Source organism: Silvimonas terrae (assembly GCF_014202765.1).
Lineage (GTDB): Bacteria > Pseudomonadota > Gammaproteobacteria > Burkholderiales > Chitinibacteraceae > Silvimonas > Silvimonas terrae.
On the sequence record NZ_JACHHN010000006.1, the window covers coordinates 112,999 to 169,430 of the forward strand.

Here is a 56,432-nt window from a genome sequence, read left to right on the forward strand (position 1 = left end):
ACATCCGAGAGGGGCCTGCCCTTGATAGTGCTGGTTTCCAGCCGCCCAGGGGTCGCAAAGGGAGATGCAGAAGCATTTCGCAAGGCCGTCGGTCTACATGGAGGCTACTTCCACTTCATCCGCAAGATGAATGTTTTGCAAGAGCTTGGGCAACGCATCGACGGGTTCACCGCGGAGGTTGCTGAGCTTGAAAGCTACCGCCGGGTTCACCTGGCGCTAAAAGACGCTCTTCAGACGGCCTGCGAAGCACTGAAGGCAGACATCGACAGCATGGAGCTACAAGACCTCGCTGCCCTGCATGTTGGGCATCTCATTCATGAAGGCGAGCCCCTCAGTGACTATGTAGGTTGGATGCTTGGACAGGCTCTCACCGTCAAGCTTCAAGAGAGCGTGACGCTGGCTGGCGCTTCTGGCAAGTTGCCCCCGGAGAATCATCGCGTGCTGCTCGGACACTTGGAGCCAACCCAAGGGATTCCGAAGCTCTTCACCGAAGCCTCGACTGTTCGAACTGCTTCAGGTCAGCACCACAAGCAGACGACTGGCTCGAGAGAGCTCCGTTTCGGCGATATCTTCGTTGGCAAACTCACCCGGAGAGGTAAGAAGGTCGATCTGACTCAATTCCGTCTGGTTCTTAGTCAGACCTGTGACCTTTTGCAGAAGAAGATTACCAACGGCCAGGTCCTGTGCGCAGAGGGCGTGGGCACGGAAGTACCAAACACAGAAGTTGAATTGATGCGAGCGACCTTGCGTCAACTTGACGATAAGGGGAGTACGCTCATCCGTTTGGAAGACGGCGCGTACTACCAGGTCCGTTGGAACGAAGTGAATTTGATTACTATCGAGCAGACAAAGTTAAAAAAGGAACAAGGCTTCAGGTACGTAGGTCGGTTGAACGAGATTTATGCGCTTGAGGTTCAACACAATGCGCTAAATAAGCTTGGTCGAATCGGTGTCCCCGTGAAGCCGGGCTACAGTTTGGTCTTTGGCGCAGTACGTCTCCGTGTTTGGGGTCCCAAGGGGGAGCTCGCGGCACTCGCAAAATCGCGCGATACCAAAACGGTGACCGCCGTCCTCCGGCCTCTACCCAAGAAACAGGTCGCGATTTTGCTGTCGTCGGATATCAAGCAGTGGCTGGTTGAGCAGCTCGATCAATTGCAGGAGCTGCTTCCAATGGAACTGACTGGGTTCTCAGCGGAATTGAAGGCCTTGATCAAATCAGATAACGACTTCCGCTTGTATTGTCGGCAGGTTGGCAGCGGTGCGCTCGAACTCGGTGTGAACAAGGAGAAAGAAGAGAAGGGCCAGAAGGTAAAAAGCTTGGAATGGCTGAAAAAGTTGTGGGCTGACCTGGGATCGGCAGCGGTTTTCGCTAACCCCACTGTGCCTGCTCAAGGGATTAGGCTGCAAATTGAATTTGATCCGATCTCATGACCGCTGAAGCGTTTTGCGCCTAATAAAGTTACATATTCGTAAGCGTCTGGTCTGAGCCGTGTTGACGATGCCGACCTGATCAGTCCTGCTGTGGGATGTGGCCGATGTGTTCCGCCACGGCCTAGGGCAGCAGTTCATCCACCCTGTTCACTGGATGCTCCGCAATCCGCTCGAACACGTACCGCAGGTACGCTTGCGGGTCGAGGTGATTGAGCTTGCACGTGCCGATCAGGCTGTACATCGCGGCGCCCCGTTCACCGCCGCTGTACTTGGCCTTGTTGTTTGGACAGACTACGGAAACCTCGTTAAGGATTTCTCATTCGTAAGAGTCCAGCTGCCCCACCTAGGCAGTGCTAGGTGAAGGTGTTGGGTGGAGTCCGCGGTTGGCCATAGCGGCAGCAACTTTTCGATGCGGCTGTGGGGTCAAGTAGGGGGCTTTGGTGCTCTGGCGTGAACGTCCGTTTGGCATCAGCGAAACCTGTCACCGGTCCGGGCAAGGTGCTCATCAAAGAATGTCAAAAACGCCGACCACGACAGTTACACGGTCGTACCCAAATGAAATGGTCTGAAACTAACCAGACCATTTCATTTTTTTCACCAGAAAAATTTAGGTTATTGGTAGACATCTCGCATTTTTGTGTCATGCAACATATGTACTGTGGAAAACAAAAAGCCTCCCATTACGGGAGGCTTCCGAACGCGTCCCAAAAATCTAAATTTCTGGGAAAAATCTAGATTTCCGTGGGATCCTACAACATCAAATATCAATATTCCGCGCCACCAGCGCATTCTGCTCAATAAAGTGCCTGCGCGGTTCAACCTGGTCGCCCATCAGCGTCGTGAACACTTCGTCGGCGGCAATGGCGTCATCTACGCCCACCTTCAACAGGCGGCGGACGGTGATGTCCATGGTGGTTTCCCACAGCTGCTCGGGGTTCATTTCGCCCAGGCCTTTGTAGCGCTGGATGGTGACGTTGCGGCGCACGTCGCTCAGCATCCAGTCCAGGCCTTCCTTGAAGTTGCTGATGCCCATTTCGTTATCGCCACGGCGTACTTTTGCACCGGTGGTGATCAGGCCTGCCAGCATTTCGCCGGTCTTTTTCAGCTGGGCGTAGTCGCCGGACAGGACAAAGTCTTCATCAATGTACTGCACTGTGACCACGCCGTGCAGGTGGCGCTCAATCTTGAGCACGCTGCCGGCCTCTTCAAACGGGGTTGCCTTGATGATGAAAGCGGGGTGATTGAGTTGCTTCACCAAGCGGTCAGCAGAGTCTTCTGCGGTGGCCTGGCTGGAAAGATCAATCGGGCCGCAGTACAGCAAGGCGTTCAGGATCAGCGGGTCAATGAACCGGCTGCAACGCTGCATCACTGCAGAGGTCACCAGATACTGGCGCGCCAGGCTTTCCAGCTGTTCCTGGGCGATGGCAGGCTTGCCGTCGCCAGGGATCAGTTCTGCGCCGTTTACGGCCAGTTTCAGCAGGTACTGGTCCAGTTCCTGGTCATCTTTCAGATAGGCTTCGCTCTTGCCCCGCGCGGCGCGGTACAGCGGCGGCTGGGCAATGTAGATGTAGCCACGCTCTACCAGTTCTGGCAGTTGGCGGTAGAAGAAGGTCAACAGCAGCGTGCGGATGTGCGAGCCGTCCACGTCCGCATCGGTCATGATAATGATGCGGTGATAACGCAGTTTTTCGATGTTGAAGTCTTCTTTGCCGATGCCGCAACCCAGTGCGGTGATCAGCGTGCCGACTTCCTGGCTGGAGAGCATCTTGTCGAAACGCGCGCGTTCCACGTTCAGGATTTTACCCTTGAGCGGCAAAATGGCCTGGAACTTGCGGTCACGGCCTTGCTTGGCAGAGCCGCCGGCGGAATCACCCTCGACGAGGTAGATTTCAGACAACGCCGGGTCACGTTCCTGGCAGTCTGCCAGTTTGCCGGGCAGGCCAATGCCGTCCAGGATGCCTTTACGGCGGGTCAGGTCACGGGCCTTGCGGGCGGCTTCACGGGCGCGCGCGGCTTCCACGATCTTGCCGGAGATAATCTTGGCGTCGTTGGGGTTTTCCAGCAAAAAGTCAGACAGCATCTGGCCGATGACTTCTTGCACCACCGGGCTGATTTCGCTGGAAACCAGCTTGTCTTTGGTCTGGCTGCTGAACTTGGGGTCTGGCAGCTTGACGCTTAGCACGCAGGTCAGACCTTCACGCATATCGTCGCCACTGGTTTCAATCTTGGCTTTTTTGGCGATTTCGTTCTGGTCGATGTAGTTGTTCAGCGTGCGGGTCAGTGCCGCGCGCAATGCAGACAAGTGGGTGCCACCGTCGCGCTGCGGAATGTTATTGGTAAAGCATTGCACGGTTTCCTGGTAAGAGTCGTTCCACTGCATGGAGACTTCTACCGACATGCCGTCGCGCTCGCCCGCCGCATGGAAAATATGCGGGTGCAGCACCGTCTTGGCACGGTTCATGAACTCTACAAAGCCGCGCACACCGCCCGCGTAGGCAAAGTTTTCTTCCTTGCCGGTACGGCGGTCGATCAAGGTAATGCCTACGCCATTGTTCAGGAACGAGAGTTCACGAATCCGCTTGGCGAGAATTTCATAGTGGAACTCGACGAGGCCAAAGGTCTCGACCGAGGCCATAAAGTGAACTTCGGTACCGCGCTTGTCAGAGTCGCCCACCACCGCCAGCGGGGCTACGGCCGCGCCCTGGCGGAACTCCATGCTGTGCACATGGCCATCGCGACGGATCGTCAGACGCAGCCAGTCAGACAGCGCGTTCACGACCGAGACGCCCACGCCGTGCAGGCCGCCAGACACCTTGTAGCTGTTCTGGTCAAACTTGCCGCCGGCGTGCAGTTCCGTCATCACGATTTCAGCGGCGGACCGTTTGAACTCGTCGTCTTCCTTGATGGCCGTGGGAATCCCGCGGCCGTTGTCTTCTACGCTGATGGAGTTATCGGCGTGAATGATGACGCGGATGGTGTCGCAATGGCCGGCCAGCGCCTCATCAATTGCGTTGTCCAGAACTTCAAACACCATGTGGTGCAGGCCGGTACCGTCGCCGGTGTCGCCGATATACATGCCCGGACGTTTGCGTACCGCCTCCAGACCCTTGAGGATCTTGATACTGTCGGCACCGTATTCCTGGTTGCCGGCGGGGTTTTGCGGGTTTTGCGGGTCGATGTTTTCACTCATGAGAATGCTTGTTCCTGGACTGCAAGAGTAAGGTTCTGGTCTCTTTCAACAACCAGACTATCTGGCTTGTCAGGTGAGCGAGCCAAAGCAGTTTGTGTTCGCCCGGAGCACAGAAACCGGAATGTACTTTTGGTACATGAGGATTTCGAGCACCGGACGGACGCAAAATGCGCGGGCGCAGCCGCCTGGCGGGCCAGATTTAGATGCGCATTGGCATCACGATGTATTTGAAGTGTTCGTTGTCGGGGATGTTGACCAGCACGCTGGAGGTCACATCGCCAAACACGAAATCGAGGGTTTCTACCTGAAGGTTGGTCAGCACATCCAGCAGATACTGGATATTGAAACCGATATCCAGCGGGGCGCCGGTGTAATCGATTTCCACTTCTTCCTGCGCTTCTTCCTGTTCGTTGTTGTTACACAGGATGCGGATGGTGTTGTCGGTCAGCACCAGACGCACGCCACGGAATTTCTCGTTGGAGAGAATGGCCGCGCGTTGCAGGGCAGACAACAGGGTCTGCCGTTCAATCTTCAGGAATTTGTCGTTATTTTGCGGAATAACGCGCTGATAGTCCGGGAACTTGCCGTCAACGACCTTGGAGTGAATCACGATATTGCCAAAGGCAAACCGGACCTGGTTGCTGGCGATATCAATGGTGACTTCGTCATCAGATTCAGCCAGCAGCTTGTACAGTTCCAGAATAGTCTTACGCGGCAGGATCACTTCGTTCTTGTCGAAGCTGGCATCCAGCTCGGCCGAGGCAAACGAGAGGCGATGACCATCGGTGGCCACCAGCTTCAAAAGATTGCCATCAGTGACAAAGAACAAGCCGTTGAGGTAGTAACGGATGTCCTGGTGTGCCATGGCAAATTGCACGCGGCCCAAGAGGGCTTTGAGCTGGCCTTGCGGCATGCGGATGGTGGCACGCAGGTTGTTATCCACCGCCAGGGTCGGGAAATCACCGGCCGGCAGGGTTTGCAACTGGAAACGGCTCTTGCCGGCTTTCAGTGTCAAGCGGCCTTCGTTGTCTTCAAACGTGACCACGGCGCGGTCCGGAATGGCGCGCAAAATGTCAGAGAGCTTCTTGGCCGACACGGTAATGGCAAAGTCTTCACCAGAGAACCCTTCGCTTTGCTCACTGGCGATCTGGATTTCCAGATCGGTACCGGTAAATGCCAGGGAATCGCCCTGTTTGCGGATCAACACGTTAGAGAGGATCGGCAGCGTATGGCGGCGCTCGACGATACCGGTCACGGTGGCGAGCGGCTTCAGCAGGGCATCACGTTCGGCTTGCAACAAGGGCATGGCTACAGGTCCGCAAAAGTGGGTTCAAATAGGGAAAGATTTTACCCGAAAACCGGCCTCAAGACACGCACTTGCTAGCTTGGCCGGACTGACATCTTTGCCAGCGGCCACCGGGCAGGTGCAAGCGGCGGGTTGGCGTCTTGAAAGTGATTGAAAGCGCCCATCAGCCAGCCGCCACTGCTCGCTTCAAACACCGCTTTGCGGGTTTGCCCCCATCGTCTGACGCACTGCAGCACGTTAATTTCAATGCGGGTGGTTTGCCGCTCTACACTGGATTGAACGCTGCGTCGGAGGATGTATGGGACACCAGGAACACGCTGTCAGCACTGCACACAGTAATGGCGAGGCGCTGAGTCTGGCCCGTGCCATCCTTGATGGCTTTGACTGCCATTACCGCTTGTTCCGGGAGTGCAGCCAAAGTGCCAAGGGCTATTTTGAGGCCGGCGATACCCATGCCCAGCGCGAGACCGTCAAGCGGCGGATTGCCTTCTACGATCTGCGTGTGGACGAGGCGGTTGAACGTATTCTCCAGGAGTTCCACCCGGAAAACCTGCCCGATGAGGTCTGGGCGCGGGCCAAGACGCAGTACATCAGCTTGCTGGTCAATCACAAACAGCCAGAACTGGCCGAGACGTTTTTCAATTCGGTCTGTTGCCGCATCTTGCACCGCACGTATTTCCACAACGATTTCATCTTTTACCGACCGGCCGTTTCCACCGAGTACATCGAGGCGTGGGAGCCGCAGGTTTACCGCACCTATTACCCCACGCGGACCTGGCTGGAAGACACGGTCGAGCGCATCCTGACCGACTTTGACTTCACGCTACCGTTTGAAGACCTCAAGCGGGATGTCCGCTACATTTTGCGGGCCGCACATGCCCATATGGGCCACTGGCCCAAGCTCTCTTTCAACTCGCAAATCCAGGTGATGGCCTCGCCGTTTTATCGCGGCAAAACGGCCTACATCATCGGCCGCGTGATCAATGGCGATCTGGATTTGCCGTTTGCGCTACCGCTGTATCGCAACGACGCCGGCCAGTTGTACGTCGATGCCGCGCTGTTCAATCACTATCACATCCGCCATTTGTTCAGCCTGTCGCGCGCGTATTTTCTGGTGGATATGGATGTCCCGTCGGCCACCGTGCACTTTTTGCACCAGGTCTTGCCAGATTGTTCCCGCGCCGAGTTGTACACCATGCTGGGTTTGGGCAAGCAAGGTAAAACCATGTTTTACCGCGAGTTGTTCCACCACCTGCGTCATTCCAGCGACCGCTTCACCATTGCCCCCGGGATCAAGGGCATGGTGATGATTGTGTTCACGCTGCCGTCTTTTCCCTTTGTGTTCAAGGTCATCAAGGACGTCATTCCGCCGCCCAAAGAGGTGGACCGCAAACTGGTACGCGCCAAGTATCAGATGGTGAAGCAGCACGACCGGGTTGGCCGCATGGCCGACTCCTGGGAGTTCTCTAACGTCGCCCTGCCGCGTGATCGCTGCGATCCGGAACTGTTGAACGAACTGGCGACGCTGGCACCCTCCATGTACGAGGAAGACGGCGATACGGTGGTTATTCGTCACTTGTATATCGAGCGCCGCATGATGCCGCTGAACATCTTGCTGGACCAAAGTCAGGGCCAGATTGTGGAGGACGTGATCCGTGATTACGGCAACGCCCTGCGCGAACTGGCCATTGCCAACATCTTCCCCGGCGACATGCTGTTCAAGAACTTTGGCATTACCCGCGCTGGCCGGGTGGTGTTCTACGATTACGACGAAATCGAATACATGACCGACTGTGATTTCCGCCGTATTCCCCCGCCGCTGGCGCCCGAATATGAGCTCTCTGGCGAGGCCTGGTACACCGGTCACAAGAACGAGGTGTATCCGGAAGAGTTTGGCACCTTCCTCCTCACTCGTGCCGACATGCGTGCGGCGTTCATGAAATACCACGCCGATCTGCTCACGCCCGAGTTCTGGCAGCAAACCAAAGCGCGTATCGGGCGGGGGATTGTGGAGGATTTTTTCCCCTATCCGCAGGACACGCGGTTTTCGGTGCGGTTTGGGGGAGAGGGTGTGTAGCTCGCCGGAGGTTGTCCAGTGCGCGCTACGCTTTCTGTGAGTGGATCAGGCACAATGGATTTGCCCGCTCACGACCAGCCAGCTTGCTCTCATGCGTATTTTGACTCCGCCCGACTTGCCCATCGCCGGCCTTGCCTTGCGCCAGCTTGAAGAACGTGACCTGCCGGTCTGGTACGACTATCTGCGCCTGCCAGCGGTGATTGAGCACACCAGCTGGAATCTGCATTCCGCTGAGGACCTCATCCCCCTGTGGCAAGCGTATGTGTCAGAAGGCGTGACCACCCCGCGCCGGTTAGCACTGGTGGATGGTACGGATACGCTGGTTGGCACGATCGGTTTTCATACGGTGAACGACATGAACCGCAGCGCTGAACTGGCGTATGACCTCGCGCCGGCCTATTGGGGGCATGGGCTGGCGGCGCAGGTGGGCCGCGCGGTGGTGCCGTGGGCGTTTGAACAGTTTGGCTGGTTGCGGATTCAGGCGACGGCCATGGAAAGCAATCTGCGTTCGGCCCGTGTGCTGGAGAAAGCCGGTTTCCAGTTTGAAGGTTTGCTGCGCAGTTACCGGGTGGTGCGCGGCCAGCCACGTCATTTCCGGCTGTTTGCGCGGCTGGCGAGCGATGTTGCGCCATAACTTTTGTGGCAAACCGTAGGGTGGATTCGCGCAGCAATCCACCTCTGTGATGTGGATTGTCACTTCGTTCCAGATCCACCCTGCAGCACCGTAGCCCGGATGAAGCGTGCCCGTACCCCCATAAAGTGGCTGGATGAAGTCAGTTGCAACGGGGCAGCGAGAATCCGGGGTTGTGCCGTCAGGACAGAAATTGTTTTGCTTCGCGACCCCGGATTCCCGGCCCTTTGGGCCTGCATCCGGGCTACGGGAACCAGGCGTGCGAAAAAAAAAAGGATGCCAACGGGCATCCTTTTTTGTTTGCGGCAAGACCAGGCTCAGAACAGCCGCTCGGCATACAGCGCGGTGGGGAAGGTGGCTTCCCAGCCATGTTCGCCGTAGGGATAGCCCTTCATACCGTAGCCCGGATGAAGCGCAGCGAGAATCCGGGGTTGCGCCGGCAGAACAGAAATTGTTTTGCTTCGCCATCCCGGATTCCCGGCCCTTTGGGCCTCCATCCGGGCTACGGGAACAGGCGTGCGAAAAAAAAGGGATGCCAACGGGCATCCTTTTTTGTTTGCGGCAAGACCAGACTCAGAACAGCCGCTCGGCATACAGCGCGGTGGGGAGTGTGGCTTCCCAGCCATGTTCGCCATAAGGATAGCCCTTCATGTTGTCGCAGACACGTGCCAGGGTGCCGAAGTAGCGGCCCTGGTTGTCGGTGGTCTGCGCCAGTTGCGCCGGCATGCACAAGAGCGGCCTGCCGGTCATGTTCTCTGCCATGTCGCTGGCCAGCGTCTTTTGCTTGCCGGTGTATTTGACCAGCACCGGAATGCTGCCGCGCTCGCCCAGTTGTTCCGGGGAGAGGCGTGGCACAAAGCGGAAGTCTTCGTTGCGCGCGCCCACGCTGGCAAACAGGTTGTTCTCCAGCACACCATCATGGTTGAACACAGCGGTAATGCCCGGTTTGTGGTCACCAAATACGACGACCATGATGGGGCGTTTGCGCTTGGCGGCGGCTTTTTGCAGCGCGACCACAAAGTGCTGCATGTCGGCGATGGATTTATCCAGCCGCGCGCGGTAATCCGCCTCGCCATTGTCGTCGTTGGCGCCGACGTACTTGCCGTGCGTCATGACGGTAGCCATGAACATCATGGTTTTTTGTTTTTTCGGGCTCTGGTTGTAAAGACTCAATACCTTGTCGAACAACAGGGTGTCGTCTGGCCAGCCTTCTTCGTTCCAGTTCATCTCATCGACAAAGTGCGTTTCATCAAAGCCGAACTTTGGGTAGATGATGTTGCGCTTCCAGAACGTGGAGTAGTAATCGTGCAGGCCGTAGGTGTGATATCCCTCTTTGCGGAAGTGGCTGACGATGGTGTGCGCATCGCTGCGGTAGGTATTGGCAAAGTTCTGGTAATCCACACCGGGGAATACCTTGCTCGATAGCCCGGTCAATACTTCAAACTCGGCCTCCGCCGTGCCGCCGCCATAGACCGGGCTGACCATATGGGTGAGCGCAAAGCCGTTGTCATCTCGCAGGCGCAGTACGGCGGTGGGGAAACGGCTGTCTTCGGTGGTAAAGCACGATTCGCACAGGATCACAAAGACATCGGGATCGGTGGCGTCAAACTGGCGCAGCGGCGCGGCGGCATAGAAATTGTGCGGGCCGTGTTTGGGCGGCGGTACGGTTTCTGCGTTCAGGTAAAGATGGCCCAGCACACCGTTGCTGCGGGCGTTTTCGCGAAAATTGTAGGAGAGATATTCTGTGTGCAGCGCATTGGTCAACTGCGGCGTCACGTAGTCATCCAGCCGGGCCGGGTTTTCCATGCGCACATAGAACAGGGCGGGCAGGATCAGCGCTGGCAACAAGCGCCAGGACAGAATACGCGGGTGGCGATACAGACCGTAGCCAATGGCCAGCACGGTCATGCTGACATAGGCCACCAGATGCCAGTCGGCGTAACCGGTCAGCGCGGCCCCCTGAGAGACTTCGAACAGATCCCGCGTCAGCAAGGGTTCGCCGGTGGCGTCTTCTTTGATCCAGCTACCGTTCAGCAAGGCGCCTTCCAGACCAATGGTGGCCGCAACAGCGGACCAACGCTCCAGAAAAGCAAAGAAAAACAGGAATAACAGCACCTGGAAGAGAACGCGGGACGCATCCCATTCGGTATCGACCAGCAGACGGCCGACGATCAGCAGCGCAAATGGCGCAACGGGGCTGAATTTCTTCCAGGCAGGCGCCACCCAGGCCGGCAAAGTCGGCTGTATTTTGCGAAAACCAATGTCCGCAAGGGCGGCGGGGCTAAGCAATTTCATATTTCAGTCGTTCAGTACCGCAGAACGGCGAGGAAAAAACGATCGACCATAGCCGTGATCCCGCTGTAAGCAAACGTGAATTTTGACAATTTTGTGACCGCATTGCGAAAAGACTGATCAGCGGCAACACTGGTTCCCGGCCTTGCAGGTTTTTTTTGCGGTCCTTATCATCGTTCGCAGCTTATCCAGCCGCAAACGCATTCCGGTCCGAGACCGGGCCCGCTGTTCACCCCCAGCCTGCCTGAGTCATCTGCGCTTATTGTCGCGTCCACCCGTTTGCTCTTTCACCCCTACCGCCTGGCATGGGGAAGGAATGCGGCTGTCATCAGCACTGGGCATTTCTTTGTCATGGTCCGGCCAAAAATAAATAAGAGAAGAGAGCACCATGACGACGACTGCATCCCCAACGCCGGCCAATTCTACGGCGCGTGTTGCGGTAGCCAGCTTTATTGGCACCGCGATCGAATTTTTTGATTTCTACATCTTTGCCACCGCCGCCGCGCTGATCATCGGCCCGACATTTTTCCCCAAAGACTCGGCGACGGCGCAATCGCTCAATGCCTTTGTCACCTTTGGCATTGCCTTTCTGGCGCGCCCGGTGGGCTCTGCCTTGTTTGGTCACTTTGGCGATCGCATCGGGCGTAAATCCACGCTGGTGGCGTCTTTGCTGGTGATGGGCGTCTCGACCACGCTGATTGGCTTTTTGCCAAGTTACGACAGCATTGGTGTGGCTGCGCCCGTGATCCTGTGTCTGCTGCGCTTTGGCCAGGGCATTGGTCTGGGCGGAGAGTGGGGCGGCGCCGCCTTGCTGGCGACCGAAAACGCACCGGCCGGCAAACGCGCCTGGTTTGGCATGTTTCCGCAAATGGGGCCATCGATTGGCTTTCTGTTTGCCAACGGTCTGTTCTTTGGCCTGGCCGTGCTGCTTTCGGACGAACAATTCAAAAGCTGGGGCTGGCGTGTCCCGTTCATTTTCAGCGCAGCGCTGGTCATGGTTGGCCTGTATGTGCGCCTGAAACTGCACGAAACCCCCATCTTTGCCCAAGCCATGCAACGCAACGAGCGCGTACGCGTGCCGCTGTTTGAAACGCTCTCCAGCCACCTGGTACCCGTGTTGCAAGGCGCGTTTTCCATGGTCGTGTGTTATGCGCTGTTTTATATCTCGACCGTCTTTGCACTGTCTTACGGGGTGAGCACGCTGCACTTCACCAAGCCGCAGTTCCTGGCCATGTTGTGCTTTGCCGTGCTGTTCATGGCGCTGGGCACGCCGCTCTCAGCCTGGGCGAGCGACAAATGGGGCCGCCGCCCGGTGCTGTTGCTGGGTACCGTGCTGGCCATGCTGTCCGGCTTTGCCATGGCCCCGCTGCTGGGTGGCGGCACTACATTCAGCGTGGGTTTGTTTCTGGTGATTGAGCTCTTTTTGATGGGCTTCACCTTTGGCCCGATGGGCGCACTGCTGCCGGAAATCTTCCCGACACAAGTGCGTTATACCGGCGCATCCATTGCCTATAACGTGGGCGGAATTATTGGCGCGTCTATTGCGCCTTTTATTGCCAAAGTCCTGGTCGACAAGGGCGGGCTGTCCTGGGTGGGCGGTTATGTATCGGTGGCGGCGCTGTTGAGTTTCCTGGCCGTATTGTCGATGCGCGAAACCCGCTCGGCCGATCTGATCAGCGCGGGGCAAGCCGCAGCCAATGATGATGAGGCGACGCCGGTCGCCCAGCGGGTTTGAGGCTGGCAGAGATGTAGCCCGGACGAAGGCCGCAGGCCGGGAGTCCGGGGTTGCGGCCTGGGCAAAGATAGCCACCCCGGATTCCCGCTTTGCTCCATCCGGGCTACGAAATTTTGGTTCCTTTCTTTGGGGCCGCCGAGGTGGCGAAGCACCTCGGCGGCCCCAAAGAAAGTGATGTACTCCCGCCACCGCGGGTATCAAATGCCTTTAAAACCCACACCGCAAGGCGCTAACGGCGGTTCATGGTTATAAGTCAGCCACGGTGGGTTGTCGCTCCCGCTCCGAATCCACCCTACGCGCTGGTATCCAACGCAAACCCCGATTACCCCGCCAATTCAGTCCTGATCTCAAACTGCCCACTCAAAGTCTTGTGCACCGGGCATTTCTCTGCCACCCGCAACAAATCTGCGCGGGCGGCGTCATCCAGCGCCCCGCCCAGCGTGATATGGCGCTGCATGTGATACATGCCGCCTTCCTCCTCATGCGTGATCTCTACCCGAATGCTTTCCAGCGGGTAATTGCGCCGCCGCGCATACAGTTGCAGGGTGAGCGAGGTGCATGCACCCAAGGCGGAATCCAGCAGTTCATGCGGGTCTGGCGCGCCCGGTGCGCCGCCACTGGCTGCGCCCATATCGGCGGTCCATTGCGCGCTGCCGTTGCTGAGCTGGGTAATGGTGGCCTGGCTGGCGGCCTGCCATGTCACGTGGATGGTCATAAAGGCTCCTTGAACCGGTGAAAAGGGCAATGTGGTTCAGTGTAGAACAGCGAAGCCAGGCCACGGCAGGTATCTCCAGCACGACAAAGCCGGGATGACCATCAAGGTCCATCCCGGCTTTGTGATCGCGGCCAACAGGTCAGTCTGGCTTGGCGAGCACACCTTCCAGCCTGGACAGGAAAGACTGCCAACCCCAGTTGGCGCCTTGCAGATTGCGGTCTTCATGCGGCTTGAAGCCGCTTTGTTCCATACGCAGCAATACGCCGCCGTCCGCAGGGGTCAACGTGAACGTCACCACGGTCTGGATGCCGGTGGCCGCTTCTTCGCCAGAAGCACACCAGGTGTAGGCCAGTTTGCTGGGGGCCTCCACGGTCAGCACCTGGCAATCGGTGATGCCATTCCAGCCCGGCATGGCGGGCATGCGAAAGCTGAAGCGGTGGCCCACGACGGGTTCAAAGTCATTACTCATCAACCATTCTTCAATCAGCGGGCCTTGGGTCAGGGCTCGCCAGACTTTGTCCTGCGGATGGGCAAAGGCGCGTTCCACCACCACCGTGCGCAGGGTCTGATCGGTATCGGGCATATTCATTGGTCCATCCTCTTCAAAAGGTCATCAAGTCGATCAAAACGGTCTGACCAGAAGGCGTTGTAGTAACGCAGCCAGTCCACCAGCGGGTTCAGCGCACCGGGCTGGGCGCTGTAGTGGGTCTGGCGGCCATCACGCCGTTCGGTCACAAGGCCCGCCTCTTTGAGGATGGCCAGATGTTTGGATACCGCCGGTTGCGACACCCCGGCCAGATCGGTCAGGGTGCGCACGTTTTGTTCGCCCTGACGGCAAAGCCGTTCATAAACGGCGCGCCGGGTGGGGTCTGCCAATGCGCGGAAAAGGGAGTCGGTCACGGTATCCATGAAAAAATCATAACCATTTGGTTATCAATTAACAAGTTGCTTGTGCAGAGGCAGGGCGCAAACCGAAGAACGGTATTTTACCCGGATGATATTGACGTGGTATTTATATCCGGGTAAATTTGACTGCATCACCTCAGTAGCAGGCGCACCATGACCCACCCTATTCATTGCACGGCCTTTGTCGGCCACCGGCGTATTGCCAGCGGCCTGTTGCGCGATGTCGCGCTGGCCATCAAACACAGTGGCGCAGACGAAGCCGACGCACCATTGCTGGTGTTTGACGACGCCACCGCCCGCCCGGTCGAACTGGATTTACGCGGTACAGCGGCAGAACTGGCAGCGCGTATTGTCGAAGTCATCGGCACCGCAGATCATGAAGAAGAGGCCGACGCGCCACGGGGCCGTGGTCGCCCCAAGCTGGGCGTGGTCGCGCGGGAAGTCACCTTGCTGCCGCGTCATTGGGAATGGCTCAATAGTCAGCCGGGCGGTGCATCCGTGGTACTGCGCAAGCTGGTGGAGGCCGCGCGCCATGCCAGCGCGGCACCTGACCGGCGCCGTCACGCGCAAGAGGCGTGTTATCGCTTTATGTCTGCGCTGGCGGGCAACCTGCCAGGGTTTGAAGAGGTCTCGCGTGCTTTGTTCGCGCCAGACCAGGCCCGCTTCGACGCTCTGATTGAGGCATGGCCAGAAGATGTGCGTGACTACGCCGCGAGGCTGGCCGCAGGCGTCTGGGCCTGAGGCTCAGGCCTCGTCGGCGCGACGGAAACGGTCTAGGCTTGTGGAGTCAGCTTACCTGGATAGTGCGTCGTCCCATGTCGCAGATCGACCGTGAAACCCTGCATCATTATGTAGACCGCACCAACTTTGTGGTGCGCTGCGCCGCCTCGGCCACGCTGGCCTGGTATGCCGCAGTCTTGCTGCAATCGCCGCATCCGGTCTGGGCGTCGATGTCGGCGCTGATTGTCTCGCAAGAAACCGTCCATGCCACGCGGTCATCGGTTTCTGGCCGGGTCGCCGGCACGCTCATTGGCGCGCTGGTGGCATTGGCGGTGAATGTCGCGGGCGATCACTGGCAACTGGCCGTGCCCTTGCAACTGGCGGCGGCAGTGGGCATTTGCGCCATCATTGCCATGGGCCGCCCCGCCATCCGCGTGTGCTTGTGGACCTGCCCGCTGGTGCTGCTAACCACCACCAGCACCGAGTCTCCCTTTCTGACCGCCGTTTACCGCACCGCCGAAGTGTTGATCGGCGTGATCATTGGCGGTTTGCTCCACCTGGCCGAAGCCAGCCTGATGACCTGGCTGCGATTGGGGCGTTATCGTCTGGCAGAAGAACAACCGGAACTGCCTGGCCGATTGCTGGAAGCCCACCTGCGCGGCGTGGCGCAGCATAAAAAGGACGTGGAAAACATGCTGCACCAGGGGAATGACTGAGCGGACGTGCCGGGGCATAAACGCTGGACCGATGCGATAGCATGAGTGGCAGTGGCAGTTGGGGTTGCAGTTGGGGTTGCAGTTGCAGTTGTAGTTGCAGTTGGTTTTGACTTTCCGTCCCCATAAAAGCCTAGCGCCGATGGAGCGGAGGGAGACCTTAGGTTCCCGACCGACTGAGGGTAGCCCGGAGGGCCGCAGGGCTGGGTCGCCTTTCTTTGGTTACTTTCTTTGGCGACGCAAAGAAAGTGACGTGCTCCGGCCACCGCCGGTATCAAATGCGTTTCAAAACCTGCGCCGTAAGGCGCTAACAACATAGTTCTCGCCAGAGAACGGAGCCGTTCCGGCTCCACCCCGGATTCCCGCTGCCGCTCCATCCGGGCTACGCTGCTCACTTGCAAACATCGCAGACGTGGATTGTCGCTAACGCTCCGAATCCACCCTACAACTAGCCCGTAGCCCGGATGAAGGCCAACGGCCGGGAATCCGGGGTGATCATGTCGAAAAGAACCCTGTCCTCGCACGTGTGGCCACCCCGGATTCCCGCTGCCGCTCCATCCGGGCTAGGTCGTTCACTTGCAAACATCACAGACGTGGATTGTCGCCATCGCTCCGAATCCACCCTACAGCCAGCCCCGCAGCCCGGATGGAGGCCAACGGCCGGGAATCCGGGGTGACCATGTCGAAAAGAACCTTGTCCTTGCACGTGTGGCCACCCCGGATTCCCGCTGCCGCTTCATCCGGGCTACACCGCTGTGGGTCTCACCAGAGAACGGAGCCGTTCCGGCTCCAGACTGGATTCCCGCCAAAGGGACGCCGAGATCGGGAACGGCAAAATGGGAGACGCGTGGGCCAGGCAACGGCCAGCCAAACCAGTTACCCGTGCCCCTTCTCACTATCCATATGCGCCATCTGCGCCGGCTGATAGCGTTCCCCCGCTGCCGCATCCGCCGGAATGGCCGCTTCAATCTGTGCCAGTTCTGCCGCACTCAAAGACACGTTGAGCGCCCCCAAAGACTCGGCCAGTCGCGTGCGTGTGCGCGCGCCAATCAGCGGCACAATGTCGTCCCCGCGTGACAACACCCAGGTAATCGCCAGTTGCGCCACGGTCACGCCTTTGGCCTGCGCCAGGCTGCGCAAGGTGTCCACCAGTGCCAGATTGTGGGTCAGGTTATCGCCGGAAAAACGCGGTGCGGAACCCCGGAAATCCCCCTTGGCCAGCGAGCGTTCTGGCGTCCAGTGGCCGCTGATCAAACCACGGGACAGCACGCCGTATGCGGTGATGCCAATGCCCAGTTCGCGGCAGGTGGGCAGGATGGTTGCCTCCAGCGAGCGGGAAATCAGCGAGTACTCAATTTGCAGATCAGAGATCGGTGCAACGGCGGCCGCGCGGCGGATGGTTTCAGCGCCGACCTCAGACAGGCCGACATGGCGAACATAGCCTTCTTCGATCAACCGGCTGATGGCGCCCACGGTGTCTTCAATCGGCACGTTCGGATCCAGTCGGGCCGGGCGATAGATATCGATGTAATCCACACCCAGGCGCTTGAGGGTGTAGGCCACAAAGTTGCGCACGGCGGCGGGGCGGGCGTCGTAACCGCTCCAGCCATTGGCAGGGTCACGCAGCGCGCCAAATTTCACGCTGATCTGCACCTTGTCCCGGTTTTTGCCCTTGAGCGCACGGCCAATCAGCATTTCGTTATGACCCATGCCATAGAAGTCGCCGGTATCCAGCAGCACCACGCCGGCATCCATGGCGGCGTGAATGGTGGCAATGCCTTCTTCTTCATCGGCCGGGCCATACATGCCGGACATGCCCATGCAGCCCAGGCCAAGGGCGGCGGTGGTCGGGCCGGTGTTGCCGAGTTGTCGCTGTTGCATCTTCAGACTCCAGGAGAGGTCGCTGGCCTGGCAGGTTTGCGCGGGCCGATGCATTGCATTGTGATTGACCGGATTTTCCGGATAAAGCCGCCGCCACTGGATTTATTATACGAAGATCAAAAACAATCAGTGCAGTGCGCCCGGAGCCGGAAATGGATCGTATCGAAGCCATGCAAGTCTTTCTTAAAGTGGCTGAGTTCAGCAGTTTCAGCAAGGCGGCAGATGTACTGCACTTGCCGCGTGCCACCGTGAGCAACGCTATTCAGCAACTGGAAAAACGCCTGGGCGCGCAGTTGTTTCAGCGCACGACCCGCCGGGTCAGCCTGACCCAGGAAGGATTGATCTACCAGGAACGCTGCACACGCCTCGTGGCAGAGCTGGAAGACACCGACAATCTGTTTACCGGTGCGGCCCACCGCCCCAGCGGCGTGGTGCGGGTGGATTTGCCGGAACGCATGGCGCGGCTGGAGGTGATTCCGCGTTTGCCGGAATTCTTTGCGCGTTATCCGGACATCCAGTTGCGCTTTGGCGCGCATGACCGCTTTGTTGATCTGGTGGGCGAGGGCGTGGATTGCGCCGTGCGGGTGGGCGCATTGCCGGATTCCACCCTGATGGCGCGCCGGGTGGGCCTGCTGACGCAAATCAACTGTGCCTCGCCTGACTACCTGGCGCGTTATGGCGTGCCACAAACCATTGCCGACCTGGAACAGCATCTGGCGGTCAATTTTCATTCCAGCCTGGCGGGGCGTGATCTGGACTGGGAATACGTCAAGGACGGACAAACCCGGCAGGTGCGCATGAAAAGCCGGATTTCGGTCACCAGTTCGGAGGCCTATATGGCCTGTTGTCTGGCCGGTCTGGGGCTAGTGCAAGCGCCGGCGAGCGGCATACAGCCCTTGTTGGCGAGTGGCCAGTTGCAGGAGGTTTTGCCGCAGTACCGCGCTGCGCCGTTGCCCGTTTCTGTGGTCTATGCTCAAAACCGGCGGCTTTCTGCGCGGGTGCGGGTATTTGTGGATTGGGTGGCAGAAGCGCTACTGCAGAACTTGCAGACAACGGCACCGTTAGTCGGTTGATCAGTGGTGCTGACACGTCATCAGCATTCATTTGGCATAATGCGGGCCAAACAGAAATTGCTGATATAACAAGGATAATTGTCATGCTGCACACCTTGCAGGGGCGCGTTGCGGCGGCCGTCGCCGTCATCTTGCTACCGGTGATCCTCGGTGGGGCCTTGCTGTTTGCCCTTAACGAGAGCACACGGGTTCACGACGAGACCGATCAACAGGCACAACAAGCGCTCGATAACGCAGTGGATCAGCTCAAGCTGACCAACGACCAGATGAAAGCGCGGGTCGATGCCGCCATGAAGTTGTTGAAGGCGCGCGGGCTGGCGCTGGGCCAGCCGGCCAGTGGCCCGGCCGTGGTGGTAAAAGACAAAAACCCGCCCGACCTGCTGCTGGGTACGGCGGCGCAAGCCAACCATTTCGAACTGGTCGATGGCGTACTGGACATTATGGGCGGCACCGCCACCTTGTTTTCGCGTTCGGGCGATGACTTTGTCCGGGTCTCCACCAACGTCAAGAAAGACGGCAACCGCGCCATCGGTACAGTGCTGGACCCCAAGGGCCGCGCTATTGCGGCCATTCGCCAGGGGCAGCCGTTTTACGGTCAGGTCGACATTCTGGGTAATCCATACATTACCGGCTACGAGCCAATCCACGATGCCGCCAACAATGTAATCGGCATCTGGTATGTGGGTTACAAGGTCGATCTTTCGCCCATGCAGGCCACTGTCGGGCGCATTCATTTGCTGCAAAGCGGGTTTGTGGCGGTGGTGGATGACAAGGGCAAGGTGCGCTTTCACTCGGGCAGCGTGGATGACAGCGCGGCGCAAAGCCTGATCGACAGTGCGCCAGCCGGCTGGGCGCATATCGAGCAACCGTTTGATGACTGGAAATTCAAAGCCGTGGCCATGTGGCCGGAGTCTGAGGTCAATCAGATTGCCCGCCAGCGCGCACTGGTGATCGGCATTAGCGCGGTGGTGGTGGCGGTGCTGCTGTTGCTGGTGTTGCTGGCCTTGCTGCGGCATATGGTGCTCAAGCCCCTGGGGGGCGAACCGGCCGATGCGGTGCGGGCCGCGCAAGCGATTGCCGATGGCGATCTGGCGTTCCCGTTACACCTGACCCATGCCTCACGCGACAGCATGATGGTCGCTATTGGCCGCATGCGCGACGCTTTGCGCGCCATGATTGAAGAAATCCAGGCCGAAGCGCGCGGGGTGAACGAGATTGCCGGGCGCTTTAACGTGACGTCGCAGCAGATTGCTGAAGGTTCTGCCCGCCAGTCTGATGCCACCACGACCATGGCGGCCGCGCTGGAAGAATTGACCGTCAGCGTGAACCATATTTCCGCCAGCGCGCAAACCTCGCTGGATCATACCTCGGAGAGCGCCAATCTGAGCCGCGAAGGCGAGCAGGTGATCGCCCGCACGGTGACCGAAATCCAGGGCATTGCGGAACAAGTTGACCAGACCGCCCGCGTGATTGCCACGACGGTTGAAAAAACCGTCGCGATTGCCAGTGTGGTGAAGGTGATCCGCGAGGTGGCGGACCAGACCAATCTGCTGGCACTGAACGCGGCCATTGAAGCCGCGCGCGCCGGTGAACAGGGCCGCGGCTTTGCGGTGGTGGCCGATGAGGTCCGCAAACTGGCCGAACGCACCGCGCAATCGACCACGGAAATCAGCCAGACCATTGCCGCCGTGCAGGAAAGCGCCAGCGAAACCACCCGCAATATCCAGACGACTCAGGGTCGGGTCGCCCAGGGGGTGGAGTTGGCCAACCAGGCGGGCGCGGCAATCCGGCGCATTGAAGAAGCATCGGGTGAGGTACTGCGTGTGAGCCGTGAAATCACCGTGGCGCTGCGGGAGCAAAGCCAGGCCAGCAATGACATTGCGGCCAATGTGGAGCGGGTAACGCAGATGATCGTGCAGAACGAATCCGCCTCCCGCGATGCCGCCCACGAAGCGCAGGAAATGCACCAGGTAGCCAGCAATCTGAACACCACGCTGTCCCGTTTCAGGCTGTAATACCAGGGCACACCTGTAGCCCGGATGAAGCGAAGCGAGAATCCGGGGTGGCAAAGCCGGATCAGGTGCGATCCTGCGAACAGGGTAACCCCGGATTCCCGCCTGCGGCTTCATCCGGGCTACGGTTGTGTATTGAGGTACGGCGCAGCAAAGATCAGGGGCCAGCAAGCGCGGGCCCCGAAAGTCAAAAGACCGGCACAGGCCGGTCTTTTGTTTTGCTCATCTCACACCGCGGACCAGCTTTTGCCCAGCGGGTTGAAGGTCGGCTTCTGGCCGCCCCACAGCTGTTCCAGATCGTAGTAGTCACGTACTGGGGGCAGCATGACGTGGACCACCAGCGAACCGGCATCAACAAGGACCCACTCACCGGAGTCTTCGCCTTCAGTGCTGACAATCTCAAAACCCTTGGCCTTGAGTTCAACGCTGACGTTGTTAGCCAGAGCGCGAACCTGGCGGTTGGATTCGCCAGTAGCGACGATCATGCAATCAAAAAGATCGGTGAGCTGCGTGGTATCAAGCACCAGGATTTCCTTGCCCTTGATGTCTTCCAGTGCCGCTACGGCGACATCGCGCATCTGCTGTATGTGTTCGTTCATGCATCCATATCCTGCGGTGGCCGACGGTGCGGGCCGGTTGCGATTGCAAACCGGTGCAGGTCCGGCGGCACGGGCCGCTTCAAGTTAGGTAAAGCCCGGACTGCCGAATGGCTTCGGCGACCGGAGTCAGGCCGCTGACGTCTTCCCCGTGCGCGAGTTTGTCGCGCAGTTCGGTAGACGAAAACGGCATGAGCGGGGTTGGCAGGATGCTGATCCTGCCTTTGCCCAGCGCAGCGGGCTGCGCCGGGACTGCGCGGTTGTGTAGTTCCCGCGCGAGTTCTTCAGAAAGTGTAGTCCAATCGTAACCGGGTCGTGCAGCAATCACCATGTGGCCGCAATCGAGTAAATCACGCCAGCGATGCCAGCTTTCCAGGTGATGGAACGAATCTCCACCGACCAGCCAGACCAGCAAGGTATCCGGTTGCTCGCTTTGTAATTCCGCCAGCGTATCTACCGTATAACAGTAGCCCTCCCGGCGCACCTCCCGGTCGTCGGCTGTCAGGCCGGGCTCCTGGGCAATGGCCGCGTTGACCCACTCAAACCGCTGTTGCGGCGAGACGGGGGGCGCCGCACGGTGCGGCGGCAAGCCGGTGGGGATCAGCCGGACTTCCGGCAGCGCAAACGTGTCACGCAGCGCGCGGGCCAGAATCAGGTGGCCGTTGTGGATCGGGTCAAAGGTGCCGCCGAAGACACCTGTTGCAGTCTGCGGCGGCGTCATTAGCTCTGTACTGGTCAAACCCGGACTTCTCCGTTACCGAGCACAATCCACTTTTCGCTGGTCAAGCCCTCAAGGCCAACTGGACCACGGGCGTGGATTTTGTCGGTGGAAATCCCGATTTCCGCACCCAGGCCGTATTCAAACCCATCGGCAAAGCGGGTGGACGCGTTCACCATGACGGAGGCCGAATCCACCTCGCGCAAAAAGCGCCGCGCTTTGGTGTAGTTTTCGGTCACGATGGCGTCGGTATGGTGCGAACCATAGGTATTGATGTGATCCATGGCGGTATCGAGATCCGGCACAATGCGAATCGACAGGATCGGCGCCAGGTATTCGGTCCGCCAGTCTTCTTCTGTCGCTGCAATGGCGTCCGGCAGGATGTCCCGCGTCGCCGCACAACCTCTGAGTTCCACGCCCTTGGCGCGGTAAATGTCCGCCAGCGGCAACAATACGCGCTGGGCTGCGTTGGCATGCACCAGCAGCGTTTCCATGGTGTTGCATGGCGCATAGCGATGCGTCTTGGCATTGTCGGCAATGCGGACGGCCTTGTCGGTGTCCGCTTCGTCATCAATGTAAACGTGGCAAATGCCATCCAGATGCTTGATCACCGGCACGCGAGCATCTTTGGCAATGCGCTCGATCAGCCCCTTGCCACCACGCGGCACGATCACGTCGACAAACTCGGTCATGGTGATCAACTCACCCACGGCGGCGCGGTCAGGTGTTTCAATAATCTGTACGGCGGCCTCAGGCAAACCCGCCTCAGCCAGACCGGATTTCACCAGTTGGGCAATGGCCTGGTTGCAATGAAATGCTTCACGACCGCCGCGCAAAATGGTGGCATTGCCGGATTTGATGCACAGCCCGGCGGCATCTGCCGTGACGTTGGGACGGGCTTCATAAATGATCCCGACCACGCCCAGCGGCACCCGCATTTTGCCGACCTGGATACCGGTGGGGCGGAATTTGAAATCGCCCATCTCGCCAATCGGATCACGCAAGGCGGCAATCTGGCGCAGCCCTTCGGCCATGCTGGCAATGGTTTTTTCAGTCAGTTGCAGACGATCCAGCAACGCTGGTTCAAGGCCGTCGGTGCGGGCTTGTTCCATATCGCGTGCGTTGGCGGCCAGCAGGTCTTGCGCGTTGGCTTCAATCCCTGCGGCAATCGCCAGCAAAGCGGCATCTTTGGCGCGAGTCTCGGCCTTGGCCATGGCACGACTGGCCTGGCGTGCCTTGCGACCCACTTCCTGCATGTATGCCTGAATGTCCATCTTCTGCCTGAAAATCAAAGAAATAGCATGCCATTGTAGCGAATTGGCATGAGGATGTCGTGGGGAGGTTGGGAGGGGCTGGGTGCCTCCCGCTGTCTCACGGACTCGTCATTCCCGCAGGGGCGGGAATCCGGCTGCAAAATGTGCGAGGAGGAAGGGGGCGGGCTTCTTCCACAACTTCGTCATTCCGGCGGAAGCCGGAATCCAGTCGGCCATCGCGGATGGCCCCGGCTGGCAGATGCCACTTCGTAGCCCGGATGGAGCCAGAGGCGGGAATCCGGGGGGGCGGGACTGGTTCATATTGTGGATGGTTTTAGCGCGTAGGGTGGATTCGGAGCGAAGCGACAATCCACCTTCATTGTCGTAAAACCCGAACCCTTGTTAGCGCCTTTGGCGCGAAGTGGAAAAGCATTTGATACCGGCGGTGGCCGGAGCACGTTACTTTCTTTGCTTCGCCAAAGAAAGTAACCAAAGAAAGGCGACCCCTGCGACAGCGCCCGCTGCGCGGGTTCCCTGTGCTTCTCGTGAGGGCCGGCTGGCTCCAGGGAACTCGGGCTAACGCCCTCAAACACCCTTACGCCGAAACCCCGGCCCTCACTGCGATGCTCGGCGCCGCCGGAGGGGGGCAAGTCAAAAGCAACGGCAACGGCAACCCCAACCCCGGCACTGGCGGTTTGCTAAGGGTGGCCCCTCAACGCCCCGCCAGTTCCGGCAACTGCAAAGTGGTCACGCCAATATTGTCCACGTCATTTCGCGCTTCATACGGCGGGGCGGAGCTTTGCACGGCGACCAGCATCGGTCCTGCTGCGGTGTCTACCCAGAGCGGCGAGCCAGAATCCCCTTCCAGCGTGTCGCAGCGATGAAAAACGGTGTTGTCGGGGCTCAGCGCGGTGATCTTGCAATGCAAGTGCGCGGCCATGATGTCGTCCTGGTCTTCCGGATAACCGGCCTGGCTAACTACGTTGCGCGCGCGGGCCAGGACTTGTTGCAACTGGCTACGCGTGCCGGTGAACATGCGCATGGGTTTGGGCGCATCGCCTTCCACCAGTTTGACGCGAATGATGGCGATATCGTACTGCCGCGCTTTTTTGGTGATGTACACGCCGTCGCTGCGGCGGTCGAGCCCGGCCTTGAATTGCGGGTTGAAGATCTGGCTGACCACGCGGTATTTGGCGGTGTACTGGCCGTTGTCATACGCGGTCATGAACCATTCACCCTGGTCCATGGTTTTGCCAGCCATCCAGAAACAGTGGGCGGCCGTGACAGCGGTGTCCGGCGAGATCAGCGTGGCGGTGCAATCGTACTGGCGATGCGTGCGCATGACGCCAATGGCCGCGTACATGGGCGCGAAGGGCGTGCGGACAATGACGCGGTCGTCATGGCCGAAGAACATGATCTTGTGTTGGGCAGCCTCGCTGGGGGCGGCATGGGCAGCTTGCAGAGAGGCCAGCAGCAGGGCCAGCGCGAAAAAGAACCGTTTCATGGGCAGTATGGGCAGTGGTCAGGAAAACATGGACGCAAGAATGAGAACAATGTTCCCGTCTTTGGGTTGACACCATAAAACAAAAACGGGGACCGAAGTCCCCGTTTTTGTTGGCAATGCTAACAGTCTGTTGCTTAGGCAGCAGAAGCAGCGGATGCCTTCTTGTGCTTCTTGGCTTGAGCCTTTTGTGCAGCGGAGGCAGCGGAAGCCTTGTGCTTCTTGGCTTGGGCCTTTTGTGCTGCGGAAGCGGCAGAAGCCTTGTGCTTCTTGGCTTGAGCCTTTTGTGCAGCCGAAGCAGCGGAAGCCTTCACTTTCTTGGCTTGAGCCTTTTGTGCGGCGGAAGCGGCGGAAGCCTTGTGCTTCTTGGCTTGGGCCTTTTGAGCGGCGGAAGCGGCGGATGCCTTGTGCTTCTTGGCTTGAGCCTTTTGTGCTGCGGAAGCGGCGGATGCCTTAGCCTTCTTGGCTTGAGCCTTTTGTGCAGCCGAAGCAGCGGAAGCCTTCACTTTCTTGGCTTGGGCCTTTTGCGCTGCGGAAGCGGCGGATGCCTTGTGCTTCTTGGCTTGGGCCTTTTGAGCGGCGGAAGCAGCGGAAGCCTTAGCCTTCTTGGCTTGAGCCTTTTGTGCAGCCGAAGCAGCGGAAGCCTTCACTTTCTTGGCTTGGGCCTTTTGTGCTGCGGAAGCGGCGGATGCCTTGTGCTTCTTGGCTTGAGCCTTTTGCGCTGCGGAAGCGGCGGATGCCTTGTGCTTCTTGGCTTGGGCCTTTTGCGCTGCGGAAGCGGCGGATGCCTTGTGCTTCTTGGCTTGGGCCTTTTGTGCGGCGGAAGCAGCGGAAGCCTTAGCCTTCTTGGCTTGAGCCTTTTGTGCTGCAGAAGCGGCGGAAGCCTTCACTTTCTTGGCTTGGGCCTTTTGAGCTGCGGAAGCGGCAGATGCCTTGTGCTTCTTGGCTTGTGCTTTTTGTGCGGTGGAAGCAGCGGAAGCCTTGTGCTTCTTCGCTTGAGCCTTCTGCGCTGCGGAAGCGGCAGAAGCCTTCTTGTGAGCGTGCTTCTCAACCTTCACCGATTTCACGGTGGAAGCAGGGGCGTCAGCAGCAACGCCGAAAGCGGCGGCGCCGGCGAACATCGCTGCAACGAGCGTAGCGACCAACTTGTTCATGGTAATTCTCCAACGTTTTTAAGAGATGCGGGACACGTTCTTGTCGTGTTGGAGTGGATTATTAGGAATTGCCTGAGGGCGGTCAGTGCGGGGATGGTTGCGTGTTGTAACTGAATGTACTTCGGTGGTGCATTAACCACTCTTTTTGTTATTTACCGCACTGCATCAGGGCATGCTGATGAGTGATTTTCCATTTAAAAACAACGCCAGATCAGTGATCTGGCGTTGGGGGTTCCAGGTCCGGTATTTACAGGCGGTTGGCGTCTTTCAGCGTGGTAGGCCAGAACAACAAAGCGCGCGCGCCGCCCATCGGTGAGGTTTCTATGCGCAAATTGCCGCCGTGACCGCGCATGACCATGGCCACAATCGCCAAACCCAGACCATAGCCGCCGGTGTTGCGGTTGCGGCTGCTTTCCAGTCGCTCAAAGGGTTGTAACAGCCGTTCACGCTCGGATTCCGGAATCCCGGGGCCGTTGTCATCCACCATCAGCCGGGCCACGCCATCAGACCAGGACAGCACCACCTGGATCTTGCCGCCGCCATAACGCTTGGCGTTGCTGATCAGGTTGGAGAGCACGCGGGACAGATAATAGCTATCGGCCGAGACCAGCGGCGCACGCAGGCCGGTGGTGTTTTCCAGCGGAATGATATTGCCGCCGACCGACAGTTCAGACAGCTGCCGCTCCAGCCACGGCAGGATTTCCAGTGGCTGGATTTCCAGTTGCATTTGCGAGCGTTCCAGCTTGCGCAGGGTCAGCCACTCTTCGACCAGTTGGTCGATCTGTTCCAGATCACGCTCCATGCCGGCGGTCTGGGCCTCGGCCGGTGCGCCGGCTTTCAGCGCTTCCAGCCGGTAACGCATGCGTGCCAGCGGCGTGCGCAAATCGTGCGAGATGGCGTCGATCATTTGCTGGCGGCTGGCGGTCAGTTCTTCCACATCATGTGCCATGCGGTTGAAGGTCGAGCCCAGGGACGACAGTGGGGAGTTCTCTGAAAGCTCTGCCCGCACCTTGAAGTCGCCGCTGCCCATCGCCCGGCTTTGCCGGATCATGCTGCGCAGGTCGTGGTAGAACGGGCGCATCCACAACCAGGTGGGAATGCCCAGTGCGGCACACATCAGCAACAGACCCAGAATGTCCGGCCAGGAAATATTGTCCAGCCGGTTCAGGTAGGGCACCGGGCCCAGCACCACGATCAACTGGGTGTCCGGAATGCGGTGCAGATAGATGTCTTCATCTTCCAGCAAGATGATGTCGCCATCGGCCAGCGCTTTGCGATTGGGCGTGCTCAGGGTGTAGGCATCCAGTTGCTCGATCTCGACCGGCACCGGCAGCTTGCCGCGCATGCGGCTGATTTCAGAGTGCCAGATGGATTGCGGCAGATCACCCAGTTCATCTTCCACAATGCTGATGGTGGTCTGGAAGATATCGGTGAGGTAATGCTGGTTGATGCGCTCGATCATGTGCTTGTACAGGCCGCCAATAATGAGCGCGGAGGCCAGAAAGCACACGACGACGGTCAGGTAAAAGCGCAGGAACAACTGGCGCATGGCAAAGCCCGCGGGCAGCGAGCGGCGAGAGCGCCGCACGAATACCGCGGCGCGGCGGTAGAGCGTGCGAATGATTCGGGATGGCTTGCGCATGGTGTGTGAGGCGTGAGGTGAGCGGGGTGAGGTGGCGACAACGTGCTTGTCGCAGGGGCCGGTTGCTCCCCTCATACCTCACGCATCATTCTTGCCACCAGATATCCGTGGCGAACAAATAACCCTTGTGGCGAATGGTCTTGATCTTGCGTGGCTCGATCGGGTCATCGGCCAGTTTCTTGCGCAAACGGCTGATGGCGACGTCGACACTGCGATCCAGCCCGTCGTATTCAATGCCGCGCAGACGCTTGAGCAAGTGGTCGCGCGAGAGGATTTCACCGGCGTGGCTGGCCAGTTCCCACAACAAGTCAAAGTCACCGGTCGACAAATGCAGCGGTTCGTTGCGATAGGTGGCGGTGCGGTTACGGCTGTCGATCACCAGGTGGCCGAAGTTGGTGGTGGTGCGCTGATCTTTGGCCGCACTGATGGTGGGGGTGACCGTCCCGGTGGACTGGCGCAGATGGGCTTTGATCCGCGCGACCAGCACTGAAGGCGGCGTGGTTTTGACCACGTAGTCGCTGGCGCCAATCTCGAAACCCAGAATCTGGTTCATGTCGCTATTGAGCGAGGTCAGGATCACGATCGGGCCGGTGTAGAACTCTCTGAGTTCGCGGCAGATGGTCATGCCGTCCTTGCCCGGCAGCATCAGGTCCAGCAACACCAGTGCAGGCGGATTGGCGCGCACGTTTTCAATCACGTTGTTACCGTCTGCCTGATGTTCAACTTCAAACTCGAAGCTCTTCAGGAAACCGCCAATCAGATCGGCCAGTTCCAGGTCGTCCTCAACGAACAGAATGCGTTGGGTCATTGCTTAACTCCGCAGCTACTTTTCCGGTTTATCTATCTAAGGTGCGTTTCGGGCAGGGCGCGGGTCGCCACTGCACTTCTTACTGTGTGTCCAGTTGCTTTGTGACCGTGGCGTATAGCGCATCGGTATCCAAAGGCCGTGCCTGGAAGCCATAACGGATGAGCTTGCCATTCCGGTAGACATCCACGCCATCAAAATCAATGCCGATGAGGCGCTGATCACCGGATGTTTTGATCTGATCCAGCCAGAGGGCTTCTTGTTCCAGTGAGAGGCAAGGCGTTTCTTGCCATTGCGTCGCATCGCTGTAACCCATGCGGCCGAACCCAGCAATGTAACGCAAAGCCGTCACCTTGAGACGCCAGATGGAAAAATCACCCAGCGCCAGGAACTGGGCCGTCTGGGGCTGATACCGTGCCAGCCGGGCGGCAAGCAAGGGCGAAGGGGTCACCGGTGCTGCGGTGCCGACCAGCGTGACCCGCTCGGTCGTAGCATCGCTGCTGTCAAACACCACAAAACTGCATTGCGCATTGGCCTGCAGGTTCTGCGTGTGTTCGGCCAGCGCGCTGATCACAAAGAGCGGGCAACCCGTTTCATCGCACACATAAGGCAGGTAAGAGGCATAAGGTACGCCCGGCCATTGCACGGATTGCGTCGCCAGCACGCCTTCCCGGCAACGGCGTGCGAGCGCTTGGGCGGGGTGGACCCACTGCGCGGCATAGTGGATGGGCATGACATTCGGCTATTGTTTTGGGAATATGTCGATTGTAGCGCAGAGGCACGCGCTGCCTTGTTCAACGATGATCCGGCCGCAAGGCCAGCACCAGGGCCAGCTTATGACCGTACGTACGGTATTGAAAATGGGCACGCCGAGCCTGCAGGAAAAATCGGCCCCGCTCACCGCGTTTGACACGCCAGAGCTCAAAGCGCTGATCGAAGATCTGTTCGATACCATGCATGCCTACAACGGGGTGGGCATTGCCGCGCCGCAAATCGGTGTGAACCTGCAGGTGGTGATCTTTGGCTTTGAATCCAGCCCGCGTTACCCGGACGCCAGCCCGGTGCCGCAGACTATTCTGATCAATCCGGTGATCACGCCGCTGACCGATGAAGAAGAAGCCGGCTGGGAAGGCTGCCTGTCTGTACCGGGCCTGCGTGGCGAAGTGCCGCGTTATACCAAAATCCGTTATCAAGGCTTTGATCAGCACGGCCAGCCCATTGACCGCGTGGCAGAAGGTTTTCATGCCCGCGTGGTGCAGCACGAGTGCGATCACCTGTGGGGCATTCTTTACCCGCAGCGCATCCGTGACATGACGCGCTTTGGTTTTCTGGAGGTGCTGTTCCCGGACCTGACCGACGCCCCGGACGACTAAGTCTCTGGTTAGCCGGCGGTGCACAAAGAAAAAGCCCCGCATTGCGGGGCTTTTTGTGTTCTGGGTTGCCTTGGGGGCTTATTCAACGATCAGGGTCAGATCGCGGACCGCTTCAACGGTCTGGTTGCCCGGACCCCAGCACACTTTCGCCTTGTTGCCCTTCTGGAACATCACGATGCCGTCAACGGCTTCGGGCTTGCTCACGGTCGCAGCGCGGTTAACGCGGGCGTTACGTTGCAGTTCAACGGACTTGCCAAAGAAAGGGATGCTGATTGCCATGGTGTGTACTCCTGAAATCGATTTGAATTTTGATGACGTCAGTATACATGGTTCGTAGTTATACTACGTAGGAATTATTTACGGAATGTACATGTGATGACTACATGAAATCGTTACTGGATATGCAGTGTATCAACGAAAATGCTCGATTTCAAAGGGCTTGAAGATGAAATGTGGCAGATGGACGCTACATATTTTCTCATCATGTTTCATCTGTTTGTAGTTTTACTTCTTGTTTTTGACAGAAGAACTACATCCGGCGGGCAGCAAAAAGGTGTGATTACCCCCGGCTCTGTCACAAAATGAAGGGCCGCCACGTCTCAGTGGTGATCCCTCCACCGGTTGACCGTACTGCCATGAATGCACCCGCTCTCTCATTTACTGCTTTGCGACCCCGTCTGTTTGCCATGGCCTATCGCATGACCGGCATGCGGGCGGATGCGGAAGACATCCTGCAAGACGCCTGGCTACGCTGGCACGAGGCCGACCGCACCCGTATCGAGATTCCCGAGGCCTGGTTGACCACGGTGGTCACCCGGCTGGCGATTGATCGCCTGCGTGAAGCCAAGCGCAGGCGGGCCGACTACATCGGTCAGTGGTTGCCGGAGCCATTAGTCGAGGCCGCGCCGGAACCCCTGCAACAGTTGGAGCATGTGGGGGAGCTATCGCTGGCGTTTCTCACCTTGCTGGAAAAACTCTCCCCGTGGGAGCGCGCGGCGTTTCTATTGCGCGAGAGTTTTGAGCTGGACTACGCAGAAATTGCCGCCATGCTGGGTAAAAGCCAGGCTGCGATCCGCCAACTGGTTCATCGGGCCAAGGCGCGTTTGCAGGACGACTCGCCCCGGTTTGAGGCCACGCCAGAAGCGCACCTGGATCTGTTGCAGCGCTTTGCCCGCGCCTCTTCCCGGGGTGATCAAGCGGCGCTCATGGCGTTGCTCGATGAAAACGCCATCTATAGCAGTGACGGCGGCGGGAAGGTCATGGCCACACTGCGCCCGCTATATGGCGCCAAGCGCCTGGTCTTGTTCTACGCATGCCTCGTCCGGTTGTATGCCGAAAAACCGGTGTATTACGCGATTGCCACGGTGAATGGCGAGCCCGGTCTTTTGCGTTACAACTACGGCCAACTCGATTGCGTGATGTCCGTCAGCCACGATGGTGAGCGGATACACGCCATTCATGTGGTGCGTAATCCGGACAAACTGGCGCGGATCGATCCTGCGCTGTCACAACTTGGTCCGCTGGTCCGTCTTGTAGAGTGAAGCGGCTGCCTGAAGCTGGGTAGCTGCATGTTTGATTCATTCTTCAAGGAGCCTCCCATGACCTCGCCCCGTCTGCCTTCCCGTGATCTGGCCCCCAAAGCGTACGCTGCGCTCGGCCAGGTGAACGCCGTGCTGGAATCATCGTCGCTGGATCGCAAACTCATCGAGTTGGTGTTTTTGCGCGTCTCGCAAATCAATGGCTGCGCGTATTGCGTGGATCTGCACTGGAAAGCACTGATTGATGGCGGTGAAGACCCGCGCCGCCTCAATAGCCTGATCACCTGGCGCGAGAACACGTTTTATACACCGCAAGAACGGGTGGCGCTGGCCTGGGCGGAATCGCTGACCCGACTGGAGCAAACCGGCGCGCCAGATGCAGACTTTGCCCCGTTGAGCGAGCACTTCACGGATCAGCAGATTGTAGAACTGACTTTTGTGGCCGCGCTGATGAATGCCTGGAACCGCCTTGGCGTGGGCATGCGTTTGCCGGTGGGGATGCCCAAACTCAAGCACTAAGGTCTTGAGGGCATCGTGTTGAGGCATAAAAAAACCGCAGCTCAGGCTGCGGTTTTTATTTAATCCGGTGCACTCAAGGTGCGCGGCGGATTAGATGGCGCGGATGGCGCCAGCTTGCAGACCCTTCGGGCCTTGCTTGACTTCAAACTCAACGCGCTGATTTTCCTTCAGGGTCTTGAAGCCTTGACCGGTGATTTCGGAAAAGTGAGCGAACAGATCGGCGCCGCCGTTGTCCGGAGTGATGAAGCCGAAGCCCTTGGTGTCGTTAAACCATTTTACGGTGCCGGTAGTAGTAGACATGCTACGTTCCTTTGAAACAGATTTTGAAAATTGGAGCGAGACGCTCCGGTAGTGCATACGATCAGGAAACGTACCGGGAAACTCTGGCAAAACGCCTACGAGGGCAAAGCAGGGTAAACCGTGGTCATGCTGAATCGAAAACTGCAGAACGCACCATACACAGGTTTCACGGTGCTGTCGATAGTAAAAAACAGTTTTCGACCAAAGGCCAAAGCCCAGGCTGAATGCGGTTTGCCGACCATTTTGACCTCTGCGGGCGGGATATTACTTGCCTGCGTCAGGGGTTTTTCCGGCTTGCTGGTGGCTGGGGAAGTCGGCAAACGCGGCATTGAGCAGGGCCGCAATATGCGTCCCGCCCATGGTCAGTTGCTGGCGCAGTACAGGTGCCATTTCATCGGCATACGCCAGCGGAATATCTACCTGGCTCCCTGCGGTCTGCTGCGGGCAGGTTAGCCCGCCGGGCAAATCGCCATAGGTGAGCGCACGGGCAATCGCGTTGGATTGCGCGGCCCATTGTTCCGGCGTGCCCTTGCTCCAGTCGGCCAGATGCGGGGCAAAGTCGGCCAGCAAGCGGTCTGCAAAGGCGGTCTCGCTGGTGCCGCGCAAAAGGCGCTTGATCAGGCCGGTATCCCACAGTGCATGCAAGTTGCTTGGCTGGCCGGCAAAAACCACGTGTACATCGTTACCGCCCCGGTCGTGGTTATCTGCCGCATGCAGCGGCTGGCTTAAGTCCCCCGCCACGTGAATGACCACGCGCAAGGCAAGGCGTTGATCGTCTACGGTGGCGTCAGGGTCTTGCAGCACTGCCATGAAACGGGCGAGGGCGGCGGTGGCGCAGCGCCCGTCCGGACAGTAGCTGTCGTGGCTGCTGGTGGTGCACAGGGGGATATTGTCGTAATGCCACTGGGCAGAGCCGGGAATGCGGGCGGCCAGCATGGCGCGATTTTGATCCAGCCAGTTGGCTTCATCGGCCAGATTGTCCGTGCCCAGGATCTGCCGTAGCGCAGCGCGGCTTTGCGGAGTAAGCAGGGCGTTGGCCACCAGGCCGGTAATCCGGTGTCCTTGTGCGCCCCAGGCATGCGCCGGGCCGCTATATATACCAAAGGTCAGCAACACGATCAGCAGGCTGATGCTCATGGCCCGGGTCATGGCAGGGCTCCTCTATACGGGTTGGCAGGAAAGCGCAAACTTTTAATTAGACGACTGTTCACTACGTGATTATTTTGTTTTCAAACAAGGTATTTGGCAGGCATTCTGCGGTTATTCGGGTCGAGTTGCGTCCAGTCATGGCACTGCGGCGTGGCGGTGCCAAAACAGACTCAAGCTTCAGGCAATTCAATAAAACAAGACCATTGATATCCACGGGGTAACCATGAACAACAACAACACACCCGCCGGGGTGCACCAGATCGTCATTGTCGGCGGGGGCGCCGGCGGGCTGGAGCTGGCCGCACGGCTGGGCCACAACCTGGGGCGCACTGGCCAGGCGCGCGTGATTCTGGTGGACGGCTCGCCAACGCATATCTGGAAGCCGCTGCTGCATGAAGTGGCTACCGGCGCGCTCAACACGGGTGAGGATGAAGTCAATTACTTCGCCCATGCGCATCGCCATGGATACGAGTTTGAATTCGGGTTCATGAATGGTCTGGATCGCGAAGCACGTACCATCAGTCTCAACGCCGTGTTTGATGAAGACGGAGCCGAGTTGTGCGGTCCGCGTAGCATCCATTACGACACCCTGGTGCTGGCGGTGGGGGCGGTGTGTAATGACTTTGGCACGCCGGGCGTGCAAGAGAACGCCATGCAACTCAACACGCCGATCGAAGCAGATCGCCTGCGCAAACGCTTGCTGGCCCAATCGTTCATTGTAGGGACCACCAACGATCCGCTGCGTGAATTGCGTATTTCAATTATTGGTGCCGGCCCCACCGGCGTGGAACTGGCGGCAGAAATCCATCACGCCATTACCGAGGCCCACAACTACGGCTCGCGCTTGTCGCCAGATCAATTGCGCATCAGCGTGATTGAAGCCGCGCCGCGCATTTTGTCGGGTGCGCCGGAGTCGCTCTCTATCTATGCCACGGAAGAATTGAAGGCGCGCAATATCGCCGTACTGACCAGCAGCAAGGTGCAGGAAGTCCAGCCCACCCAGGTGGTCCTGGCGGATGGTCGCAATATTGAATCCGATATCATTGTCTGGGCGGCGGGCGTCAAGGCTGCGGCGTGGTTGTCTACGCTGGGCCTGCAAACCAACCGCAATGGCCAGATTGAAGTGACCTCGGTGCTGCAAACCGTGACAGACAAGCATATTTTTGCGATGGGTGATTGCGCGTTTGCTACCGATGGCGAGGGTGGTCCGCCGCTGGCGGCCACGGCGCAAGTCGCCCACCAGCAAGCACGCTGGCTGGCCGAGATGCTGGAGAAGTATTTTGCCGGGCGGGAAGTGGCGCCGTTCCGCTTCAAGCCGCAAGGCATTATGGTGTCCCTGGGCAAGCACACCGCCGTGGGTTCGCTGGCGGCCGTGGTTGGGCCCAAGCGCGACTATTATGTGGAAGGGATGAGTGCCAAGCTGATCTATTCTTCCCTGTACCGCATGCATCAGGCGGCGTTGCATGGCTGGGTGATGGCCGGGCTTTTGTATGTGGGCGACAAGTTGCGGCGTATTGCGCAGCCGCCGCTCAAGCTGCATTAAGCCGCTTTGTTGCGATGCTCCGGCCACCCAGGTTTTACCCTGGTGGCCGGGATCGACAGGCAAAAAAAACGCCGACCTTGTTGGGCGGCGTTGTAAACAGAGGATGGAAACGAAACCGCGCGGCGTGATAACACACCGCGCAACACGAATCCTCGTCCACGCCCCGCCGCCGGTCAATTATCATGATCTAATTATTGACATTGGCAAAAAAATGGGCATTTGCTCAATTCCGCTGCTTTTCTACTGTTTTGCACCCCTTTGTACCGCACACTGACCAATGGCAATTGGCAGCTTCCCCCTATTCTTCGGTAAGATTTGGTGTTTTTCCCGAGAGTGAATCCGCATGGCGCAAGTTGGGGTAGTCATGGGCAGTAACAGCGACTGGGACGTCATGCGCCTGGCCGTTGAACAGCTCAAAGCATTTGGCGTTGAATTTGAATGCAAAGTGGTCTCGGCGCACCGTACGCCAGACCTGATGTTCGAATACGCAGAAACCGCCCGTGAGCGCGGCCTGCAATGCATCATTGCCGGTGCCGGTGGCGCAGCCCATCTGCCGGGTATGATCGCCGCCAAAACAACGGTGCCGGTACTGGGTGTACCCGTGCCATCCAAGTATTTACGCGGGGAAGACTCGCTATTGTCGATCGTGCAGATGCCCAAGGGCGTGCCGGTGGCGACCTTCGCCATTGGTGAAGCCGGGGCGGCCAACGCCGGTCTGTTCGCGGTGGCGATCCTGGCTGCGCAAAGCCCTGAACTGGCCGAAAAGCTGGCTGCATTCCGGGCAAAGCAAGAGCAAACCGTGCTGGATATGACGCTGCCTGAGGTATGAGTCAGGACGACGCCGAGGACGAACTGGCCCGCTACCAGCTCATCATTGATCAGGGCTGGTGGCGCTGCGTGCTATGGCGCGGGATGGTTTGCCTGGGTGTGCCGGGTAATTTGCTGTTGTATCTGGTGCGTGCGCTAAATGGTATTAGCCCTGACCTTGTTTCAGGGATATTGCACACGTTTCCATTGGGTTTGACGGCCGGTTTGGTCTACGGACTGGCCTTATGGGGGTTTGCTCAGTTGCAAATCCTCAAAGCAAAACGAGAAAAGGACTGAAAATAATGGCCAAGAAGCCGATTCTTCCACCCGCCATGCTGGGCATTCTGGGTGGTGGCCAGCTTGGCCGCATGTTTGCCACAGCCGCCAAAACCATGGGCTACCGGGTCACTGTGCTTGATCCTGATCCGCAATCGCCCGCCGCAGACTTTGCCGACGTCCACATTGCCAAACCCTACACCGATCCGCAAGCCCTGGCGCAATTGGCGCAAACCTGTGCGGCAGTGACCACTGAATTTGAAAACGTGAACGCTGACAGCATGCGCTGGCTGGCGCAGCAGGGTCTGACGGTCAGCCCGTCGGGTGACGCCGTGGCGATTGCCCAGGATCGCATTGCTGAAAAAACGTTTATCCGCAATGCCGGCCTGGATACTGCGCCGTTCCTGGCCGTGCATAACTCCGGCGATCTGGCGGGCGATCTGACCCCGTATCTGCCTGGCATTCTGAAAACGGCCCGCATGGGTTACGACGGCAAAGGCCAGGTCCGCGTCAATACCGCAGAAGAAGCCCGTCTGGCGCTCTCCAACATGAAGCATCAGGCCTGTGTGCTGGAAAAGATGCTGCCCCTGGTGGCGGAAGTGTCTGCCATCGTTACCCGCACCCGTGCTGGTGAGGCGGTGTGTTTCCCGGTGGCCGAGAACCAGCATGTGAATGGCATTCTGGATATCTCCATTGTGCCAGCGCGAATAGGCGATGCATTGCTTGAGCGCGCCCGCAGCATGGCCCTGCAATTGGTCGAGAAGCTCGACTATGTGGGTGTGCTGGCGGTGGAATTCTTTGTGCTGGAAGGCGACAAGCTGGTCATCAACGAAATGGCTCCGCGCCCGCACAACTCCGGCCATTACACGCTCGACGCTACCCTCACCAGCCAGTTTGAACAACAAGTGCGGGCCATGTGCGGGCTGTATCCCGGCAAGGCCGATTTGCTGCGGCCGGCGGTGATGGTGAACCTGCTGGGTGATAGCTGGGGTGAGAACAACGCCGAGCCGCAATGGGAAGTCTTGATGACTGCGCCGAATGCCAAACTGCATTTGTACGGCAAGAAAGAAGCGCGCATCGGCCGCAAGATGGGGCATTTCAACGTCATGGCCGACAATGCCGACGCTGCACTGGAACAAGCGTTGGCGATCAAGGACACGCTGTGAGTGATCTGGCGGGCTGGCTGGCGCAGTATGAAACCACGCTGGCCCCCGCTGCGGACCCCATCCGCGCTGAAAAAATGGCCGCCTATATGCGCGGCCATTTTGTTTATTCAGGCATCCCCACGCCGCAACGGCGCCTGCTGACCCGCTCGCTGGAAAAATCCGCCAAAGCGGTCCTGACGGAAGCCGAGGTGCTGGCGCTGGCCCAGGCGCTGTGGCAACAACCGGCGCGTGAATACCAGTACGCCGCCTGTGACCTGCTGGAGCGGGCAGAAAACACCCTTACCCCTGCGGCATTGCCGGTTTTGCTGGCGCTGGTGACGCAGAAGTCCTGGTGGGATACGGTCGACACGCTGGCCAGCCATTGCGTGGGCCGACTGGTGGCGCGTTATCCACAAGAGGTGACGCAACTGGATGCGCTGGTCGAAAGCGACCACCTTTGGCTGCGGCGCACCGCCATCATCTATCAACTGGGCTGGAAAGAGCGCACCGATGTTCCGCGCTTGTTTGACGCCTGCCTGCGCAATGCCGGGCATACGGATTTCTTTATCCGCAAAGCCATAGGCTGGGCGCTGCGTGAATATGCCTGGACTGCGCCGGAGACGGTTCGCGCTTTCCTGGCGCAACACGGCCACCGGTTCTCCCCGCTGTCGGTGCGGGAAGCCAGTAAACATCTGGGCAACTGACCCGCTTGTCATTGCCCCGGACTGTTGCTGTTGCCCTGCTATACGCCTGTGCCAACATAAGCGTTTTGCTCGCTCGCAGGCCGCCGCATGTACACGCCCCAGCACTTTGCCGTTACGGATACGCCATCCTTGCATGATTTTGTGCGGGCCAACAGTTTTGCCACGCTGATCAGCGTGGTCGATGGCGTGCCATTTGCCAGTCACGTGCCGCTGCTATTGCGTAGTGACGACACGGGAGACCACTTGTGCGGGCACGTGGCGCGGGCCAATCCGCATTGGCAGCACTGGTCCGCAGAGGCGCCCGTACTCGCCATCTTTCAGGGAGCGCACGGCTATATTTCGCCGAGTTGGTATGCCAAGGGCCCGGCGGTACCCACCTGGAATTACCAGGCCGTGCATGCCACCGGCACAATCCGGCTGGTGGATGATCCGGCTGCCACGCTGGCCGCCCTGTTCGGTTTTTACGAGCCGGCCGGCATTGCTGCCAGCGTGATGCCCCCGGACTACGTCAGCAAGCTGTCTGACTACATTGTGGCGTTTGAACTGGATGTCACGCAGTGGGAAGGCAAGTTCAAACTTTCGCAAAACCGCCCGCAGGCCGATCAAGCCGGGGTGATCCAGGCGCTGCACGCCCGTGGTGAAGCCGCCTTGGCCCAAGCCATGCAACCGGCCGCTGGCCCACAAGTGGGCGGTATCAATCATCTAACCCTGGCGGTGACCGAAGTCGAGCGCTCGGTACGCTTTTATGTCGATGCCCTGGGCGCACGCTTGCATGCGCAGTGGGATAAGGGCGCGTATCTGACGGTGGGTGGCCAATGGCTGTGTTTGTCGCATGATGTGGTCTCTGCGGGGACCGATTACACACACATCGCCTTTAGCGTTAGCCCGAACGATTTCACCGGGCTGGTGACGCGTTTGCAGCAGCAGGGCGCGCGCACCTGGAAAGACAATCGCAGCGAGGGTGATTCGTTCTATTTCCTTGATCCGGATGATCACCGGCTGGAGCTGCATGTAGGGGATCTGGCCAGCCGTCTGGCCGCTTGCCATGCTGCGCCCTGGGCGGGCATGCAGTTCTTCTGACCGGCGCGCAAAAAAAACCGGCCCCCTACAGGGAGGCCGGAAGATGGGCGCGTACAGCGGTTGCTACTGCAGGGACACTTGCGGGGGCATGCAAGCCAGCCCTGCAATGATGAGCCAGGATTCATGTCTCAACGGGCACCATATTAGCGTTTAACCTTATGTCTGCTGACGCCGCTGACCCCTTGGCTGAAACCGGCCAGCGGAAAATCTGACTTTATGCTGACTTCGGATGTGGGTCCCGGGTCACCGGCCAGGGCAGATCCCAGGGCGACTGCAGGTCTGGCACGGCCACTTCTGGCCACGCTGTGGGCCATTGCGTGCCGCTGCCGGGTAACAATCTGAATGCCCAGTCCGTTCCGGCCCATTCAAAACGCAGCGCATAAGCGTGCAGGTAGCCCCGGTCGGCCGCGTCGCCGCCGTAACGGGTATCGCCCAGAATCGGCGCGCCCACGCTTTTAAGCGCCACGCGCAACTGGTGGGTACGCCCGCTGCGGGGCCGCAGCAGAAAACCGCGCAAGCCATCGCCGAGACCGTAGCTGAAAAACTGCGTCACCGCGTAATTCGCTGTGTCCCGTGTGAGCAACCAGTTCCCGCCACGGCCACTTTGCATGCCGCCGGCAATCGTTCCCTGTTTTTTGGCCGGCTTGCGCGCCGATAGCGCTAGATAGAATTTTTCCAGTCCGCGTGTCGCAAAGCGTTCGCCAAAACCGCGTGCGGCGCCGCTGCTGCGGGCCACCAGTAACAGTCCGGAGGTAATGCGATCCAGCCGGTGCAATGGGTACAGCGCGCCCTCGTGTTGTGCGCGCAGCAAATCCATCACGCCCGCTTCATCGCCTTCCCGGTGAAAACCCAGCCCGGCCGGTTTGTACACCAGCAAAAAATCATCATGCGCATAGAGTACGGATAGCGCGTTAAAGTCAGTACAGGAAAGGGTGGGTTCGACAGCGGGCATTTCGGGTTTCTACGCATGCGGGTAAAGTTCGACCCAACGTTTATACCTTGAAATACCATGAAACTCATCATCATTGCCGTTGGCCACAAAATGCCCGGCTGGATCGAAGACGGCTTTGGCGAATACGTCAAACGCATGCCGCGTGAATTCGCCATCAGCCTGGTTGAACTCAAACCGGACAAACGCTCTGGCGGGCGCACGCCGCAGCAAGTCATGGCGGAAGAGGCCGAGCGCATCCTGGCGGCCATTCCGCAAGGCGCGCGCGTATTTGCGCTGGACGAGCGCGGCACCAACTGGACCACCATGAAACTGGCCGAAAACATGAAGCACTGGCACACCGATGGGCGTGACGCGGTGTTCATCATCGGCGGCACCGATGGGCTCGACCCCTCCGTCAAGCAGCGCGCTGACCAACTACTGCAACTCTCTGCCCTGACCCTGCCGCATGGCATGGTGCGCGTACTGCTGGCTGAGCAGCTCTACCGTGCGTATTCCATCCTGCACAATCACCCTTATCACCGCGAATGAGCTTGCCCCGATGACATCTTCCCAGATTGACCTTTACCTGGCTTCCGGCAGCCCGCGCCGCAAAGAATTGCTGGCGCAAACCGGTGTCACTTTCGAGCGCATCGCCGCGCCGGTGGATGAAACCCCACAGCCCGGCGAGAGCGCGCGCGATTACGTGCTGCGCCTGGCGCATGCCAAGGCCGAGAGCGGCTGGCAGGCCATGATTGCGCAGAACCTGCCCATACGGCCGGTTCTGGCGGCGGATACCACGGTCGTGCTGGGCAATGCCATCCTGGGCAAGCCGGAAAACGCCGTCGATGCCACGCGCATGCTGAAGACGTTGTCTGGCTCCAGCCATGAAGTGCTGACCAGCCTGGGTTTGCGTCATGCCGGCGGCGTGGAGGTGGTCTTGTCGAGCAGTGTGGTGCACTTTGCAGTGCTCAGTGATGCGCAAATTGCAGACTACGTGGCCAGTGGCGAGCCCATGGACAAAGCCGGTTCTTATGGCATTCAAGGGCGCGGTGGGCTGTTTGTGGCGCGGCTGGAAGGCAGTTTCACCGGCGTGATGGGGCTGCCATTGCATGAGACGGCGGTGTTGTTGGGGAGATACGGGATGGGGTTTCTGGCTTGAGGCCCGTTCTTGCCCTGGAGGCACGTAGGGTGGATTCGGAGCGAGAGCGACAATCCACCGACTGTGATGTTGGCGTGTTAGCGCCTGACGGCGCGGGTTTCAAAGGCATTTGATACCCGGAGTGCCGGGCCCACGTTACTTTCTTTGCTTCGCCACCTCGGCGGCCCCAAAGAAAGTAACCAAAGAAAGGCGACCCCTGCGGCAGCGTTCGCTGCGCGAATTCCCTGCGCTTCTCGCAAGGCTCGGCTGGCTGCGGGAACTCGCCCTGCGGGCTCAGACACCCCTCCGCCGAAACCCCGCGCCTTGCTGCGATGCTCGGCGCTGCCGGAGGGGAGGTACGTCAAAAACAACCCCAACCCCGCAAACCATCTCTTCGCAAGGATGACCGATCTGGCCTCCCACTTCGTCATTCCCGCGGAGGCGGGAATCCAGCTGCAATGCTGGCCAGAGCTGTGGGGCTGGGTCTTTCCACAACCTCGCCATTCCGGCGAACGCCGGAATCCAGCCGACCACCGCGGGTGGCCTTTGCCGGAGGCACCCAACAAAAAAGCCGCCCAACCAGGCGGCTTTTTCCATCCAGGGCGCAGACTACCTCACCCCACATACCCAAAAATACTGACGAACTGACACAGACTCCCCGCCAGCACAAACAAGTGCCAGATCCCATGAAAGTGCTTCACCTTCTCATCAAACAAAAAGAAGATGATCCCCACGGTGTAGATGATGCCGCCCGCCGCCAGCCAGTAAAAACCCACCGTCGGCAACGCGGCCATCAGCGGTTTCAGGGCAAAGACCACCATCCAGCCCATGGCGACATAGATCAGCATGGAGAACAAGCGCGTGCGCTTGCCGATCAGCATTTCCTGGATAATGCCGATCACCGCCAGCGCCCAGTTCACGCCAAAGAGCGTCCAGCCCCAAGGGCCGCGCAGGGTGACGAGAGCGAACGGCGTGTAGCTGCCGGCAATCAACAGGTAAATGGCGCAGTAATCCAGTTTCTGGAATACCGCTTTGGCGCGGCCGCGCAGGCTGTGGTACAGCGTGGAAATGGTGTACAGCAGCACCAGTGTGCTGCCATAGATGGCGGTGCTGACCACTTTCCAGGCATCACTGTGCATGCTGGAATACACAATCAGCAGCACCAGACCAATGGTGGACAAAATGGCGCCTGCCAGGTGGCTGTAACCGTTGAACCGTTCTCCGCGATACATGGTTCGACTTGGCCTTTTCATGTTCGGTTGGCGCTAACTTACCCGTTCCCTTCCCGAAACGGGTGGTATTTATGCGTAGCGCATGACGCAGTTTGGCGATCTGGTAAAAGTTACCGTAAAACGGAGGGTTTTTTACAGTGATTTATCCAGAATAAATATCAGTAAACACTGAATTTGACCTGGATGAAACTATGTCGCCTATTTGTTTGAGCAAAAACAAAGGGCCCGCGCAGGACCCTTTGTTTGTAGAACGCTCAACCCCTTATTGACCAGTCAGCTTATCCAGCGCCTCGCGATACTTGGCGGCGGTACGGTCAGCCACGTCTTGCGGCAAGGTGGGTGCCGGCGGGGTTTTGTTCCAGCCCACGGATTCCAGCCAGTCGCGCACAAACTGTTTGTCATAGCTGGGCGGGTTGCTGCCCGGCGCGTATTGGTCGGCCGGCCAGAAACGGCTGGAATCCGGCGTCAGGGCTTCGTCCATCAGGGTCAGCGTGCCGTTTTCATCCAGGCCAAACTCAAACTTGGTATCGGCAATGATGATGCCGCGTGTGGCTGCAAATTCAGACGCCGCCTTGTAGAGCTGGATGGCGGTGTCGCGCACTTGCGCGGCCAGATCGGCACCGATCAGTTTTTCCACTTCTTCAAACGAGATCGGCTCGTCATGGTCGCCCACGGCGGCTTTGGTGGACGGCGTGAAGATGGGCTCTGGCAGTTTGTCGGCTTCAACCAGACCGGCGGGCAGCGCGATACCGCTGACCTTGCCGGTGGCCTTGTAGTCTTTCCACCCGCCACCGACGATATAACCGCGTACCACGGCTTCAACCGGCACGGGCTTGAGGCGCTTGCACACCACGGCGCGGCCTTCTACTTGCGGCAGATCGGCGGCGCTGACCACGTCTTCGGGCTGGTCGCCGGTAAAGTGGTTAGGGACCAGACCATCAAACCTGGCGAACCAGAAATTGGAGATCGCGGTCAGGATCTTGCCTTTTTCCGGAATCGGCTCGTTGAGGATGACGTCAAACGCAGAGAGCCGGTCTGTGGCGATCATCAACATGCGTTGGTCGTCGATCTCATACAGATCACGCACTTTGCCCGAGTAAATCTTCTTCAGGCTGGTAAGGTTGGTGCTCGTCAGTCCGGTCATGAAAGGCATCCCTGCGCTGGCAAAAATGCGAATTATGCCTGTAACTCTTCTTGTCGGGCAGCGCAGATGCATATCCCGACTGACAAGAGGGTGCGCCGGCGCAAGGTTTGGCGCTGGCAAAACAGCCACGTAAAATACGCTGCAGATTTTCTATCCAACATTGAGGCCTGCCATGTGGCTCGACCCGCAACTATTCCTCGGCTTTCTGGCCGCGGCCATGCTCATTACCGTCTCGCCCGGGCCGGATAACCTGATGGTGCTGGGGATCGGTATCTCCCGAGGCCGCAAAAACGGCATGGCGTTTGGTTTGGGTTGCGCGCTGGGCTGCATCAGCCACACCGTACTGGCCACACTGGGCATCAGTGCCTTGATTGCCGCCAGCCCGCTTGCGTTTACCACGCTCAAGGTGGCAGGCGGTCTGTACCTGGTCTGGCTGGGGATTCAGGCTCTGAAAAGCCGGGGTGGGGCGCAGGTTGCGCAAGAGAATGCGCTTAAGGATTCGGCGTGGCGACTGTTTGGCAAAGGTTTGTTTGCCAATGCCATCAACCCGAAAGTTGTGCTGTTTTTCCTCGCCTTCTTGCCGCAGTTTGTGATTGCCAGCCACGGCAACGTGGCATTGCAAACGTTGCAGCTGGGTTTGATCTTTACCACGCAGGCCGCGGTGCTGTTTGGCTTGCTGGGGTATTTTTCGGGCGCGGTAGGGCAGTGGCTGAATCGCCGCCCCCGGGCGGGTTTGTGGCTGGATCGCATTGCCGGGACGATCTTTGTCGGGCTGGGACTCAAGCTGATTATTTCCCGCTAACCACACACCCATCAAAAAAGGCGCCATGAAGGCGCCTTTTTTATTGGTCAGCAGTGACCGCATTACAACATATAGCGCGACAGATTCTCGTCACCCACCAACTTGCCCAGCTTGGTATTCACCGCTTCGGCATCAATTTGCACTGCGCCGGATTTCGCCTCATAAGACAGGTCTTCCAGCAGCTTTTCCATGACGGTAGAGAGCCGGCGCGCGCCGATATTCTCGGTGCGCTCATTCACGCTCCAGGCAATCTCGGCAATGCGGTGCAAGGCTTCGTCGTTGAACGAAAGCTGCACGCCTTCCGTTGCCAGCAGCGCTTCGTACTGCTTCATCAGGCAGGCATCGGTTTCGGTCAGGATGCGTTTGAAATCATCTACCGACAACGAGGACAACTCGACACGAATCGGAAAGCGCCCTTGCAGTTCCGGGATCAGATCAGACGGCTTGGCCAGATGAAATGCACCCGAGGCAATGAACAGGATGTGGTCGGTCTTGATCATGCCGTACTTGGTGGTGACGGTGGTGCCTTCCACCAGCGGCAACAAATCCCGCTGTACGCCCTGGCGGCTGACTTCACCGGCCGCACCTTCGGCCCGGCTGGTGACCTTGTCGATCTCGTCGATAAACACAATGCCGTTCTGTTCCACGGCTTTGAGCGCTTCGGCACGGGCTTCTTCTTCGTTCACGAGTTTGGCGGATTCTTCTTCCACCAACAGTTTCATGGCCTCGGTGATCTTCAGCTTTTTGGTGCTGGTCTTGCCGGCCATGGCGCCCTTGAACATGTCTTGCAACTGGCTGGTGAAATCTTCCATCCCCGGCGGGCCCATGACATCCATGGTCGGCGCAGAAGCGGCGATTTCGATCTCGATTTCCTTCTCGTTCAACTGCCCTTCGCGCAGCATTTTGCGGAATTTCTGGCGGGTTTCCTTGCCCGCGTCGTCCAGCTCCGGGTTTGGCCCAAACGGGCCTTTGGGTGGACGCGGCACCAGTACATCCAGAATCCGGTCTTCAGCGGCGTCTTCGGCCCGCACGCGGTTGCGCGCCATGGCACGGTCACGCGCACCCTTGACGGCGATCTCGGTCAGGTCCCGGATAATGCTGTCGACGTCCTTGCCGACATAGCCCACTTCCGTGAATTTGGTGGCTTCCACCTTGATAAACGGCGCGTCAGCCAGCTTGGCCAGACGGCGGGCAATCTCGGTTTTGCCCACACCGGTCGGCCCGATCATCAGAATATTCTTGGGGGTGATTTCATGGCGCAGCGGCTCGGCCACCTGCTGGCGGCGCCAGCGGTTGCGCAACGCAATCGCCACCGCCTTTTTGGCGTCTTTCTGGCCAACGATGTGTTTATCCAGCTCATGCACGATTTCGTGCGGGGTCATGGTCGTCATGGTGGGTATCCGTATCCTTGATGCTTCTAACTGGTCTGAAATCAAGGTTCAGGCTGTTGTGGCGTTTTTCAAGGCCGGCTGTACCCTGCGGGCAATGGCAATAAAGCGCATCATGGCGGACCCGCTGTAGCGATCCTGCTGCCGGGTTCTCTGGTTTATCTTCATGCCGCAACCGCGTTCCTCCGCCCTGATTTTCTGTCTCTTTATTGTTTACGTGGTCTGGGGCTCGACCTATCTGGCGATCCGCATTGGCCTTACCGGGTTTCCGCCACTGATTCTGGCCGCCATTCGCATGACCACCGCCGGTGCGTTGTTGCTGAGCTGGTTCCGTTTGCGCGGTGTGGCCTGGCCCAGCCTGCGCCAGTGGCGTAACGGGGTCATCATTGGCGCCATGATGATGAGTGTCGGCAACGGCTTTGTGTGCCTGGCAGAACAAAGCGTCTCTTCCGGCCTTGCCGCCTTGCTGGTCGCCAGTGGCCCGGTGTTTGCCATTGTGTTTGGCTGGATGTTTGGTACCCGGCCCAAAGTGCTGGAGTGGCTGGGCGTGGGCCTGGGGCTGGCCGGGGTGGTGTTGCTGAATCTGGATGCCTCTGCCGCCGCCAGCCCCGGCGGGGTGATCCTGGTGATCATTGCCGCCGCCACCTGGTCGTTTGCGACCATTTTGCAGCGCCGGCTGGATATGCCCAAGGGCGGGATGTCTGCAGCTGTACAAATGCTGGGCGGCGGCGTGGTGTTATCCATCATGAGTCAGGCGCTGGGTGAACACCTGCCCGCGCATGTGCCAGCGGCCAGCCTTGGCGCGCTGCTGTATCTGATTACGTTTGGCTCTATCGTGGCGTACAGCGCGTTTGTGTATGTCATCAACCATTCCCGGCCCGCATTGGCGACCAGCTATGCCTATGTGAACCCGGTGGTGGCCGTGTTACTGGGTGCGACCTTTGCCGGCGAGGCGATCAGCCTGCCGCTGCTGGGCGGGATGGCGGTGATTTTGGGCGGCGTGGCGTTGATTGTGTGGGCGCATGCCCGCAAGGGGTAGGGTTGTTGGGGAAAGGCGGTTTTTAGTGGCTGGCGGCGCGGTGGTTTTGATGCCGGCGGTGGCCGGAGCACGTTACTTTTCTTTGCTTCGCCAAAGAAAAGTAACCAAAAGAAAGGCGACCCTGCGACAGCGCCCTTCGGGTTCCCTGCGCTTCTCGTGAGGGCCGGCTGGCTCCAGGAACTCGCTTCGCTCAAACACCCTTACGCCGAAACCCCGGCCCTCACTGCGGTGCTCGGCGCTGCCGGAGGGGAGGCAGGTCAAAAGCAACAGCAACACCAAACCCGCAAACCCTCTGTTCGCATGAATGGTTTACTGCTCTCCACAGGTCCTCGTTCGCTCGCAAGTGATCAGGGCACGACAATGATCGCGCGTCATAGTCCGATATACGGCGCTAGCCACAAAACACCCAAACCCAGCAACGACGCCCTCTGCAGCGGCATTTCCATATCGTTATAACGATTGAATCTTTCTTGATACCAGTCGTTCCGGTACATTCAGCCGCTTACCGTGTCGTAGCGGGCTTTTTGCGTCCGCGATGCACCCAGAACAGCGCCCATGCGCAAATCCACTCAGGTATAGCAAGCAGCAATGACAGGCATTAGCGAAGCGAGGCTGACTCACCTCAAGCAACTGGAAGCCGAGTCGATCCACATCATCCGCGAAGTGGCCGCCGAATTCGAAAACCCGGTGATGCTCTATTCCATCGGCAAAGACTCCGCCGTCATGCTGCATCTGGCCCGGAAGGCGTTTTTCCCTGGCAAGCCGCCGTTCCCGCTCATGCACGTGGACACCACCTGGAAATTCCAGGAAATGTACAAACTGCGTGAAAAGCAGCGGGAAGAAGGCTGGAACCTGATTACCTACGTGAACGAAGAAGGCGTCAAAGCCGGCATCAACCCGTTCACCGCCGGCAGCGCCAAGCACACCGACGTGATGAAAACCCAGGGTCTGAAACAGGCGCTGGATAAATACGGTTTCGATGCCGCCTTTGGTGGCGCGCGCCGCGACGAAGAAAAGTCCCGCGCCAAAGAGCGCGTGTACTCCTTCCGCGACAAGAATCATCGCTGGGACCCGAAGAACCAGCGCCCGGAACTGTGGAATATCTATAACTCGCGCATCGACAAGGGTGAGTCCATCCGCGTGTTCCCGCTCTCCAACTGGACTGAGCTGGACATCTGGCAATACATCTTCCTGGAAAACATCGAGATCGTCCCGCTGTACTTTGCGGCCGAACGCCCGGTGGTGGACCTGAATGGCACGCTGGTGATGATCGACGATGATCGTATCCTGCAATATCTGACGCCAGAACAGAAAGCCAGTATCGAGACCAAGTGGGTGCGTTTCAGAACGCTGGGCTGCTACCCGCTGACCGGCGCCGTAGAGTCGCACGCCCAGAGTCTGGCCGAGATCATCCAGGAAATGCTGCTGACCAAAACCAGTGAGCGCCAGGGCCGGGTGATTGACCATGACTCCTCCGGTTCCATGGAGAAGAAAAAAATGGAAGGCTACTTCTGAGCGGCGCCTGCAACCCGGTGGTCAGCGTTATGCTCACTTGCCGTACTGGTTGTACTGTCTGCGTTTCGCATGCCTTGCCCACCGGGCCGCAGGCACCGCTCAACTAAACTTGGGACCGTTCATGGCCATGGCTACCTTTGTCTTGCTGCTCGAATACGTGCGCTCGATGGAAGAAATCGATGCACTGATTCCGGCACACATTGCCTTTCTGGAAAAGCACTACGCCAGTGGCGTATTTTTGCTTTCCGGCCGGCAAGAGCCGCGCACGGGTGGTGTGATCCTGGCGCGGGCCAGTTCACGCGACGCCATCGAAGCCATTGCCATGGATGACCCCTTTGCCATTGCCGGCGCGGCCCGTTACCGCGTGATTGAATTTTTGCCGACGCGCGCCGCGCAGTCGCTCTCGTTTTTGACCGCATGATGCGTCACAGAATTACTGGATAAACCATGTCTCACCAATCTGACCTGATCGCCAGCGACATCCTCGGCTACCTGAAACAGCACGAAAACAAGGACCTGCTGCGCTTTATCACCTGTGGCAACGTCGACGACGGCAAATCCACGCTGATCGGCCGCCTGCTGCATGACTCCAAGCTGATCTTTGAAGATCAGCTGGCCGCCATCGCCAAAGACAGCAAAAAGTACAACACCACCGATGAAGAGATCGATCTGGCGTTGCTGGTCGACGGTCTGCAAGCCGAGCGCGAGCAAGGCATTACCATCGACGTGGCCTACCGCTACTTCAGCACCGACAAGCGCAAATTCATCATTGCCGATTGCCCGGGGCACGAGCAGTACACCCGCAACATGGCCACCGGCGCATCGACCTGCGATCTGGCCATCATCCTGATTGACGCCCGCTACGGCGTGCAGACCCAAACCCGCCGCCACAGCTATATTGTGTCGCTGCTGGGGATCAAGCACGTGCTGGTCGCCGTCAACAAGATGGACCTCGTGGACTTCTCTGAAGCGCGCTTCAATGAAATCCGCAACGAATACCTGACCTTTGCCAATCAGCTGGATATCGCTGACATCCGCTTCGTGCCAATCTCTGCCCTGCGTGGCGACAATGTCGTCAGTGCCAGCGAGCGCACGCCGTGGTACGAAGGCGGCACGCTGATGAACTTGCTGGAGTCCGTCGAGATCACCCGCGACGCGCGGCTGGACGCCTTCCGCCTGCCAGTGCAGTACGTCAACCGCCCCAACCTGGATTTCCGTGGTTTCTGCGGCACGATCGCCGCTGGCCAGATCATGCCAGGTGAAACCGTGCTGGCGCTGCCATCGGGTAAAGCCAGCAAGGTCAAAGCGATTGTCACCTTTGAAGGCGACCAGGCGATTGCCTATGCCGGTCAGGCCATTACCCTCACGCTTGAAGACGAAATCGACGTCAGCCGTGGCGATATGCTGATCCGTGCCGGCGATGTGCAACCCCAGGTCAGCCAGTCCTTCGACGCCCACGTGGTCTGGATGAACGAATCCCCGCTGCAGGCCGGCAAGGAATACCAGTTCAAACTGGCCGGCAAGAGTGTCTATGGTCGCGTGCGCACAATCCGCCACCGCATTGACGTCAACACCCTGGCGCACAGCCCGGCAGAAAAACTGGGGCTGAACGAGATCGCCCTTGTCACCATTGATACCACTGCGCCGGTAGTCTTCGATGCCTACACGCTGTGCCGTGGCACTGGCGGTTTCATCATCATTGACCGATTGACTAACGCTACAGCGGCTGCCGGCATGATCGTAGGTGCTGCAGAAGCGGCCGCAGAACAGGTCGATGACGCCATCGCCAGCATGAGCGAACTGGAGCGTCTGCGTGCGTTTGAGGTAGAAATGAATGGCCTTGTACGCAAGTACTTCCCGCACTGGGGCGCGAAGGATATTTCCGGGCTCTGAACCTGGTATCTGCAGGAGTACAAAACTGGCCGCGCTCATGCGGCCAGTTTTGTTTTGTACTCAGCTAAATCCGCCCAATCGTGCCGGCCACCGGTGACGGACTTCAGCAGCAGCCCCATTGCCTTCCTGCTGTTGCTTGTTTACCGACGTTTGTAAGCCAGACAGACTGTATTTTGAGCTTCGTGATACCTTTCGCTGTATTGCGCTGCAATGGGTGAGCTGTCCGTCCGCCAAAGCAGGCAAAACTGGTCGTTCCATAAGTCATTTCAAGTAATAAAGTACCCATGACAGCACTTCCTGAACTCAATCCGGCCCGCCTGCGGGAAATTCGGCTGCGTCTTGTGCAAATGCACTTTGAAAGCGGAGTGGGGCATATCGGCGGCAATCTTTCTGCGATGGATGCCATGGCCGTGCTTTTTCGGGAATATATCGGCGCAGAGGATCATTTTGTCCTGTCCAAAGGACATGCGGCGGGCGCGCTCTATATTGCCTTGTGGAGTGTTGGCCGGATTGCTGATGAGCAACTGAAGACTTTCCACAAGGACAATACGCTGTTACCAGGGCATCCGCCGGCGCACGGTATTGCAGATATCCCGTTTGCAACCGGCAGCCTCGGGCACGGTTTATCGCTGGCTGCTGGCACTGCCCTTGGATTGCGGCTGCAAAAAAAGCCGGGTCATGTGTTTTGCCTGATGTCAGATGGCGAGTGGCAAGAAGGCTCCACCTGGGAAGCACTGATTTTTGCCTGCCACCAGAAACTGGGCAACCTGACGGTGCTGGTGGACCACAATCGCTTGCAAGGGTTTGGCAATACGACCGATGTCGCCTCGATGGCACCCCTCACAGAACGTCTGGCGGGTTTCGCTGCCGAGATCATCCCGGCCCCAGGGCATGACCTTGCCGCCATCCGCAGTGCCCTGGCCACCCCCACGAACGGCCGGCCACGGATACTGGTGCTGGACACCACCAAAGGCCACGGTGTTTCGTTTATGGAAAACCGCATGGAATGGCATTACCTGCCGTTGAATCCAGAGCGTTACGCACAGGCGCGTGAGGAGTTGTCAGCGCGATGAGAAAACAATTTTGCGATGCTTTGCTGGCCCGGGCGCAAAGCCCGGAGATGGTGTTCCTGACGGGCGATCTAGGCTTTATGGCGCTGGAACCCCTGCAGGAGCGCCTGGCCGAGCGTTTTATCAACGCCGGTGTGGCCGAACAGAACATGGTGACTGTGGCTGCCGGTATGGCCCGTCTGGGGCTGGATGTCTGGGCCTACAGCATTGCGCCGTTTTGTTACGCGCGCCCCTTTGAACAGATCCGCAACGATGTCGCATTCCACAAGCTGCCGGTGAAGCTGGTAGGCAACGGCGGCGGCTATGGCTACGGCGTCATGGGGCCAACTCATCACGCCATTGAAGACTACGGTATCCTGCTGACCCTCCCGGCAATGAAGGTCTTCGTGCCGGTGTTTGATGAAGATGTGCCGGCCGTCATTGACCTGGCCGGCGACTACACGGCTGGCCCTGCCTATCTGCGGTTAGGCCGCGGTGAGCCCCCCGCGGGCTGGAGCGTACCTGATTACAGTACCTGGCGTTTGCTGGTTGAGGGCGATGGTCCGCCGGTCGTTGCAGTCGGCCCACTGGCAGGCACTTATATTGCGGCAATCCAGAACCTGCCGCAGGGAAGCCGTCCGGCCTTGTGGGCGCTGGCAGAACTGCCGGTGGTGTCTGACGCGTTGCCTGCGGCATTGCTGGCCTCGATCAAGCGCACTGGGCGCATCGTCGTGGCTGAAGAACATGTGCAGCAAGGTGGCGTGGGCTCGCAACTAGCGATGTGCTTGCTGGGGCAGGGTGTTGCTGCACGCCTGACACATCTGTTTGCCAAAGCACACCACTATGAACGCTATGGCTCGCAAAGCTGGCTGCGGGAACAATCCGGTCTGGATGCAAAAACCTTGCTGGCGCTGCTTGAAAACTGATCAGCGGGATCATTTCTCGCGCGCTGATACCTATTGATGTACCTGAAAAATTGAACAGCCTTTGCCATGGCAAAACAATTACCGCTTGAGCAATTCCAGCCCGTTGCCATTCAACCCCCGTCAAAGAACCCCATCCTTTTCAGAATCCGCCGGTTTTTTGATTTGCAGCTTGATACCGTGTGCTCAGTACTGCAGCCGGCGCTAGGGCAGTTGTCCGGCACCGTGCTGGATGTCGGTGCCGGCCAGTCGCCCTGGCGGGAGTGGTTGCCTGTGCACGCGCGCTATGTGGGTATTGATGTTGAAAACGCCGATGAATTTGGCATGAGCCGGGCTGGTAGTGATGTTATTTACTACGATGGCAACACCATCCCCTTTGCCGATGCCCACTTTGATGCCGCATTTTGCAGCGAAGTACTGGAGCATGTGCCGGTCCCGGAGGCGCTGATAGCCGAACTGGCGCGCGTCCTGAAAGACTCCGCCACGCTGCTACTCACGGTACCCTGGTCCGCGCGTCGCCATCATATTCCGCATGACTACCACCGATTTACTCCGGAACGTTTGCACGCCTTGCTTGATCAGGCGGGGTTTACCGAGATCGTGATCGAAGAGCGTGGCAACGACGTTTGTGTGATTGCCAACAAGTTGCTCGTACTGACCGTACGGTTGTTGCGCCCGGCAAGAAAAAAAACGCTGCTGTGGAGTTGGGTGCCAGGGTTGTTGTGTGGTGTGCTGACCGCCGGCTTCATGCTGGCTGCGCATGCATCTCTGGCCTTGGGCGCGGGCGGCAAGGAAGATCCGTTGGGGTATTTTGTCAAAGCCCGGCGCGCAAAGCGCCCGTGAGTCTGCAGGCGTTTATATCTATTCCGTTCAAAACGGACTCAAATTAACACGTACCCTCGCCAGGCAATCAGGAAAGCAATAATCATGTCATCTGTTGAACAAATAACTGGCGCACTGAATGCCCCGGCTCGCAGCAAGCTGGTACCGCGCACCTGCCCGGTATGTGGAGCAGGTAAACAGGAAAGCAAGCTGTTTACGCCCAGAAACATAGATCCGGCGCGTTTGAACGCGCTCTCGTTTGCCTCGCGCAAAGTACCGGAGTTCATGTCTCATGAACTGGTGCGCTGCTTGCGTTGCGACGTGGTTTACGCCTGCGAATCCGGGGACGCGGCAGAGACTGGCGAGGCTTACCATGAGGCCCAGTTTGACTCGAGTGAAGAAGCGCGGGACGCTGCGGCGTCTTACGCGCTGACGCTGGAGTCCGCGCTGGCGACGGTGACGGACAAGGATGGCGTTCTGGACATTGGAACCGGTACGGGGACCTTCTTGCAGCAGATGGCGCAACGCGGATTTACGGGGTTGGTTGGCATAGAGCCTTCGCCAGCCGCTATCAGCGCCGCCGATGAGGATATCCGGCCATCCATTCGTATGGGTTTGTTTGATCCCGCCAGTTTTGCTTCGGAACAGTTCGCACTGATTTCATGCTTCATGACCCTGGAGCACGTGCATGATCCGGCGGCATTGGTCAATGCATGCTACGGCCTGCTTAAACCCGGGGGCGTGATGGTCGTTGTGGTACACGACTGGCGCGCCTGGAATAACAGGATTCTGGGTCGTCGCTCACCCATAGTTGATATTGAACATTTGCAGCTTTTCTCCAGCCGCAGTGTCACGACATTGTTCAACAAAGCGGGCTTTGTGCAGGTGGATTGCCAGAGTTTCCGTAATCGCTATCGCCTGGAATACTGGTGCAAGTTGCTGCCATTACCCGGTGGATTGCGGACAGCGGTGGACAAGTTGATTAAACGTACGGGCCTGGCCGATCACAAGATTGCCATGAATGTCGGCAATTTGATGGTCGTCGCCAGGAAGCCCTGAAAGAATTTTGCGACGCCACCTGCGCGGTGAAATACAGGGCCGGGCTATTGGTTTTTGCGGTGGCAACAGGACCATAAGCGATGTGATATAACCCGCTGTTGCCTGGCCCTGCGGTTTGCGCGCCAGAGCACCCACTAAGTACATATCAAACAGAAACGTTTTCAGCCTGAATGAGTCAGGCCAGCATCCGCTGGCAGCAGATACGTGCTGGATGCCCGTTTTTCCAGATGGGCTTGTTTGTAATCCCGTTTTGCCACGATGGGTCGTTGGCAAAAAATGAGCATGGAACACCCGGTCATGTCGGTATCAGATCAGTATATCCAGTCCCTTAAAGGCCCGATTCTTGTGGCAGGGGCCTCAGGTTTCATTGGTGCCAATCTGTTGCGCATGATCTTGCGCGTCAGGCCCGATGTGATTGGCGTGGTGCAACAATCAAAGAACTGGCGCCTGGCCAATGTGCCCGACGAGAAGATTGCAGCAGCCAATATGAACGACATGGCTGCCGTGCGCCATTTGATTAATACGGTTGATCCGCAAACTGTTTTTGACTGTATCGCTTATGGTGCGTATTCCTTTGAAAAGGATGCGCATCTGGTTTATGAAACCAATTTCCTGGCAGTGACCAATCTGGTCAAACTGCTGGCCGAGCGCAATATCTCGGCTTTCATTCATGCTGGCAGTTCTTCCGAATACGGAACCAATAGCGCTGCACCCGCTGAGCATGACCCTGGTAAGCCTAACAGCGATTATTCTGTTTCGAAAATTGCGACGGCCAGCTTTCTTGCCTATATGGGCAAGCACAAGCAATTTCCGTGCGTTAATTTGCGGCTGTATTCCATTTATGGCCCGCTGGAGGACACCTCGCGTTTGATGCCCAATGTGGTCAATCACGCATTGCGTGGTACCTTGCCCGACTTTGTCGATGCCAGAACCTCCCGCGACTTTGTCTATGTTGATGATGCCTGTGAGGCCTTTATTCTGGCCGCGGCCAAAATGAACCCCGTGCTCTACGGCGAAAGTCTCAATATTGGCTCGGGGACCAAGACCACGATTGCCGAACTGGCCCAGGAAGTTGTGACGCAATTTGCGGTGAATGCGGAGCCGCGGTTTGGCACCATGCAAGGCCGGTCATGGGATTTGCCAGACTGGTATGCGGACCCATCGCTGGCTGACAAACTGATCGGCTGGAAGGCCGGCACGCCCCTGCGCGTGGGCCTGCAGCGCATGGGCGACTGGTTAAAGACGCTGACCCAAGAGCAATTTGCCACGGGCAGCAAGATGGCGACCATCCGGTCGCGCCGCAGCGTCTCAGCCATCATCGCCTGTTACAAGGATGCCCAGGCAATCCCGTTCATGCATGAACGGCTAACCCGGACTTTCCAGAAGATCGGGATCGATTACGAGATCATTTTTGTGAATGACGGTAGTCCTGATGACAGCGCAGAAGTCATCCGCCGGATCAGCGAGGAAGATCCCAAAGTCATTGGTATTACCCATGCCCGTAACTTCGGGTCACAAATGGCCTTCCGCAGCGGGATGGAGTTATCAAGCAAGGACGCAGTGGTGTTGCTCGATGGCGACCTGCAAGACCCGCCTGAGTTGATCGAAGACTTTTACCGCAAGTGGGAGGAAGGGTTTGACGTAGTCTATGGGCGACGCATCAAGCGTGATATGCCGTGGCATTGGGGCTTGATGTACAAGTCGTTCTACCGCGTGTTTGCCGCCTTCAGCTATGTGAAAATCCCGCTGGATGCTGGCGATTTTTCGCTGATTGACCGGCGCGTGGTGTTCTGGCTGCTCAATTGCACAGAGCGTGATCTGTTCTTGCGCGGCTTGCGCGCCTATGTGGGTTTCAAGCAAACCGGGGTGGACTACGTCAGGCCAGAGCGCATGTTCGGCGTATCAACCAATAATTTGATCAAGAATATCGACTGGGCAAAGAAAGGCATTTTCTCGTTCAGCAATGTGCCCCTGACCATGTTGACCACCGGAGGCTTGGCCGCGCTGGCACTGTCGACCGTGGCAGCAGTCATTGTCGCATTGCTGCGCCTGCTGGTACCGGACATCGCGCCGCGTGGTATCACCACGCTGTTGATTTCCATCTTGATGTTCGGCTCATTGAATCTCTTTGCGATTGGCCTCGTGGGGGAGTACATCGCCAAGATTATGGTCGAGGTCAAAGGTCGCCCACGGTTGATCCGGGAGTCGTTGATCCGTCACGGCAAGAGCACGAAAGTGGGCGCTGAGCTTATCCGCTAATCAGTCACCTGGCCCCGGCGTGTCCGGGGACAGGGCGGTGTGGGGTTGAACGTTGTATCGGTTTATCAAATTCCTGTTTGTCGGCGGCCTCAATACACTCTTTGGCCTGCTGGTCTACATTGGGGCGTTCAAGCTGGGGGCGGCGGTCTGGCTGGCGATCTTGATCGGCAATTTGTCCGGCATCGTTTTCAATTTCTTCACGACTGGTGGACTGGTGTTTCGTAGCCTGGACGCACGCCGGCTGCCACGCTTTGTACTGGCCTACCTGATGGTTTACGGGATCAATTTATTGTCAATGCACTGGCTGGTTCCGCATTGGGGGGCCTTGCCGGCACAAGTGATTCTGACCCCGCCCCTGGTCGTGCTGTCGTACGTATTGATGTCGCGTTTTGTTTTTGTGGTGCGGACCGGGCACGACTCAGGTCCGCGTTAAGACATTAATGCGCAGCTGCT

General features: G+C 58.6%; 54 protein-coding genes and 3 pseudogenes (2 of these 57 only partly in view). 32 read left to right on the top strand and 25 right to left on the bottom strand.

From position 1 onward, the window contains the following. Positions 1-1,431, top strand: the 3' portion of a protein-coding gene (locus tag HNQ50_RS14835) for a hypothetical protein (protein ID WP_184101976.1). 531 nt of this gene lie to the left of the window's left edge; 1,431 of the gene's 1,962 nt are visible here — the last part of the coding sequence; its start codon lies beyond the left edge, outside the window; the stop codon is at positions 1,429-1,431. 121 nt (positions 1,432-1,552) lie between these two features. Here the strand turns inward: HNQ50_RS14835 and HNQ50_RS14840 are convergent. From HNQ50_RS14840 to dnaN, 3 genes and pseudogenes are all read right to left on the bottom strand, one after another. Further along, a pseudogene (locus tag HNQ50_RS14840) lies at positions 1,553-1,693 on the bottom strand (transposase domain-containing protein); the annotation flags it as partial. A 495-nt stretch (positions 1,694-2,188) separates the two neighbouring features. Continuing rightward, a complete protein-coding gene (gene gyrB / locus HNQ50_RS14845) occupies positions 2,189-4,621 on the bottom strand; it encodes a DNA topoisomerase (ATP-hydrolyzing) subunit B (RefSeq protein ID WP_184101977.1) in 2,433 nt (810 codons plus the stop codon). Positions 4,622-4,820: 199 nt separating this feature from the next. Further along, positions 4,821-5,927: a DNA polymerase III subunit beta gene (gene dnaN / locus HNQ50_RS14850; protein ID WP_184101978.1), complete on the bottom strand. Its 1,107-nt coding sequence runs from the start codon at positions 5,925-5,927 to the stop codon at positions 4,821-4,823. Positions 5,928-6,225: 298 nt separating this feature from the next. On the opposite strand from dnaN, the gene aceK reads away from it, so the two are divergent. Both aceK and HNQ50_RS14860 read left to right on the top strand, forming a co-directional pair. Next, a complete protein-coding gene (gene aceK / locus HNQ50_RS14855) occupies positions 6,226-8,004 on the top strand; it encodes a bifunctional isocitrate dehydrogenase kinase/phosphatase (protein ID WP_184101979.1) in 1,779 nt (592 codons plus the stop codon). 91 nt (positions 8,005-8,095) lie between these two features. Further along, positions 8,096-8,638 carry a GNAT family N-acetyltransferase gene (locus HNQ50_RS14860; RefSeq protein WP_184101980.1) on the top strand — a complete coding sequence of 181 codons (543 nt, stop codon included), beginning with the start codon at positions 8,096-8,098 and terminating at the stop codon, positions 8,636-8,638. Between the two features lie 570 nt (positions 8,639-9,208). Here HNQ50_RS14860 and HNQ50_RS14865 read toward each other — a convergent pair. Beyond that, positions 9,209-10,930, bottom strand: coding sequence for an LTA synthase family protein (locus HNQ50_RS14865; protein WP_184101981.1), 1,722 nt, complete (start codon positions 10,928-10,930; stop codon positions 9,209-9,211). Between the two features lie 385 nt (positions 10,931-11,315). On the opposite strand from HNQ50_RS14865, the gene HNQ50_RS14870 reads away from it, so the two are divergent. Further along, positions 11,316-12,662, top strand: a complete 1,347-nt coding sequence (locus HNQ50_RS14870; RefSeq protein ID WP_184101982.1) for an MFS transporter — start codon at positions 11,316-11,318, stop codon at positions 12,660-12,662. Between the two features lie 322 nt (positions 12,663-12,984). Here HNQ50_RS14870 and HNQ50_RS14875 read toward each other — a convergent pair whose 3' ends face one another. The 3 genes from HNQ50_RS14875 to HNQ50_RS14885 all read right to left on the bottom strand — a co-directional run bounded on the left by HNQ50_RS14875 (position 12,985) and on the right by HNQ50_RS14885 (position 14,286). Further along, the gene (locus tag HNQ50_RS14875; protein WP_184101983.1) at positions 12,985-13,377 is read right to left on the bottom strand and encodes an OsmC family protein; all 393 of its coding nucleotides are present in this window, start codon (positions 13,375-13,377) and stop codon (positions 12,985-12,987) included. A gap of 139 nt (positions 13,378-13,516) precedes the next feature. Then, positions 13,517-13,966: an SRPBCC family protein gene (locus HNQ50_RS14880; RefSeq protein WP_221303203.1), complete on the bottom strand. Its 450-nt coding sequence runs from the start codon at positions 13,964-13,966 to the stop codon at positions 13,517-13,519. Further along, positions 13,963-14,286: an ArsR/SmtB family transcription factor gene (locus HNQ50_RS14885; protein WP_184101984.1), complete on the bottom strand. Its 324-nt coding sequence runs from the start codon at positions 14,284-14,286 to the stop codon at positions 13,963-13,965. The genes HNQ50_RS14880 and HNQ50_RS14885 overlap by 4 nt, the downstream gene beginning before the upstream one ends. Positions 14,287-14,436: 150 nt before the next feature. Between HNQ50_RS14885 and HNQ50_RS14890 the strand changes: the two genes are divergently transcribed. Further along, positions 14,437-15,024 carry a DUF2239 family protein gene (locus HNQ50_RS14890; RefSeq protein WP_184101985.1) on the top strand — a complete coding sequence of 196 codons (588 nt, stop codon included), beginning with the start codon at positions 14,437-14,439 and terminating at the stop codon, positions 15,022-15,024. 74 nt (positions 15,025-15,098) lie between these two features. After that, the gene (locus HNQ50_RS14895) at positions 15,099-15,719 is read left to right on the top strand and encodes an FUSC family protein (RefSeq protein WP_184101986.1); all 621 of its coding nucleotides are present in this window, start codon (positions 15,099-15,101) and stop codon (positions 15,717-15,719) included. Positions 15,720-16,592: 873 nt separating this feature from the next. Here the strand turns inward: HNQ50_RS14895 and HNQ50_RS14900 are convergent. Continuing rightward, on the bottom strand, positions 16,593-17,597 hold the full coding sequence (locus HNQ50_RS14900; RefSeq protein ID WP_184101987.1) for an aldo/keto reductase: 1,005 nt from the start codon (positions 17,595-17,597) through the stop codon (positions 16,593-16,595). A gap of 152 nt (positions 17,598-17,749) precedes the next feature. Between HNQ50_RS14900 and HNQ50_RS14905 the strand changes: the two genes are divergently transcribed. Then, positions 17,750-18,670 (top strand): LysR family transcriptional regulator, encoded by a 921-nt coding sequence (locus HNQ50_RS14905; RefSeq protein ID WP_184101988.1) that lies wholly within the window; start codon positions 17,750-17,752, stop codon positions 18,668-18,670. Between the two features lie 83 nt (positions 18,671-18,753). Then, positions 18,754-20,520 (top strand): annotated as a pseudogene (locus HNQ50_RS14910) (methyl-accepting chemotaxis protein); the annotation flags it as partial. Between the two features lie 389 nt (positions 20,521-20,909). Here HNQ50_RS14910 and rsfS read toward each other — a convergent pair. The 8 genes from rsfS to HNQ50_RS14950 form a co-directional block, all read right to left on the bottom strand. Beyond that, positions 20,910-21,281, bottom strand: a complete 372-nt coding sequence (gene rsfS, locus HNQ50_RS14915; RefSeq protein WP_184101990.1) for a ribosome silencing factor — start codon at positions 21,279-21,281, stop codon at positions 20,910-20,912. A 79-nt stretch (positions 21,282-21,360) separates the two neighbouring features. Beyond that, entirely contained in the window at positions 21,361-21,999 is a 639-nt protein-coding gene (gene nadD / locus HNQ50_RS14920) for a nicotinate-nucleotide adenylyltransferase (RefSeq protein ID WP_184101991.1), read from the bottom strand. A gap of 14 nt (positions 22,000-22,013) precedes the next feature. Further along, positions 22,014-23,270: a glutamate-5-semialdehyde dehydrogenase gene (locus HNQ50_RS14925; protein WP_184101992.1), complete on the bottom strand. Its 1,257-nt coding sequence runs from the start codon at positions 23,268-23,270 to the stop codon at positions 22,014-22,016. Between the two features lie 691 nt (positions 23,271-23,961). Beyond that, the gene (locus HNQ50_RS14930) at positions 23,962-24,753 is read right to left on the bottom strand and encodes a trypsin-like serine peptidase (RefSeq protein ID WP_184101993.1); all 792 of its coding nucleotides are present in this window, start codon (positions 24,751-24,753) and stop codon (positions 23,962-23,964) included. A 134-nt stretch (positions 24,754-24,887) separates the two neighbouring features. Beyond that, a complete protein-coding gene (locus HNQ50_RS14935) occupies positions 24,888-25,904 on the bottom strand; it encodes a hypothetical protein (RefSeq protein ID WP_184101994.1) in 1,017 nt (338 codons plus the stop codon). Between the two features lie 247 nt (positions 25,905-26,151). After that, entirely contained in the window at positions 26,152-27,546 is a 1,395-nt protein-coding gene (locus tag HNQ50_RS14940; protein ID WP_184101995.1) for an ATP-binding protein, read from the bottom strand. 85 nt (positions 27,547-27,631) lie between these two features. After that, a complete protein-coding gene (rstA, locus tag HNQ50_RS14945) occupies positions 27,632-28,354 on the bottom strand; it encodes a two-component system response regulator RstA (protein WP_184101996.1) in 723 nt (240 codons plus the stop codon). A 79-nt stretch (positions 28,355-28,433) separates the two neighbouring features. Further along, the gene (locus HNQ50_RS14950; RefSeq protein ID WP_184101997.1) at positions 28,434-29,084 is read right to left on the bottom strand and encodes a HugZ family pyridoxamine 5'-phosphate oxidase; all 651 of its coding nucleotides are present in this window, start codon (positions 29,082-29,084) and stop codon (positions 28,434-28,436) included. A 103-nt stretch (positions 29,085-29,187) separates the two neighbouring features. Here HNQ50_RS14950 and def point away from each other — a divergent pair, with 103 nt between their 5' ends. Then, positions 29,188-29,724, top strand: a complete 537-nt coding sequence (def, locus tag HNQ50_RS14955; RefSeq protein ID WP_184101998.1) for a peptide deformylase — start codon at positions 29,188-29,190, stop codon at positions 29,722-29,724. Positions 29,725-29,802: 78 nt separating this feature from the next. On the opposite strand, the gene HNQ50_RS14960 is transcribed toward def, so the two are convergent. Next, positions 29,803-30,003, bottom strand: a complete 201-nt coding sequence (locus tag HNQ50_RS14960; RefSeq protein WP_184101999.1) for a hypothetical protein — start codon at positions 30,001-30,003, stop codon at positions 29,803-29,805. Positions 30,004-30,144: 141 nt separating this feature from the next. Between HNQ50_RS14960 and HNQ50_RS14965 the strand changes: the two genes are divergently transcribed. The 3 genes from HNQ50_RS14965 to HNQ50_RS14975 are packed head-to-tail and all read left to right on the top strand — an operon-like array spanning position 30,145 to position 31,781. Beyond that, a complete protein-coding gene (locus HNQ50_RS14965) occupies positions 30,145-30,309 on the top strand; it encodes a hypothetical protein (protein WP_184102000.1) in 165 nt (54 codons plus the stop codon). Between the two features lie 50 nt (positions 30,310-30,359). Then, on the top strand, positions 30,360-31,265 hold the full coding sequence (locus HNQ50_RS14970) for an RNA polymerase sigma-70 factor (RefSeq protein WP_184102001.1): 906 nt from the start codon (positions 30,360-30,362) through the stop codon (positions 31,263-31,265). A 57-nt stretch (positions 31,266-31,322) separates the two neighbouring features. After that, positions 31,323-31,781 (top strand): carboxymuconolactone decarboxylase family protein, encoded by a 459-nt coding sequence (locus HNQ50_RS14975; protein ID WP_184102002.1) that lies wholly within the window; start codon positions 31,323-31,325, stop codon positions 31,779-31,781. 90 nt (positions 31,782-31,871) lie between these two features. Here the strand turns inward: HNQ50_RS14975 and cspE are convergent, their stop codons facing one another. Continuing rightward, complete coding sequence (gene cspE, locus HNQ50_RS14980) at positions 31,872-32,081, bottom strand: transcription antiterminator/RNA stability regulator CspE (RefSeq protein ID WP_184102003.1); 210 nt, start codon at positions 32,079-32,081, stop codon at positions 31,872-31,874. A 264-nt stretch (positions 32,082-32,345) separates the two neighbouring features. Then, positions 32,346-33,218, bottom strand: coding sequence for a S1/P1 nuclease (locus HNQ50_RS14985; RefSeq protein ID WP_184102004.1), 873 nt, complete (start codon positions 33,216-33,218; stop codon positions 32,346-32,348). 235 nt (positions 33,219-33,453) lie between these two features. Between HNQ50_RS14985 and HNQ50_RS14990 the strand changes: the two genes are divergently transcribed. From HNQ50_RS14990 to fos, 7 genes and pseudogenes are all read left to right on the top strand, one after another. Beyond that, positions 33,454-34,773: an NAD(P)/FAD-dependent oxidoreductase gene (locus HNQ50_RS14990; RefSeq protein WP_184102005.1), complete on the top strand. Its 1,320-nt coding sequence runs from the start codon at positions 33,454-33,456 to the stop codon at positions 34,771-34,773. 343 nt (positions 34,774-35,116) lie between these two features. Beyond that, the gene (gene purE / locus HNQ50_RS14995; protein ID WP_184102006.1) at positions 35,117-35,602 is read left to right on the top strand and encodes a 5-(carboxyamino)imidazole ribonucleotide mutase; all 486 of its coding nucleotides are present in this window, start codon (positions 35,117-35,119) and stop codon (positions 35,600-35,602) included. Further along, positions 35,599-35,877 carry a hypothetical protein gene (locus tag HNQ50_RS15000; RefSeq protein WP_184102007.1) on the top strand — a complete coding sequence of 93 codons (279 nt, stop codon included), beginning with the start codon at positions 35,599-35,601 and terminating at the stop codon, positions 35,875-35,877. The genes purE and HNQ50_RS15000 overlap by 4 nt, the downstream gene beginning before the upstream one ends. 5 nt (positions 35,878-35,882) lie before the next feature. Beyond that, a complete protein-coding gene (locus tag HNQ50_RS15005; protein WP_184102008.1) occupies positions 35,883-37,022 on the top strand; it encodes a 5-(carboxyamino)imidazole ribonucleotide synthase in 1,140 nt (379 codons plus the stop codon). Continuing rightward, on the top strand, positions 37,019-37,705 hold the full coding sequence (locus HNQ50_RS15010; RefSeq protein WP_184102009.1) for a DNA alkylation repair protein: 687 nt from the start codon (positions 37,019-37,021) through the stop codon (positions 37,703-37,705). The genes HNQ50_RS15005 and HNQ50_RS15010 overlap by 4 nt, the downstream gene beginning before the upstream one ends. 87 nt (positions 37,706-37,792) lie before the next feature. Continuing rightward, positions 37,793-38,251 (top strand): annotated as a pseudogene (locus HNQ50_RS22185) (FMN-binding negative transcriptional regulator); the annotation flags it as partial. A gap of 114 nt (positions 38,252-38,365) precedes the next feature. After that, positions 38,366-38,785 carry a fosfomycin resistance glutathione transferase gene (gene fos / locus HNQ50_RS22190; RefSeq protein ID WP_246428752.1) on the top strand — a complete coding sequence of 140 codons (420 nt, stop codon included), beginning with the start codon at positions 38,366-38,368 and terminating at the stop codon, positions 38,783-38,785. A 214-nt stretch (positions 38,786-38,999) separates the two neighbouring features. Here fos and HNQ50_RS15020 read toward each other — a convergent pair whose 3' ends face one another. Continuing rightward, entirely contained in the window at positions 39,000-39,737 is a 738-nt protein-coding gene (locus HNQ50_RS15020; RefSeq protein ID WP_184102011.1) for a pseudouridine synthase, read from the bottom strand. 57 nt (positions 39,738-39,794) lie between these two features. Here HNQ50_RS15020 and rlmH point away from each other — a divergent pair, with 57 nt between their 5' ends. Together rlmH and HNQ50_RS15030 are read left to right on the top strand one after the other, a co-directional pair. Continuing rightward, complete coding sequence (gene rlmH / locus HNQ50_RS15025) at positions 39,795-40,265, top strand: 23S rRNA (pseudouridine(1915)-N(3))-methyltransferase RlmH (protein WP_184102012.1); 471 nt, start codon at positions 39,795-39,797, stop codon at positions 40,263-40,265. A gap of 10 nt (positions 40,266-40,275) precedes the next feature. Continuing rightward, the gene (locus HNQ50_RS15030) at positions 40,276-40,875 is read left to right on the top strand and encodes a Maf family protein (RefSeq protein ID WP_184102013.1); all 600 of its coding nucleotides are present in this window, start codon (positions 40,276-40,278) and stop codon (positions 40,873-40,875) included. A gap of 593 nt (positions 40,876-41,468) precedes the next feature. Here HNQ50_RS15030 and trhA read toward each other — a convergent pair. Together trhA and HNQ50_RS15040 are read right to left on the bottom strand one after the other, a co-directional pair. Then, complete coding sequence (trhA, locus tag HNQ50_RS15035) at positions 41,469-42,086, bottom strand: PAQR family membrane homeostasis protein TrhA (RefSeq protein ID WP_184102014.1); 618 nt, start codon at positions 42,084-42,086, stop codon at positions 41,469-41,471. 262 nt (positions 42,087-42,348) lie between these two features. Then, positions 42,349-43,230: a phosphoribosylaminoimidazolesuccinocarboxamide synthase gene (locus HNQ50_RS15040; protein WP_184102015.1), complete on the bottom strand. Its 882-nt coding sequence runs from the start codon at positions 43,228-43,230 to the stop codon at positions 42,349-42,351. Between the two features lie 172 nt (positions 43,231-43,402). Between HNQ50_RS15040 and HNQ50_RS15045 the strand changes: the two genes are divergently transcribed. Then, the gene (locus HNQ50_RS15045; RefSeq protein ID WP_184102016.1) at positions 43,403-44,032 is read left to right on the top strand and encodes a LysE family translocator; all 630 of its coding nucleotides are present in this window, start codon (positions 43,403-43,405) and stop codon (positions 44,030-44,032) included. A gap of 62 nt (positions 44,033-44,094) precedes the next feature. Here HNQ50_RS15045 and hslU read toward each other — a convergent pair whose 3' ends face one another. Next, positions 44,095-45,423 carry an ATP-dependent protease ATPase subunit HslU gene (hslU, locus tag HNQ50_RS15050; RefSeq protein ID WP_184102017.1) on the bottom strand — a complete coding sequence of 443 codons (1,329 nt, stop codon included), beginning with the start codon at positions 45,421-45,423 and terminating at the stop codon, positions 44,095-44,097. A 163-nt stretch (positions 45,424-45,586) separates the two neighbouring features. Between hslU and yedA the strand changes: the two genes are divergently transcribed. From yedA to cysN, 4 genes are all read left to right on the top strand, one after another. Further along, complete coding sequence (gene yedA, locus HNQ50_RS15055) at positions 45,587-46,459, top strand: drug/metabolite exporter YedA (protein WP_184102018.1); 873 nt, start codon at positions 45,587-45,589, stop codon at positions 46,457-46,459. A 588-nt stretch (positions 46,460-47,047) separates the two neighbouring features. Then, complete coding sequence (gene cysD / locus HNQ50_RS15060) at positions 47,048-47,974, top strand: sulfate adenylyltransferase subunit CysD (protein WP_184102019.1); 927 nt, start codon at positions 47,048-47,050, stop codon at positions 47,972-47,974. A gap of 121 nt (positions 47,975-48,095) precedes the next feature. Next, positions 48,096-48,395 carry a YciI family protein gene (locus HNQ50_RS15065; RefSeq protein WP_246428741.1) on the top strand — a complete coding sequence of 100 codons (300 nt, stop codon included), beginning with the start codon at positions 48,096-48,098 and terminating at the stop codon, positions 48,393-48,395. Between the two features lie 26 nt (positions 48,396-48,421). Then, positions 48,422-49,867: a sulfate adenylyltransferase subunit CysN gene (gene cysN / locus HNQ50_RS15070; RefSeq protein WP_184102020.1), complete on the top strand. Its 1,446-nt coding sequence runs from the start codon at positions 48,422-48,424 to the stop codon at positions 49,865-49,867. 103 nt (positions 49,868-49,970) lie between these two features. Here cysN and HNQ50_RS15075 read toward each other — a convergent pair whose 3' ends face one another. Next, entirely contained in the window at positions 49,971-50,153 is a 183-nt protein-coding gene (locus HNQ50_RS15075; protein ID WP_184102021.1) for a hypothetical protein, read from the bottom strand. Between HNQ50_RS15075 and HNQ50_RS15080 the strand changes: the two genes are divergently transcribed. The 6 genes from HNQ50_RS15080 to HNQ50_RS15105 all read left to right on the top strand — a co-directional run bounded on the left by HNQ50_RS15080 (position 50,152) and on the right by HNQ50_RS15105 (position 56,412). After that, positions 50,152-50,940, top strand: a complete 789-nt coding sequence (locus HNQ50_RS15080; RefSeq protein WP_184102022.1) for a transketolase — start codon at positions 50,152-50,154, stop codon at positions 50,938-50,940. The genes HNQ50_RS15075 and HNQ50_RS15080 overlap by 2 nt on opposite strands. Further along, entirely contained in the window at positions 50,937-51,842 is a 906-nt protein-coding gene (locus HNQ50_RS15085; RefSeq protein WP_184102023.1) for a transketolase family protein, read from the top strand. Before HNQ50_RS15080 ends, HNQ50_RS15085 begins: the two co-directional genes overlap by 4 nt. A gap of 66 nt (positions 51,843-51,908) precedes the next feature. After that, entirely contained in the window at positions 51,909-52,682 is a 774-nt protein-coding gene (locus HNQ50_RS15090) for a class I SAM-dependent methyltransferase (RefSeq protein ID WP_184102024.1), read from the top strand. 84 nt (positions 52,683-52,766) lie between these two features. After that, positions 52,767-53,720, top strand: coding sequence for a class I SAM-dependent methyltransferase (locus HNQ50_RS15095; RefSeq protein ID WP_184102025.1), 954 nt, complete (start codon positions 52,767-52,769; stop codon positions 53,718-53,720). A gap of 297 nt (positions 53,721-54,017) precedes the next feature. Further along, positions 54,018-55,979: an NAD-dependent epimerase/dehydratase family protein gene (locus tag HNQ50_RS15100; protein ID WP_184102026.1), complete on the top strand. Its 1,962-nt coding sequence runs from the start codon at positions 54,018-54,020 to the stop codon at positions 55,977-55,979. A 52-nt stretch (positions 55,980-56,031) separates the two neighbouring features. After that, entirely contained in the window at positions 56,032-56,412 is a 381-nt protein-coding gene (locus HNQ50_RS15105; protein WP_184102027.1) for a GtrA family protein, read from the top strand. Positions 56,413-56,416: 4 nt separating this feature from the next. Here HNQ50_RS15105 and HNQ50_RS15110 read toward each other — a convergent pair whose 3' ends face one another. After that, positions 56,417-56,432, bottom strand: the 3' end of a protein-coding gene (locus HNQ50_RS15110) for a hypothetical protein (protein ID WP_184102028.1). 1,481 nt of this gene lie beyond the right edge of the window; only the last 16 of its 1,497 coding nucleotides appear in the window; its start codon lies off the right edge, out of view; its stop codon occupies positions 56,417-56,419.

Coding starts and splice junctions, on each gene's coding strand:
- gyrB (WP_184101977.1), bottom strand. CDS start 4,621: ATGAGTGAAAACATCGACCCGCAAAACCCGCAAAACCCCGCCGGCAAC.
- dnaN (WP_184101978.1), bottom strand. CDS start 5,927: ATGCCCTTGTTGCAAGCCGAACGTGATGCCCTGCTGAAGCCGCTCGCC.
- aceK (WP_184101979.1), top strand. CDS start 6,226: ATGGGACACCAGGAACACGCTGTCAGCACTGCACACAGTAATGGCGAG.
- HNQ50_RS14860 (WP_184101980.1), top strand. CDS start 8,096: ATGCGTATTTTGACTCCGCCCGACTTGCCCATCGCCGGCCTTGCCTTG.
- HNQ50_RS14865 (WP_184101981.1), bottom strand. CDS start 10,930: ATGAAATTGCTTAGCCCCGCCGCCCTTGCGGACATTGGTTTTCGCAAA.
- HNQ50_RS14870 (WP_184101982.1), top strand. CDS start 11,316: ATGACGACGACTGCATCCCCAACGCCGGCCAATTCTACGGCGCGTGTT.
- HNQ50_RS14875 (WP_184101983.1), bottom strand. CDS start 13,377: ATGACCATCCACGTGACATGGCAGGCCGCCAGCCAGGCCACCATTACC.
- HNQ50_RS14880 (WP_221303203.1), bottom strand. CDS start 13,966: ATGAATATGCCCGATACCGATCAGACCCTGCGCACGGTGGTGGTGGAA.
- HNQ50_RS14885 (WP_184101984.1), bottom strand. CDS start 14,286: ATGGATACCGTGACCGACTCCCTTTTCCGCGCATTGGCAGACCCCACC.
- HNQ50_RS14890 (WP_184101985.1), top strand. CDS start 14,437: ATGACCCACCCTATTCATTGCACGGCCTTTGTCGGCCACCGGCGTATT.
- HNQ50_RS14895 (WP_184101986.1), top strand. CDS start 15,099: ATGTCGCAGATCGACCGTGAAACCCTGCATCATTATGTAGACCGCACC.
- HNQ50_RS14900 (WP_184101987.1), bottom strand. CDS start 17,597: ATGCAACAGCGACAACTCGGCAACACCGGCCCGACCACCGCCGCCCTT.
- HNQ50_RS14905 (WP_184101988.1), top strand. CDS start 17,750: ATGGATCGTATCGAAGCCATGCAAGTCTTTCTTAAAGTGGCTGAGTTC.
- rsfS (WP_184101990.1), bottom strand. CDS start 21,281: ATGAACGAACACATACAGCAGATGCGCGATGTCGCCGTAGCGGCACTG.
- nadD (WP_184101991.1), bottom strand. CDS start 21,999: ATGACGCCGCCGCAGACTGCAACAGGTGTCTTCGGCGGCACCTTTGAC.
- HNQ50_RS14925 (WP_184101992.1), bottom strand. CDS start 23,270: ATGGACATTCAGGCATACATGCAGGAAGTGGGTCGCAAGGCACGCCAG.
- HNQ50_RS14930 (WP_184101993.1), bottom strand. CDS start 24,753: ATGAAACGGTTCTTTTTCGCGCTGGCCCTGCTGCTGGCCTCTCTGCAA.
- HNQ50_RS14935 (WP_184101994.1), bottom strand. CDS start 25,904: ATGAACAAGTTGGTCGCTACGCTCGTTGCAGCGATGTTCGCCGGCGCC.
- HNQ50_RS14940 (WP_184101995.1), bottom strand. CDS start 27,546: ATGCGCAAGCCATCCCGAATCATTCGCACGCTCTACCGCCGCGCCGCG.
- rstA (WP_184101996.1), bottom strand. CDS start 28,354: ATGACCCAACGCATTCTGTTCGTTGAGGACGACCTGGAACTGGCCGAT.
- HNQ50_RS14950 (WP_184101997.1), bottom strand. CDS start 29,084: ATGCCCATCCACTATGCCGCGCAGTGGGTCCACCCCGCCCAAGCGCTC.
- def (WP_184101998.1), top strand. CDS start 29,188: ATGACCGTACGTACGGTATTGAAAATGGGCACGCCGAGCCTGCAGGAA.
- HNQ50_RS14960 (WP_184101999.1), bottom strand. CDS start 30,003: ATGGCAATCAGCATCCCTTTCTTTGGCAAGTCCGTTGAACTGCAACGT.
- HNQ50_RS14965 (WP_184102000.1), top strand. CDS start 30,145: ATGCTCGATTTCAAAGGGCTTGAAGATGAAATGTGGCAGATGGACGCT.
- HNQ50_RS14970 (WP_184102001.1), top strand. CDS start 30,360: ATGAATGCACCCGCTCTCTCATTTACTGCTTTGCGACCCCGTCTGTTT.
- HNQ50_RS14975 (WP_184102002.1), top strand. CDS start 31,323: ATGACCTCGCCCCGTCTGCCTTCCCGTGATCTGGCCCCCAAAGCGTAC.
- cspE (WP_184102003.1), bottom strand. CDS start 32,081: ATGTCTACTACTACCGGCACCGTAAAATGGTTTAACGACACCAAGGGC.
- HNQ50_RS14985 (WP_184102004.1), bottom strand. CDS start 33,218: ATGAGCATCAGCCTGCTGATCGTGTTGCTGACCTTTGGTATATATAGC.
- HNQ50_RS14990 (WP_184102005.1), top strand. CDS start 33,454: ATGAACAACAACAACACACCCGCCGGGGTGCACCAGATCGTCATTGTC.
- purE (WP_184102006.1), top strand. CDS start 35,117: ATGGCGCAAGTTGGGGTAGTCATGGGCAGTAACAGCGACTGGGACGTC.
- HNQ50_RS15000 (WP_184102007.1), top strand. CDS start 35,599: ATGAGTCAGGACGACGCCGAGGACGAACTGGCCCGCTACCAGCTCATC.
- HNQ50_RS15005 (WP_184102008.1), top strand. CDS start 35,883: ATGGCCAAGAAGCCGATTCTTCCACCCGCCATGCTGGGCATTCTGGGT.
- fos (WP_246428752.1), top strand. CDS start 38,366: ATGCAACCGGCCGCTGGCCCACAAGTGGGCGGTATCAATCATCTAACC.
- HNQ50_RS15020 (WP_184102011.1), bottom strand. CDS start 39,737: ATGCCCGCTGTCGAACCCACCCTTTCCTGTACTGACTTTAACGCGCTA.
- rlmH (WP_184102012.1), top strand. CDS start 39,795: ATGAAACTCATCATCATTGCCGTTGGCCACAAAATGCCCGGCTGGATC.
- HNQ50_RS15030 (WP_184102013.1), top strand. CDS start 40,276: ATGACATCTTCCCAGATTGACCTTTACCTGGCTTCCGGCAGCCCGCGC.
- trhA (WP_184102014.1), bottom strand. CDS start 42,086: ATGTATCGCGGAGAACGGTTCAACGGTTACAGCCACCTGGCAGGCGCC.
- HNQ50_RS15040 (WP_184102015.1), bottom strand. CDS start 43,230: ATGACCGGACTGACGAGCACCAACCTTACCAGCCTGAAGAAGATTTAC.
- HNQ50_RS15045 (WP_184102016.1), top strand. CDS start 43,403: ATGTGGCTCGACCCGCAACTATTCCTCGGCTTTCTGGCCGCGGCCATG.
- hslU (WP_184102017.1), bottom strand. CDS start 45,423: ATGACGACCATGACCCCGCACGAAATCGTGCATGAGCTGGATAAACAC.
- yedA (WP_184102018.1), top strand. CDS start 45,587: ATGCCGCAACCGCGTTCCTCCGCCCTGATTTTCTGTCTCTTTATTGTT.
- cysD (WP_184102019.1), top strand. CDS start 47,048: ATGACAGGCATTAGCGAAGCGAGGCTGACTCACCTCAAGCAACTGGAA.
- HNQ50_RS15065 (WP_246428741.1), top strand. CDS start 48,096: ATGGCCATGGCTACCTTTGTCTTGCTGCTCGAATACGTGCGCTCGATG.
- cysN (WP_184102020.1), top strand. CDS start 48,422: ATGTCTCACCAATCTGACCTGATCGCCAGCGACATCCTCGGCTACCTG.
- HNQ50_RS15080 (WP_184102022.1), top strand. CDS start 50,152: ATGACAGCACTTCCTGAACTCAATCCGGCCCGCCTGCGGGAAATTCGG.
- HNQ50_RS15075 (WP_184102021.1), bottom strand. CDS start 50,153: ATGGGTACTTTATTACTTGAAATGACTTATGGAACGACCAGTTTTGCC.
- HNQ50_RS15085 (WP_184102023.1), top strand. CDS start 50,937: ATGAGAAAACAATTTTGCGATGCTTTGCTGGCCCGGGCGCAAAGCCCG.
- HNQ50_RS15090 (WP_184102024.1), top strand. CDS start 51,909: ATGGCAAAACAATTACCGCTTGAGCAATTCCAGCCCGTTGCCATTCAA.
- HNQ50_RS15095 (WP_184102025.1), top strand. CDS start 52,767: ATGTCATCTGTTGAACAAATAACTGGCGCACTGAATGCCCCGGCTCGC.
- HNQ50_RS15100 (WP_184102026.1), top strand. CDS start 54,018: ATGTCGGTATCAGATCAGTATATCCAGTCCCTTAAAGGCCCGATTCTT.